This window comes from uncultured Neglectibacter sp., assembly GCA_937958185.1.
In the GTDB taxonomy this organism is placed as follows: Bacteria; Bacillota; Clostridia; order Oscillospirales; family Acutalibacteraceae; genus Acutalibacter.
This window is the reverse complement of record CALFFN010000012.1, coordinates 1-56,559: the sequence shown is the minus strand read 5'-3', so window position 1 is coordinate 56,559 and position 56,559 is coordinate 1. Positions and strand designations below refer to the sequence as shown.

Sequence of the window (56,559 nt, the reverse complement as noted above, 5' to 3'; positions counted from 1 at the left end):
GTGGCGGCAGGCAGAGCTGACCGCAATGCCCATGATGTTTTTCATCGGGGGCGCGTACAGCACGTCATAATCCACCAGATGGACGTAGCCCACGATGCTTTCTCCCTGCTGGGCGACCAGAATGCAGTTCCTGCCGTCTGCCAGAAGCCGTTCCAGCTTTTCCTTCTGCCTTTCCGGCGGATATTCGTACCCCATTTCCTCCTGGTTCAGGACTGCTATGGCTTCGTAATCCTCGGGCGTTGCGCTGCGAATGATCGTCTCCATAGGCGTATTCTCCTTATTTACCGCTCAGCGGAACACGTCTGCCGCTGCTTTTTGTTGATCTCAGCCTTTCAGCAGCTCTTTTGCCATGGCTTCGATGTTTTCCGCGCTCAAGCCAAATTCCTTCAGCAGATCGACCGCGGGTCCTGAATGACCGAACACATCGTTTACACCCAGCTTTTTCACAGGCACGGGGCAGGTCTCGGACAGACAGGAAGCCACGGCTTCGCCCAAGCCGCCAATGATGCTGTGCTCCTCCACCACCAGCAGCCTGCCGGTTTCCTTTGCCGCTTTCAAAATCAAATCCGTATCAAGGGGCTTGATGGTATGGATATCCAGCACACGGGCGCTGATTCCCTGGGCTTTCAGGGAATCTGCGGCTTTCACCACCTCCTGCACCATCAGCCCGGTGGCAACGATGGTGAGGTCGCCGCCGTCCCGCAGTGTGATGCCCTTGCCAAGCTCGAACCGATAGTCCTCGTTGTTGTGGACGCTTTCCACCGCCAGCCTGCCCAGGCGCAAATAGACGGGACCTGTATATTCCGCCGCCGCTTTCACCGCAGCCTGCATTTCGTAATGGTCGCAGGGATTCAGCACCACCATGCCGGGGATCGTGCGCATCAGGGCGATATCCTCGCAGCACTGGTGAGTGGCGCCGTCCTCCCCCACGGAAATGCCGGCGTGGGAGCCGACGATCTTCACATTCAGATGGGGATAGCCCACGGAGTTGCGCACCTGCTCAAAGGCACGCCCTGCGGAAAACATGGCGAAGCTTGCGGCAAAGGGGATCTTCCCGCAGGCGGCAAGCCCGGCGGCAATGCCGATCATATTGCTTTCGGCAATACCGCAGTCAATAAAACGGTCGGGGTATTTTTTCTTGAAAATTCCCGTTTTGGTGGCTTCCGCCAGATCGGCGTCCAGCACCACGATGTCGGGGTTCTGCTCCGCCAGAGCAGTGACCGCTTCTCCAAAGCTCTCTCTTGTTGCCTTTTTTACGATTTCACGCATTTTCCAGCACCTCCAGATTCGCGGTCAGTTCCTTTTTTGCGGTCTCATATTCCTCGGCGTTGGGGGCTTTCCCGTGCCAGCCGACCTGCCCCTCCATAAAGGACACGCCCTTCCCCTTTACGGTTTTTGCCAGAATGGCAAAGGGCTTCCCGGTGCAGGCTCTCGCCGCGGAGAAAGCTTTTTCTATCTCAATAAAATCGTTGCCGTCAATGGTCATGACTTCAAAGCCGAACGCCTTGAATTTCTCGTCCAGCGGCTCGGGACCGCCCACCTGATCCACGGGACCGTCTATTTGCAAGCCGTTGCAGTCCACGATCACGCACAGGTTGTCAAGCTTCTTGTGCCCGGCAAACATGGCTGCTTCCCAGACCTGCCCTTCCTCGCTTTCGCCGTCTCCCAGCAGGGTATATACCCGGTAAGGCTTGCCGTCCAGCTTGCCCGCCATTGCCATGCCTACGGCGGCGGAAATCCCCTGACCGAGAGAGCCGGAGCTCATGTCCACGCCGGGGGTGCCCTTCATATCCGGGTGCCCCTGCAGCATTGCCCCGATATGGCGCAGCTTTTGCAGCTCGCTTTCCGGGAAATAGCCCCGCTGCGCCAAAGCGGCGTAAAGACCGGGGGCGCAGTGACCCTTGGAAAGCACAAACCTGTCCCGGTCCGGGTCCCTGGGATTTTGGGGGTCGATTTTCATTTCCTTAAAATACAGATAGGTGAACAGGTCCGCCGAAGAGAGGGAACCGCCCGGATGCCCGGACTTCGCGTGGTACACGCCCTCGATGATCCCCAACCGAACCTTTGCCGCAGTGAGACGCAGCGATTTCTGCTCCTGTGCTTCCATTGCCTGAACCAGTCCTTTCCCATGGTCGTTCCAAGTCGTTTCTCCTGTGTAACCAGAGACGATTATAGCCCATTTTCCAGGAGAAAGCAATCGGAATTTTTCCAGAGCGCTATATTTTCATTACCCGGTATAAAGCCCGGGGAAACGCACCAAACTATGGGTGAGAATTTCGCCGCCCACTTTTTTAGAAATGGATCCGGGCGGCACGGAAAGGAAGGAACTGGTATGAATCAGGAAAAAAATGGCAGGATCGGAAATCTGCCCGCAAACATCAACATTATGAACCCCGTCCCCAATAAGGACGCGAAAAGCATTGCCGGGCTGGTGAGGAAAAACGGGAAAATTTCCGGCTACGAGCTTTCGGACGGCACGGTGCTTTCCAAACGGGAGGGCGTGACCCTTGCAAAGCAGGGCGGCATTCGCGGCGTTGCCATTGCCAGCCGCAACGGCAACGAATATCTGCGCTCCCTGCCCGACGGCGACGAAAGCAACAATCTGGGAGACCTTCCGTCGGTCAGTCATTAGTCATTTGTCAGTAAAAAACAGGGCGGGAAAAAATCCCGTCCTGTTTTTATCACTTTTTCCGCACAAAGGCTTTTTTGGGCATTTTGCAGATGGGACAGACCCAATCCTCCGGCAGCTCCTCAAAGCCGGTATGGGGGTCGCTGTAAACATATCCGCACACCGAGCAGACAAAGCTCTCTCCGCTGCTTTTATCAGCGGTATTCTCCGGCGGCAGATATGTAGGCGATCTCAGGGGGGCTGACCCATTCAAATGCTCTACATAATATTGATATGTCATGGGGACGCCCACTGCTTCGTCGCTTCCGGCAACGACTTCAGCGATAAACAGCCGCTGCCCGGCAAGCTCCATTTTTTCCTTTACCATGCACAGAAACCAGCAGCAGGTTTTTTCCTTGATGACCGGCACGCCCTCCGCCAGCACCTTATGGCGGACGTTTTCCAGCTTATCCGCTTTCTTGCCGGAAACCAGCCCCAGCGCCCCGATGACCTGAGGGGGCGTGTCCTGGGAAAGGACGGAAATGGTGAACATTCCCGATTTTTCGATACAGTCGCTGGTGTAATTGCCCTTGTTCAAGCTGATCGCCACCAGCGGCGGCACGGAGGCGGTCGCCTTGGACACCTGCATCACGGAACTGATGATACAGGCGTTGTACCGTTTGGCGTCTCTTACGCCGATAGCGCAGATGCTGTGCGGGAGGTTTTTGAGAACTGCTGGTTTCATTTTACTGACCACTTTCCTTTCTTTGCGCGGCGGAAAAATTTTTATCTTCACCTTACGTGCCTTTTGAAATTCTCTTTTCTGCTTTCAGGCGTCTCCTACTATCATACAGAGTTTCCACCCGGTTTATTCTTTATTTTTTCCCAGTAGGCTTTGAAATTCTGCTCACTTTTATTGTCGCCGTACTCATAATAGGTCGTGCCCAAAAGGGCGTCGGGCAGGTACTGCTGTGGCAGCCAGTGATCCGGGAAGACATGGGGATATTGATAGAACTGCCCTTTGTTCGCCACGTCGTCGCCGTCATAATGCTTATTTTGCAGGTTGCGCGGCACGGAGCCGGTTTTACCGGCTTTCACATCAGCCCACGCCTTTTCGATGGCAGTCACGCCGGAATTGGACTTGGGCGCGGTGCTGACAAGGATCACCGCGTCCGCCAGCGGGATCTGCGCCTCCGGCAGCCCCACCATCATGGCGGCGTCCACCGCCGCTTTCACAATGGGAATGATCTGCGGCCAGGCAAGCCCCACGTCCTCACAGGCGCACACCATCAATCGGCGGCAGGCGGAGGGCAGGTCCCCCGCTTCCAGCAGACGCGCCAGATAATGGAGGGCGGCGTCGGGGTCCGAGCCGCGCATGGACTTCTGGTAGGCGGACAAAATGTCGTAATGCTCGTCCCCGCCCTTATCGTAGCGCAGGGCGCTTTTCTGGGTCAGCTCCCTGGCGCTTTCCAAGGTGATCGTAATAGTTTCTTCGCCGCCGTCACAGGCGAGGGTGCAAAGCTCCGCGGCGTTCATTGCCTTTCGCACATCGCCGCCGCAGGCAAGGGAAATATGCCTGCACACGCCCTCCTCCGGCAGTATCTTCCTGCCCTGCTCCCCGGAGAGAATGGAGAACGCCCGCTCCACCGCCCGCTCCACTTCAACCTGCTCCACGGGCTTGAACTCGAACACGGTGGAACGGCTCAAAATGGCGTTATAAACGTAAAAATACGGGTTTTCCGTGGTGGAGGCGATCAGGGTGATACTGCCGTTCTCGATAAATTCCAGCAGGGTCTGCTGCTGCTTTTTGTTGAAATACTGTATCTCGTCCAGATACAGTAAAATGCCGTTCATGCTTTCAAAGGTCCCGATCCGTGCGACGGCGTCTTTGATATCCGCGGTGGACGCCGTGGTGCCGTTCAGCTTCACCAGCAGCATATCGGTGTTTTTGGCGATAATGGACGCAACCGTAGTTTTGCCCACGCCGGAGGGTCCATAAAACACCATATTGGGGATCTGCCCGGATTCGATGATCCTCCGCAGAGCCTTCCCCTGCCCGAGAATATGCTTCTGCCCCACCACGTCACTGAGCGACACGGGGCGTATTCTGTCTGCTAAGGGCGACGCCACGAGAAAACCTCCCAACCTGAAATATTCTATGGACTATTTTAGCACAAACCGGCGAGCATTGCAAACATTTGTTTGCAATGCTCTGTGAATTTTTTCCACAGTGAAAAACTTCTAAAAAACTTACTCAATATAATGGGTATTTGCCGCAGATGGCTTCCACCCTGTTTCTCAGCTCGGGGACCCTGCTTTCAAAATTATCTTCCATGGCAAGGGCGATACAGGCGGCGATCTCGTCCATATCCTGCTCCTTCATGCCCCGGGTGGTCACAGCCGGAGTGCCCAGCCGCACGCCGCTGGTGGTAAAGGGGCTGCGCTTTTCGCCGGGGACGGTGTTCTTGTTGGCGGTGATATAAATGCTGTCCAGCCGGGCTTCCAGCTCCTTGCCGGTCAGCTCGCTTTCGGACAGGTCGATGAGCATTAAATGGTTATCTGTGCCGCCGGAAACCAGCTTTACACCCCGGCTCAAAAGCCCCTGTGCCAGAGCGGCGGCGTTTTTCACCACCTGCTGCCCGTAGGACTTGAACTCCGGCTTCAGCGCTTCGCCAAGGCACACGGCTTTTCCGGCAATGACATGCATTAAGGGGCCGCCCTGCGTGCCGGGGAAAATCGCCTTGTCGATCTGCTTCGCGTACTGCTCCCGGCAGAGGATCATACCGCCCCGGGGACCCCGCAGGGTCTTGTGGGTGGTGGTGGTCACCACATCGGCATAGGGCACGGGGTTCTGGTGGCAGCCCGCCGCTACCAGCCCGGCGATATGCGCCATATCTACCATGAGATAAGCGCCGCAGGCGTCGCATATCTCCCGGAATTTCTGAAAATCAATGGCTCTGGGGTAGGCGCTTGCCCCGGCGACGATCATTTTGGGTTTTTCTGTCATTGCCTGCTCCATCAGCTTGTCATAGTCGATACGCCCGGTAGCGGCGTCCACGCCGTAAGGAACAAAATGGTACAGCGCGCCGGACATATTGACGGGAGAGCCGTGGGTCAAATGCCCGCCCTCGGCAAGGTTCATGCCCAGCACGGTATCCCCGGGCTGCAGCAGGGCAAAATACACCGCCAGATTCGCCTGGGCGCCGGAATGGGGCTGGACATTGGCATGCTCCGCGCCGAACAGCTTACACGCCCTGTCCCTGGCGATATCCTCTACGATATCCACGCACTGGCAGCCGCCGTAATACCGCTTGCCGGGATAGCCCTCGGCGTATTTATTGGTCAATATGCTGCCCATGGCAGCCATCACCGCCGGAGAAACGATGTTCTCCGAGGCGATCAGCTCCAAATTCCTGCGCTGGCGGGCAAGCTCCTGCCCCATCGCTTCCCCTACTTCCCTGTCCTGCTCCGTGACAAAGCCCACGGTATCCATCAAGTTCTGAAACACTGCGCTCATCCTTTCCGTTTTACGATCCGTTTTTCTGATACATATGGTATGACGATTTTCCGGCTTCTACTACAACTGGAGTATTATTATACTCTCCTTTTCCGCTTCTGACAACAAGAAAGGTGAAAATCCCCTTTTCTTTTTTTCCGGAGGGGTGTAGAATATTGTCAGAAAACCTGTTTGACGCAGAAAGGACGAAGCTTATGACAAGAAAAGAACTGGCGCTTTTGGCGGTGGAGGCTTTGAAGCGGGAGTACCCGGACGCCGTCTGCTCCCTGGAATACCAGGACCCTTTGCAGCTTCTGATCTCCACCCGGCTGTCCGCCCAATGCACGGACGCCCGGGTCAATATGGTGACCCCCGCCCTCTTTGCCCGCTTCCCCACGCTGGAGGCGTTCTGCGAGGGGACGGAGGAAGAGATCGGCGAGCTGATCCGCTCCTGCGGCTTTTACAAGATCAAGTCCAAGGACATTCTGGCTGCCTGCCGCATGATTTGGGACGAGTTCGGCGGGAAAGTGCCGGACAATATTGAGGATCTGACAAAGCTGCCCGGCGTGGGCAGGAAGACCGCCAATCTGGTGGTGGGCGATATTTACGGCAAGCCCGCCGTGGTCACGGACACCCACTGTATCCGTATTTCCGGCAGGCTGGGTCTGACAAAGAACACCGTGCCCGTCAAGGTGGAGGACGACCTGCGGGCAGTGCTGCCGCCGGAGGAATCCAACGATTTCTGCCACCGGCTGGTGCTGCACGGGCGGGCGGTGTGCACCGCCAGAAAAGCCCTGTGCGAAAAATGCTGCATGAAGGATTTCTGCAAAAAGGCAGGAATCAACCCCGATGGTACCAAGAAAGGGAAATAAAACACCCTGGTGTGCAGGGCTGTCTGATAAATTCAAAAAGACGGGAGAAGTGTTGACAAAGCCCGGAAAAAGATTTAGTATTTTTGCAGAAACGGCAGGGAACAAATCGGTTCCTGCCAAAATTTGGAGGAATTTTCATGAAATACGATTTTGAAACGCTGGTAGACCGCACCGGCACAGGCTCCGGCAAATGGGACGAAATGAAGAAAAAGAAGCCCGACCTGTCCCCCGGTATCGTGCCCTTCTCCGTGGCGGACATGGAGTTCAAAAACGCCCCGGAGATCGGCGAGGGCTTGAAAAAGTACATGGACACCCACATTCTGGGGTACACGGGTCCTACGGACGCCTATTATGACGCCGTATGCGGCTGGATGAAGCAGGAGCACGGCTGGGAAGTGAAGCCGGAATCCATCGTCTGTACGCTGGGCGTTGTGCCCGCGCTGTTCACCCTGGTGAAAACCTTCTGCCAGCCCGGCGACGGCGTGATCGTCATGCCCCCGGTATACTATCCCTTCTACATGGCGGTGGAAAACAGCAACTGCGAAGTCAGGCGCTGCCCCCTGATCTACAGGGACAACAATTATACCATTGATTTTGACCTGCTGGATAAAATCGCCGCGGAAAAAGACACCAAAATGCTGATTTTCTGCAATCCCCACAACCCGGTAGGGCGCGTGTGGACAAAGGAGGAACTGAAGCGGGTGGGCGAGATCTGCCTGAAGCATGATGTGCGGGTCGTCAGCGACGAAATCCATTCCGACCTGATCATGCCCGGGCATACCCATACGGTCTTTGCCCAGGCAGGGGATTTCGGCGACAAGATCATCGTCTGCACCGCCCCCAGCAAGACCTTTAATCTGGCTGCCATGCAGACCTCCAACATCATCATTCCCAACAAGGAGGACCGGGAAAAATTCCAGGAGGTGCAGGGGCATTCCGCGCCCGGCGCGCTGGGGCTGGAAGCCTGCCGTATCGCCTACACCCAGTGCCGCCCCTGGATGGAGGAAGCCATTTCCGTGATCTGGAGCAACTATCAGTTCGCGGTAAAGTTCCTGAAAGAGCATTTGCCGGAGATCAAGCCTGTTGACCTGCAGGGCACCTACCTCATGTGGCTGGACTGCACCGCTTTGGGCAAGACCAAGGAGGAGTTGGAGGAGCTGATGGTACAGAAAGCCGAGCTGTTCCTGGACGAGGGCTATGTGTTCGGCGAGGAAGGCGCCGGATTTGAGCGCGTGAACCTTGCCTGTCCCCAGTGGGTTCTGAAAGCTGCACTGGAGCGCCTGGAAAAAGCAATCAAAAATATTTGAATCAAAAAAGGTACCCGGCGGTCAGCCTGCCGGGTACCTTTTTTGACAATGAGAAGTTAGAAATGAGAAATGAGAAACGCCCTTTCCCCTACGTTCTGCATTTCGCCCAGGGAAGCGTTATCTGTCCCCAACTGCCATCTTGGGCGAAATTATTTTGAGGGAGCCGTGCCCCCTCAAGCGCCCCGCTTGATAGGACTGCGCACTTGCCCTTTCTAACAGCTAACAACTAAAGACTAAGCGCTGCTTTCGCCAGACGGTCGGCTTCCTCGTTCCAGTAATCGCCGGAATGCCCCTTTACCTTGGTAAAGGTAATCCCCAGCCGTGCGGCGACCTTCCGGCAAAACTCGGCGTATGCCTGCGTACCCGCTTTTTTTGCCTGCCACGCCCCGGTCGCCCATTTCGCCACGCCCTCATAATCGTGAAAAATTTCCACTGCGGGGATCCCCTGCCGAACGCAGTACCGCATGACCGTGACAGCGCCCATGATCTCCCCGGCGACATTGTGCATTTCCGCTAGGTCCGCCCTGTCGTACTTCTGGGAAAAGTCCACCCTTTCATGCTCGTAAAACAGCACGGCGCCGCAGGAAAATTCCCCGGTGGAAGCCTGATAGCTGCCGTCCACATAAGCGATAGCCGTGTTTTCCCTGTAAGGGAACTCCGGCGGCTCCATTGGCTTCTGCTTTTTTGCTGATGGAGCTGCCGCCTTTTCCCCGGCAAGGAACGCCGCCGCTTCCTCCGGGGTGGGAAAGCTTTTATACTGCACGCCGGAAACGCCCTCTACCTGGGTCTTACATTCCTCCCAGGTCAGGTAAATGCCGCTGACGCCGTCCTTCCCGTTTTTTACCGCATAAAACTTTTTTGCCATACCTTTTTCGTGCCTTCCTTTTCCCGCAGAACGCTTTTCGCCCGATCTCCGTTTTCAGGTTGATTTCAGCTTTTCTTTTTATTATAATGAAACCTGCCTGTGAAATCAAGAAAATTCACAGAGCGTTTACAGGAAACGGATTGACAACATCTCGGAAAACACGGTATACTTTTGAGAAGTAATTTTCCACATTGCGGCAAGGAGTTTTTCTATGTCCCAGAACAGAATCGTCCAACATTTCAATCGAATCCTCTCTCTCTTTTCCTGTGTCGCGCTGGTATTGACCTGCTTTGCGGGCTGCGGTTCGGACGATGCCGGGCGGAGCTCTTCTTCCCCAAGCGCCCTGTCAAGCCATGTGGGAGGCGCGGGGAGGGCGTCTTCTGCTGTTTCCGCTGCCGCCAGCAAGGCTGCCCCCTCCCCGGACAAGCCTGAGCCCTCCCCGGAAGCCCCGGAAGCGACCCCTGTTCCCTTACGGGCAGTGTGGAGGACGGACGGCGGGGTTTATTCCGACCCCTCTGCTGAAAACGAGCTGCTGTTCCTCGCCGCCGGAGAAGAGGTCTCGCTGGAAAAGACAGACGACCCCATGTGGTACACGACCACCCAGTTCAGCGGCTCCACCGGCTACCTCTACGCGGAAAATCTCTATCGTCTGGACCAAGACGGCACAGTCTCCTCAAAAAGCCTTTGGGAAGAATACCAGCAGCAAAAATTTGAGGAGCTGCGCACGCTGCTGCCGGAGGGAAAATACTGGAACCATATGTGGCAGGATATCCCCTACGGCGAGGAGACCCCTTTTCTGGTTTCCGATACCCCCTGCGAGCACAGCGTGTACGGCGAGCTGTACTGCAATTTCTATAACGGCGCTACGGAACGGTTGTTTTACGCCGACACCCTCTGCCAATGCCTTGGCTTTGCCAGCCTGCTCAGCGACCAGGTATTCGGCACGGACGCGCCCCTGCACGTCTTCCACGATTCCGACCTGCTGCGCGTGGGCGACCATATTCGCCTGCACGAATACGAGCACTCCATGACGGTCCTGGCAATGGACGACGAATTTATTACCCTGGCAGAAGCGAATCAGGACTATGAGGACTGCCTGATCTCCTGGACGCGGCAGATCTCCTGGTACGAGCTGGAAGACCTTTCGTGGGATTCCGAGTACATTTCCCGCTATCCCCTCTGCCCCGACGGCGACGGCGGATTTACTGCCTGGGAAGACGAGAGTTATTAAGTTTCCTGAATAATATTTTTTTAGAAAGCCTGTGATCCCTTGAAGGATTGCAGGCTTTTTTCCGAAAAAAACTGCCCCGTCTCGGTTTTTTTCTCCAAAAATGTAAATTTTTCAAATTTTTGTTGATATGTTGTGCGTTATGCGGTATAATGATACAGCATGTAGAGATGACAATATTCGGGAGGTTGCTCCTTTATGAAGAATAAAAAGCCGCTTATTATTACTTTGAGCTGTATCGGCGCTTTGGCGGTGATCGCCGCCTGCGTATGGTTCTTCTGGCTGAAGGACTATCTGGCTGCGTCGGGCGCGTCGCCTGTATACGTCAATTCCGTCTCCTCCATTATCGGGCTGGATACGGGGTCGAACCCCCGGTATTCCGGCATTGTGGAGCCGCAGAAGACTTATAAGATCAACAAAGATGAAACAAAGACCGTGGCGGAGGTGCTGGTCAACGTGGGCGACGAGGTCCACGTCGGCGATGTGCTGTTCCGCTACGATACGCAGGAAATGCAGTTCGCTCTGGAGCAGGCACGGCTGGACCAGGAACAGATCTCCAACCAGATCAGCTCTTATAAAAATCAGCTGACCACCCTGGAAAAAGAGAAAAAAGCCGCCGACAAGGACGACCAGTATGCCTACACGGTGCAGATACAGTCTGTGGAGCAGCAGATCAAGGTGCAGGAGTACGAAAGCTCCAAGAAAAAGAGCGAGATCGACAAATTGCAGGAATCCCTGGGCAACGCCGACGTGGTATCCGAGGTAGAGGGCGTCGTCAAGGAAGTGAACACCACCCCGAAAATGGACAGCTCCGGGCAGAACGCCGCCTTTATCAGTATCTTGTCCGCCGGGGAATACCGCATTAAGGGCACGGTTTCCGAGCTGAATGTTTCCGCCATTTCCGAGGGACAGGCTGTGCTGGTGCACAGCAGGATCGACCCCGCCCAGGTCTGGAACGGCGTGGTGGAGTCCATCGACAGGGAAGCTTCCACCGACCAGAACAACAACATGTACTATTACGGCGGCGACACCGGCGAAAAAAGCTCCAAATACAATTTCTATGTGCTGCTGGATGATCTGGAAGGCCTGATGCTGGGGCAGCATGTGTACATAGAGCCTGATTTGGGCGACAACGTGAAAAAGGAAGGTATGTGGCTGCCTGCCATGTACATTGCCCATGACGACAGCGGCAGCTTTGTGTGGGCAAAGGACGAGAAGGACAAGCTGGAAAAACGTGTGGTCCTGCTGGGCGAATATGATTCCGGCAACGATATGTATGAGATCAAGAGCGGCGTCACCAAGGCGGATTCCATTGCCTATCCCAGCGATGACCTGAAGCCCGGTATGCCCACCACCACCGACGCTTCGGCGGCGATGCCCCCCGAGCCTGACATGGCAGGCGGGAGCGAGTATCCCGGCGGCGACATGGCTGGCGGCGATGTTCCCGGGAACACGGACGGGTTTGCGCCTGAGGGCGGCGGAGATTCCTACAGCACCGGCGACGGGGATACCATGTTCGACAATGGCTCCGATATGATCGGCGGCGCTGACGGCAGTGGGGATATCATCACCGCTTCCTCCGTGGAAGGAGGAATTGTCCCGTGATTTTAGAGCTGCGGAACATTTATAAGACTTATACGCAGGGCAAGCTGGACGTCCCTGTGCTGAAAGATGTTTCCCTTTCCGTGGAGGAAGGGGAATATCTTGCCATTATGGGACCTTCCGGCTCCGGCAAGACCACGCTGATGAACATTATCGGCTGTCTGGACACCCCCACCTCCGGCGAGTATTTGCTGGAGGATCAGGACCTGTCCAACGAAACCGATCTGAAGCTGTCCCAGGTGCGGCTGCACAGCATTGGATTCGTGTTCCAAAGCTTTCATCTGCTGCCCCGGCAGTCCGCTGTGGAAAATGTAGCCCTTCCCCTGCTTTATGCCGGGGTGAAAAAAAAGGAACGGCTGGAAATGGCGCGGAAAGCGCTGGAACGCGTGGGACTGGGCGACCGAACGGAATTTAAGCCCACCCAGCTTTCCGGCGGGCAGTGTCAGCGCGTTGCCATTGCCAGAGCCATTGTAAATAACCCCAAGCTCCTGCTGGCAGACGAGCCCACCGGCGCTCTTGACACCACTGCCGGGGAGCAGATCATGGAGGTTTTCCAGCGGCTGAACGACGAGGGCGTCACTATCGTTATGATCACCCATGAGCCGCAGATCGCCGCCCACGCCCAGCGCACACTGCACATTCGGGATGGACGGCTGACAGACGCCCAGGGAAATTTCCTCTCTCCCCTTACCGAGACTGCCGACAAAGCCGGGGGACCCTCTGCCGAAGCGGAGCAAAAGCCCGCGGTGCAGGCTCCTTTCCGGCAGCATATCGTCGCCCCCATCGTTTCCAGAGAGGTGACCCCTCAGGAAACGCCCACGGCAGAAGCTGCTCGGAAAACTGCCCCTGTAGAGATTTCCAGCATTTTTGAGCAGCCGGAAAAGGCTGATGAGCCGGACGATATTTTTGAACAGTTCGACCCCTTTGCGGCAGAACTGGCTGCTGCCGACGCCGCTGCCGAAGAACAGGGCACCCCAGAGGAAGCGGTGGAAAATCCCGCTGCCGAGCCGGAAGCCGCCGTGCCTGCGCAGGAAGAAACAGCGCAGAACGCGGAAGACGAAGCAGAGCCTGTCATTCTGCCGGAAACAGAGACAATGCCTGAGGAAGCTTCTGAGCTTCCTGCGGAAGAGCCGATAGAAGAAACTGCAGAGCCGCAGGAAGATGCGCAGACGGAAGAACGTAAAACGGAAGACGCTGAGGTAACATCGGACACGTTCCTGGATCAGGAGATCGCCGCTTTGCTGGACGCCGATGAAAAGGCTTCCTATGACGCGGGGGACGCTTTCTTAGAGAAGGCGGGAATTTCCGAACACACCGCAGCGGAGACTGCCGAAGAAACGGAAAGCCCGGCGTTGATTGTTCGGACTACCAAGTCCGGCGCGCCTGCCCAAATCTCCTTTGACATTTGGGCTGACCCCAAAGAGGAATTTGACACTGCCGCCGCAGAATTTGCAGAAGAATCAAAAACGGTGGAGCATACCATCGAAGGATCCGGCAGCGCGGAGATGGACAGCGAGCCTGCCGCGGATACGCCGGAGGAAGCACCTGTAGAAGAAGCTGAGCCGGAAGCAGAAGAAGCCGTCAGTGTGCCCGATGTAGCGCCTGAAGCGGTCGATGCCTTTGACACGGCGTTTGCTTTTGAAGCGGCGGAAGAACCTCCCCAAGCACCGTCTGCCGCCGGGGAATTTGGCGTGCCGCTGAAAACGGAGCTGGACATTTCCCATCTTTGGGACAAGCCGGAGGAAACCTCCGCCGAGCCTGAGACACAGGAAGACCCCGTAGAGACGGCAAAGCCCGCAGAGCCTTTGGAGCCGGTTCCCGGCAGCCCCAGGAAGCTGATAGAAATTGAAAACATCAAGGTCGATTTTGACGATGAAACTTAACACTGGGATAAAGAAAGCTTGCAGAAAGGAGGACGGTTATGTCGGCAGGAAGAGCTAAAAAGAGAGATAAACGCCTGATCGCGATAAGCATTTCCGCCGTGGTGGCTGTGCTTCTCATCATTGCACTGTGGTTTTACCTGCAGTACCGCAATGACAGCAAATTCGTGGAAGTGATCCCCGTTTCTCAGGTGGCGGATTCCTATTGGGGCGACCAGAGCTCCTCTTCGGGAATGGTCATCAGTGACTATATTCAGGAATTGTACCCCTCCACTGACAAGGTGGTCAGCGAGATATTTGTGCAGGAGGGGCAGGAGGTCCGTATCGGCGACCCTCTGCTGCAATATGACAAGACCCAGCTGGAGCTTGACGTGGGGCTGAAGGAGGTTGCGGTCAAACAGGCTGACGTGAACCTGACGGAAGCCCAGAAGCAGCTTCGCAAGCTGCAGAACACCAAACCTTCCGCCACTCCCAGACCCACCACCCGTCCTTCCAGCAGACCCACTACCCGCCCCACGGTGCGTCCTACGGGCACGCCTACACCTACCCCCGTTCCTCCGCCCGATGTACCGGTATACAGCAAGCTGGACTTAAATTCCGTACCCTATCAGGGCAGCGGCACGACGGACGACCCCTATGTGTTCCTTTGCACAAAGGACTGCATCATGACCCCGGAATTTCTGAGATGGCTGCTGGGGGATACCAGCGTTCAGCCCACGCCGGAGCCTGACGAGGGGGACGACGACACCGAGGAAGATGACAGCAGCTCCTCTGAGGACGGCACGGAGCCGGAAACCACCCCCTCTCCCCAGCCGGGCAGCCAGCTTGTTTCTCCTTTTGCCGCCCTGTTCGAGGTGCGGGACGGGAACTCTAACTACGGGCAGCTGATTTCCGCTTTCAAGCTGGACGGCACCAAACTCTCCGCCAGCATTGAGGCTTCCGGCACCATTCCCGGATATAGCTCTCTGGATTCCATTGAAAACCTGTTCGGCGCAACGCCCACTCCCAGCGCCGACAACTATAACGATATGAACTACACCTCGGCGCAGCTTTCCCAGCTGATCGCTGAAAAGAAGGAAGAAATCAAGCAATTGCAGACCGCCAAAAAGCAAGCGCAGCTGGATCTGCGCAAGGCGGATTTCCAGCTCAAAAACTCCACCGTGCTCAGTACGGTGGACGGCACTGTGCGGACGCTGACCGATTGGGACACCGCGTTATCGGAAAACAAGCCGTTTCTGGTAGTTTCCGGCGACAGCACCTACTATGTATCCGGCGCGCTTTCGGAAAATGTGCTGGGGCTTGTGCAGGTGGGCGATTCCGTTACCGTCAACGACTACATGACCGGCAACGTCTATACGGCACAGATCGTCAGCATTGCCGACTATCCGCTGGAGGCGGACTCCAATCTGAGCTACTACGGCTCTGGCAACCCCAACAGCTCCAGCTATGAATTTACCGCGGTGGTAGAAGACGGGGACGGTCTCCAGAACGGACAGTATGTGGACATCACCCTGAGCCTGCAGGACGAAAGCAGCGCCGACGCCCTGTACATTCAGAACGCCTATATCCGGGAGGACACCTCCGGGTCCTATGTGATGAAGGCGGGCATTGACAACCGGCTTGTAAAGCAGTATGTACAGACAGGGCGCTCCCTGTACGGGTATTCCATGGAGATCAAATCCGGGCTGACCATTGACGACTACATTGCTTTCCCCTATGGAGCGGACGTGGTGGAGGGCGTAAAGGTCCGGGTGCAGGGCTCTGAGGAGGGTCCTTCCCAGGACGGGGACAATTCTTCCCTGCCCACCATAGATATGCCGGAGGAGCCTGTTGTGCCGGAAGGCGGCGAAGATTCCTCCCTTTCCTCTTCTGAAAACGGAGACGGCGAGGACGCCCCCGATACGCCCGCCTACGATGATCCTCTGGCTGGCGCCGTCATTACCGGGCGGGACGAAGACGGCATTACCTTCAAAACGGAAGACGGAGGAGGCGTGATCCTTGATTGAGAATATTCGCCTGTCCTTTCAGGGCATCTGGTCCCATAAAATGAGGTCTTTCCTGACCATGCTGGGAATTATCATCGGTATCGCTTCCATCATTTCCATCATCTCCACCATCAAAGGCACCAATGAGCAGATCAAGCGGAATTTGATCGGCGCGGGCAACAACGTGGTGCAGGTGCAGCTGTACCGGCAGGACTACGAATACGTGTACGATATCGGCAACGAGGGAATGCCCGAGGGCATTCCGCAGGTAGACGAGGACACCCAGGAAGCCATTGCCGCCCTGCCGGACGTAGAGGCGGTCGCCGCCTACAATCGGCGCACCAGCTATGGCAATTCTTTCTATTTCGGCAACACGGAGCTTTCCGGCTGCGAGGTGTACGGCATTGACAATTCCTATTTCTCCACCTGCGGCTACACCGTCAAGCGGGGGCGCACCTTTGTGCCCAAGGATTTCCGGGATTTCCGGGCAGTCGCCGTCATCGACAGCGACACCGCGAAAATGCTGTTCCAGGGGGAAGAACCCATCGGCAAGGCGATCGAGTACAACTCCATCGCGCTGGTCATCGTGGGCGTGGTAGAGCCGGAACTCGCCTTCGAGCCGGTCATCAATTCCATCGACGACTACTACACCTATATGCAAAATTCCACTGCCGGAAAGGTATTTATCCCCAACAGCATCTGGCCCTCCCTGTTCGCCTATGACGAGCCCCAGGAGGTGTCTGTGCGGGCTGCCAGCACGGAATCCATGTCCACGGTGGGCAAAAGCGTTTCCGACCTGCTGAACGCCCGGTGCTCCAATGAAAACATCATCTACAAGGCGGAGGACGTTTTGCAGCGCGCCAAAGACCTGCAGGACCTGAGCAACGCCACCAATCAGCAGCTTATCTGGATCGCCATGATCTCCCTGCTGGTGGGCGGTATCGGCGTAATGAACATCATGCTGGTGTCCGTCACGGAGCGGACCAGGGAGATCGGCTTGAAAAAGGCGATCGGCGCCAAAAAGAGCCGCATTCTCTGGCAGTTCCTGACAGAAGCCGCCGTGCTCACCAGCCTGGGCGGTATTTTGGGCGTGGGCGCGGGGATCGGGCTTGCGTACCTCATCTCCAACCTGACTCAGACCCCGGTGGCGATCAGCATTCCCTTCATTTTCCTTGCGGTGCTGTTCTCCATGGCAATCGGTATCCTGTTCGGGCTGCTTCCCTCCATCAAGGCGGCAAACCTGAACCCCATCGACGCCCTGCGCCATGAATAAGCGGGCGGGAAAAGCATTTTGAAAGAAGATGACCCGCTGAAGGCTTTGCTTTTCAGCGGGTTTTTTGCATGAAAACTAATTCTTTAGAAACTAAAATGGAGCAATTGAAATGGTAAAGGAAGTTACTGACCCCAAAGAAAAAACTGCCATAACAAGGACTATTCTGGAGGCGCTGCCGGAATGGTTCGGCATGGAAGAAGGCAGAGAGGAATACATTGCCCTCAGCGCGACCCAGCCCCTCTGGGCGGCTTTTGCAAACGGGGAAGCGGTAGGCTTCCTCTGTTTGAAGCCTACCAGCGAGGATACCATGGAGCTGGCTGTGATGGGCATTCGCAGGGAATTTCATCGGCGCGGCATCGGCAGGAATTTGTTTGCGGCGGCAAAGGAATACGCCAAAGGCGCGGGGTATTCCTTGCTGCAGGTGAAGACTGTGGAACCGGGACATTTTGAAAGCTACGATGCTACAAACAGCTTTTATCAGAGCCTTGGCTTCAAAAAGCTGGAGGTATTCCCTACCCTTTGGGACAAGACAAATCCCTGCCTTGTCTATGTGATGGCGCTCTGATTTTCAGAAAATACGGTAAATTTCCTGTGGAGGACAGATTTTATGCTGGACAGAAGCATTCCTTTTTACAACATGATCCTGAAATGCTCAGAGTGGACGCCCTCGGAAATTTCATTGCCGGAGGGCTTCGCGTTCAAGCCTTTTGCGCCGGAAGACGGAGCCGCCTGGGCAGCACTGGAATGGGAGATCGGGGATTTTTCCACCCGGGAGGAGGCGCTTTCCTATTTTCAGGAGACCTATGGAAAATTCCCGGAGGAGCTGCGGAAACGGGCGGTGGTGCTGGCGCACGGGGACGATATCGTGGGCTTCTGCATTACATGGCGGGACAAGCGGGGCGATGACTTTGTCGCGTCCCTGCACTGGCTGGTGGTATCTCCGGCTTGGGAGGGGCGCGGTCTTGGGCGCGCGCTGGTGCAGAAAACGATGGAGCGTTACCGGGAGCTTGACGAATTCCCGGTGTATCTTCACACCCAGCCGTGGAGCTGCCGGGCGCTGATGCTCTATGTGCATTTGGGCTTTCAAATCCAAACACAGGACAGCTTTGCGGACTACGAAAACCAATATGCAAAGGCGATGGCTGCCTTGCGGGACGTGCTGCCCCCGGAGCGGTTCCAGGAGCTGCTGGACGCGTCGCAGGGCTGAGAAAAAGCTCAGCGCTTTTGCACTGAGCTTTTTCTCAGTCAAGCTTGCAAATCTCCTATCTTTTTTGCTTTACATCAGAACGGCTTTTTACGCTGAACCACGGCGTTTGCAAAAAGGTTCAGCGGAGAAACAGCAGACCCGCTTCCCCATTCTTGACGATTAACAGCCGGTCTGCGAAGGTGCGGATCAGGCTTACCTGCTCCCCTTTCTCCACCGGCAGGCAGAGCTCGGTATAATCTCTGGCGCGCAGTCCTTTTTCGTCCTCATAAAGATAGTCGTTCGGAATCTCCAAAACAGCGCCGCTCTTTCTGACACGGCAAAGGGAAAGCTCCTCCCCGCGCCGCAAAAGCTCCACGAAATTTTCCGGCCATGTGATCACTGCGCCCGCCGCCGCTTTCTGCGAGCAGGGCGCGGTGATTTTCCTGTAGCGGTCTACACTGACGCAGCGCCAGTCCCCCGTTTCATTGTCAAGGATCACGCCGTTCAGCTGCCCGAAATCTTTTACGCCGTTGCCGCCGTCGATAGAAAGGATATTTTTCTCATCATGGTAGATCGGATTGTTTGAAAAGCGGTCCGTGCGGTAATTTGCCGCGGGCCAATGCCCAACCAACAGCAGCCTTTGGAATACATGCTCCGCTGTTTCGTGGAAACGGGGCGTGCTCAGCACATATTCCATGTTCTGTGCCGTCAGGTCCTCGTTTTCCAGCCCCGCATGGGCAAACAAAAACCGCTCCGTCTCCAAAATGTACGGCAAGCCGCGGAGAAAAGCCATTTCCGATGCAAATTCCCGCTCCGCCCTGTTCCACAGCCCGGCCACTTCTTCCACCGTCTCCGGGAGAGGAAGCCCCATGGACAGCGCCATTTCTCCCAGCAGCGTCCGTTCCCGGAAATAGGAGATACTGCCCAGCAGGTTTTCGTCTGGAGCGTCACAGGCAAAAATGTCGTTGTTGCCCGCCAGCACATAGACCGAGCTTTCCCGCGCAAGCTCCATGACGGCGCGCAGGGTTTGCAGGTTCTGTGGACCTTTCTGAACGATATCCCCAATCACCACCAGGGAATCCTTGCCGGGGCAGTATTCCATTTTTTCCAGCAGCGCCTGAAAAAGCTCGTAGCTGCCGTGGATATCGCTGGTGACGAGAATGCGTTTCGCCGTGATTTCTGCCCGGAGTATCCGGCTTTCCTCTATCATGCTGTCATGCTTCCTTTCCCTCAAAATGATCGACGGGCAGATCATCGCAGCCCGATCGTTTTCAGCACTTCTGTGGTGGTCATGCCCAGGTCTGTAAAACGCATCTCTTCCAGCGGGAACGGCAGCGGGACGGTGTTTCCCAGCTTGATAAGCCGATAATTCCGGCGGAGACGGTCCGTATTCTGGAGGATCGTCTCCCGCACCGCCGGTTTTTCGATTTGCTCCGGGTGCTCCAAAAGCCGTTCCAGCGTGCCGAATTGCTTCAAAAGGGCTGCCGCCGTGACCTTCCCCACACCCTTTGCCCCTTTCAGGTTATCCGATCTGTCCCCTACCAGGCTTTTGAAATCCGCGTACTGCCCCGGGGAAATCCCCAGCTGCTCCTGTATGGTCTGCGGCGTACAGACTGTTGATTTTACGCCCCGGTAGCGCAGAACGGACACATTCTCCGTGATAAGCTGGAAGAAGTCACTGTCAAAGGAGGAAACCACAAGCTTCATGGACTTTCCCAGGGTCAGCGCGTAGGAAGCTATCAGGTCGTCCGTTTCACAGCCGACAGTTTCCCAATAGGGCATGGAAAGGGCTTTCAGGGCGGAGAAAATATCGGGAAGCTGGGAATAGGGGTTTTCCTCTTCGGGCACTGCGGTGAAATCCGGGCGGTTCGCTTTATAGGCGGGGTCAAGGCCGGCACGGGGCGAAGCCTGCTCCCCGTCGAAAAACACTGCCGCGTGAGTGGGGTTTACCATGCGGAGAAGCTTCAGCAGCGCGCCTGTAAACCCAAGCGTCCCCTGGATCGCCCTGCCCTGGGAATTGACGATGCGGGCGGGCATACCGAAAAACATTTGAAACAACAGGTTGCTGCCATCTACCAGCAGAAGCTTGTCCATAAGGTTCTCCTCAAAAGAAAAAGCCCCATGCTTCCATAAAAACATGGGGCTTTCTGTGCTTTTTATGCTGCTATCCCGCAGGAAATCTTAGATTTCAGCGAAATACTTGATGGTGCGGACCATCTGGCTGGTGTAGCTGTTCTCGTTGTCGTACCAGGAAACGACCTGCACCTGATAGGTGTCGTCGTCCAGCTTGGAGACCATGGTCTGGGTGGAATCGAACAGAGAACCGTAACGCATACCGATCACGTCGGAGGAAACGATCTGATCCTCGTTATAGCCGAAGGACTCGTTAGAAGCAGCCTTCATTGCAGCATTGATGCTGTCGGGGGTGATGTCCTTGCCCTTGACAACGGCAACCAGAATGGTGGTGGAGCCGGTGGGGACAGGAACACGCTGAGCAGAGCCGATCAACTTGCCGTTCAGCTCGGGAATGACCAGACCGATCGCCTTGGCAGCGCCGGTGGAGTTGGGAACGATGTTCTGTGCGCCTGCACGAGCGCGGCGGAGGTCGCCCTTACGCTGGGGACCGTCCAGGATCATCTGGTCGCCGGTGTAAGCGTGAACGGTGGTCATGATACCGCTCTGGATCGGAGCGTAATCGTTCAGAGCCTTTGCCATGGGCGCCAGGCAGTTGGTGGTGCAGGAAGCAGCGGAAATGATGGTGTCTTCCTTGGTCAGGTTCTTCTCATTTACGCTGTACACGATGGTGGGCAGGTCGTTTCCGGCAGGAGCGGAAATGACGACCTTCTTTGCGCCAGCCTTGATGTGGGCCTCGCTCTTCGCCTTGGAGGTGTAGAAGCCGGTGCACTCCAGAACTACGTCAACGCCCAGCTTGCCCCAGGGGCAGTTGGTTGCGTCAGGCTCTTTGTAGATGGTGATCTTCTTGCCGTCTACTTCGATATAGTTATCTTCGCCCTCACCCTCATTGTAAGTGACGGTGTGCCCCTGAGCAACATAGTTGCCCTGAGCGGTGTCATACTTGAGCAGGTGAGCCAGCATTTTGGAGCTGGTCAGATCGTTGATGGCAACGACCTCATAGCCTTCTGCGCCGAACATCTGACGGAAAGCCAGACGACCGATACGGCCGAAACCATTGATTGCAACTTTTACGGACATTGGTAAAACCTCCTAAAAATTTAGTAGAGCTTTTCGCGGAAATGTCCATTCCGAAAGTTTTACGTATCTCTTCCCCGCCTGCGGCGGGGAAGAGATACACTTTTCGTTCATTGGAATGGGCACTCCTCTTTTCGCTGCTTCTATTCTACTGTATTTTTCTGGAATTTACAAGACCTTGACAGAATTTTTTCTGTCAAGGTCCCCATTTCCTGTCAAAATATTATCTTTCGCTGTCGAAAAAGGAATTTCCGCTCAATTGGGACGGAAACGGCGGGTCGCCGGCTTCCTTGCGGAAGGCTCCGCTTCCCCTTCCTTTTGGGGTCTGTGAATGCTGTATTTGCGGAAAGTCATCAGGAAGACCAGCAAAAACAGGGACACCCCCAGGCTGGAAAGCTGGATCATGGAGGGAATCTCCCCGGAATAGCTTTTCCCCAGCACCAGCAGGGCAAGATTCGCAAAGGAGTAGGTGATGGTCAGCACCACGGCGAAAATCCCGGCGACGAATACCCGCTTCGCGGCGGAGGCTTCCTCCACCCCGGCAAAAAGCTTGCACAGGTAGAACAGGGCGATCAGCACGCTGGCGCCTCCGGCGACCGCGAAGAAATTCTCCACGAAGGAGGAGGACTTGGCGTAAAACATATAGACAAGGATCAGATAGGCAATGCCCCAGATCACGGCGGCAAGATACAGCAGCGGCGCTTTTTCCAGGCTGTTCTTCCCCCGGAAGAAGCCCACGGACACGAAAAGCTGCACCGCGCCGAACAGGAAGCAGGACACCAGGAAAATGACGTGTATGAACCCGCGCTCAGCAGAATCATAAACGGAAAAGCCCGTTTTCAGGTAGTTTACATAATCTGCGGTCTGTAAAATCGCAGACGCAAGCAGCGCCACGCCGGACAGGACGGCAACTACACCCAGCATTTCGTTTTTCCTGTGCACATACGCACCAAAATACCGCCGGGAGCAAAAGCACATCACTGCCGCAAGCAGTGCGGTGAGCATGGGGAAAATCAGGCTGCACCACGCCATGACGCCGCCGTCCGTATAAAAGCCGGTCTCATAGTCGAAATAGTACAGCATTTGAATGACGCGCAGCACCACGCCGCCGCCAAAACCCACACAGGTGACCTTCAGGGCGTTGCCCACGTTCATAAACGAAAGATCCTTTAAGTTCTTTTCCATATCCACGACCGCAGCCTTTCCGCGGAAAAGCTTCCTTTCTCTCAGAAAATGCGAGGGCGCTCGAAACACAAAGCGCCGTTAAGAATTTATTATACATCATTTGGGCAGGATTTCCAAGAGAAGAAATAAAAAATCTCCCGGAAATTTTCTTCCGGGAGACAGGTCAGAACTATTCAGCGCTGATCCAGCGGGGTATACTTCTGCGCTACCGGCAGGGCGCGGTAGGCGGGGCGCATGATCCGCCCGCCGGTGGTCAGCTCTTCAATGCGGTGGGCGCACCAGCCCGCGATACGGGACACGGCAAACATGGGGGTAAACAGCTCCTCGGGGATCCCCAGCATTTCATAGACCAGCCCGGAGTAGAAATCCACATTGGCGCTGATGACCTTTTCGTTGCCGGTCACCCGCTGATATGCCGCCGGGGACAGCTTTTCCACCAGCTCGTACAGCGCCAGCTTCTTGCCAAAGCCCTTCTGCTCCGCCAGTTCCCCGGCTTTTCGCTTTAAGATCACCGCCCGGGGGTCGGACAGGGTATAAATGGCGTGACCCATGCCATAGATCAAGCCGCTGCCGTCCGCCGCTTCCCCACGGAGTATTTTTTCCAGGTAAGCGGTAAGCTCGTCCTCGTCCTGCCAGTCCTTCACGTGCTCCATAATATCCCGCATCATCATGCGGACCTTATGGTTGGCGCCGCCGTGCTTGTAGCCCTTCAGGGAGCCTACCGCCGCGCCGATGGCGGAATAGATATCCGTCCCGGCGGAGGTGAGCACGCGGGTGGTAAAGGTGGAGTTGTTGCCGCCGCCGTGCTCCGCGTGGAGCACCATGCAGAGGTCCAGCAGACGGGCTTCCTCCTGGGTGAAGTCCTTATTGGGGCGCAGGGCGTTCAAAATGGCTTCCGCGGTGCACTGCCCCGGCTCGTAGGGGTGGAAGAACATGGTCTCGTGGTCATAGTACCGCCGCTTTGCCTGATAGGCATAGGACATGATGGACGGCAGGCGGGCAATGAGAGAAATACTTTGCCGCATATTATTTTCCAGAGACAAGTCTTCCGGGTCATCGTCATAAGAATATAAGGTCAGCACAGAACGGGCGATCTTGTTCATGATATTTTGCGAGGGGGATTTCAGAATGGTGTCCTCCAGGAAAAATTCCGGCAGCTCCCGGTTGCCGTAGAGCAGCCCGCACATCCTGTCAAACTGGCGGCGGTCAGGCAGCTTGCCGAAAATCAGCAGCCACGCCACCTCCTCAAAGCCGAAGCGCCCTTCCTTGGCGCAGCCGTCCACAATATCCTCGATGTCGATGCCGCGGTAGGTCAGCTTTCCTTTATCCGGCACCTTGTCGCCGTCGTTGATCAAATAGCCGTGGACGTTGCACACGTGGGTCAGCCCTGCCATAACGCCGGTGCCGTCGGGGTTCCTCAAGCCGCGCTTTACCCCATTGTATTCGTATTCCGCCTTGGTGATCTGATTGTTTTTCTGATATTCCTCGCACAGCTCCTGAATGGTGGTGCTGGTCTCGCTTTCACTGTTTAGCCGCTGCATCGCCGCTCTCCCCTTTCCAAATGAATCGACGCCTGTTGTTTGATTGTACCGCGGGCGGCACGATAAGTCAACCAAATAAGAATCGTTTTGCAGAAAAAATTTCATTTTCATCTATTTTTTACGCCATTTTTGAAGAAATCAGCGATCATTTTGAAATAAATGACATGAATTTATGTAAAAAGGAGTGTTTTATCATGCAGGAACAAAAACAAAAAAACGGCTTGCGGCAAATGGGGACCGCTTTTCTTCTGGTCTATGCCCTGATCGCCCTGCTGCCCTTGGGCGTGTACGGTCTCGGAAAGCTTCAAAAGGAAAAACCGAAAGCTGCTCCAAAGCCCGCGGAAAGGCAGGTCTCCGCTTCCAATGAGCCGGAAGCGCCTACGGCAGCTCCGGGATTTTTGGAGCCGCCCGGGCAGGGGAACGCAGACAAAAGCAGCGAAGAAACAGACGTTTTTACGCTGCTCGACCATGCCACCGGGAAAACAGTGAGCGTACCCAGAAGCACGCTGCTGCCCGCCGCGGTCGCCTGTGAAATGGACCTTTCCGCCCCGGCGGAAGCGCTGAAAGCCCAGGCGGTCGCCTGCTACACCCTGTTCTGCCGGAAGCGGGCGGCGGGAGAGGTCATCGACTGCGACAGCGAAAGCTGGCAGGTCTGGGTCCCGGAGGAGACCATGCGGGACCGCTGGGGCGAGGATTTCGAGGACAATCTGGCAGTCCTGCAAAAGGCCGTCGAAGCAGTATCCGGGGAGCTTCTGACCTGGAACGGCGAGCCCATTTTAGCATCGTATTTTGCCATTTCCGCCGGGGCTACGGAAGCCTGTGAAAACGTTTGGGGCGGCAGCCTGCCCTATTTACAGGCGGTGGCAAGCCCGGGGGATTTGTTCAGCAGCGGGTATTTGAGCAGCGTCACCCTGAGCGCCGAGGAGCTGAAAAGCGCCGCCGCTTCCTATTTTACAGAAACACCGCCGGAGCTTTCCGGCGACGCGGCAAATTGGTTTTCTGAGATCGAATACACTCCCTCCGGCTATGTCAGCTCCGCCGTGCTGGGGGGCGCGACCGTTTCCGGCGGTCAACTGCGCGGCGCGTTCTCCCTGCGGAGCGCCTGCTTCCAGGTGAAGTATGAAGACGGCGCGTTCCATTTTACCGTCCACGGCTGGGGGCACGGCGTGGGCATGAGCCAGGCGGGGGCGGCTTATCTGGCAAAACGGGGAAAAACCTACCGCGAAATCCTGAGCTACTACTATCCCGGGGCGGAGCTTACTTCCGGGCTTCCAGATGAACGTCCAGCTGGGGGAACGGGATCGTGATGCCCGCTTCGTCAAAGGCTTTCTTGACCGATTCCTGCATGGAATAGTACAGGTTCCAATAGTCCTCGTGGCGGCACCAGACCTTTGCCGCCAGCGTGACGGAGCTGTCTCTCCACTCCCCTACCACCACCTGGGGCGCCGGGGCTTGCAGCACGCGGCTGTCCTGCTCGATCAGCTTTTGGAGCACCGCTTTCGCCTGTTCGATATCCGCCTGATAGGAAATGCCGTAGCTCAGATCCAGCCGGCGGGTGCCGTTGCTGGTGTAATTCACCACCACGCCGCCGGTGATCTGGGAATTGGGCACGATGACCTCCTTGTTGTCGAAGGTGGACAATATGGTATAGAGTATCTCGATGCGCTTGACCGTGCCCTCATAATTCCCGAATGCCAGATAATCTCCCATTTTGAAGGGCTTCGTAAAGATGATCTGTATCCCGCTGACAAGATTGGACAGGCTTCCCTGCAGGGCAAAGCTGGCGGTCAGACCCGCCGCGCCCAGGGCGGCGATCAGGGAGGTGATATTGATCCCCAGCTGGGCGATGGCGCTGACGAACGCTACCAGCAGCACCAGCGCCTTGACCAGCGAGCCGATGAAGCTTATCATCAGCGGGTCAAGCCTTCCCCTGGAGATGGTTTTTTTCGTCAGCCGTGACGCAAGGCGCGCCAGCAGCCAGCCCGCAAAAAAGATCACCGCCGCCAGCAGGATATTCCCGGCAAAGCCCTGAAGCCAGCGCAGCACCGATTCCCAAAAATTTTCCCAAGACCAATTCATGGCAACAGCCCCCTTGTGTTTTCGGAGAAGAATGTCTTTATTATAGTCTTTTTTGGAAAGAAAGCCACAAAAAAACGGAAATTTGCGGAAAAATAAAATTTTTCACGCTTTTGGGTTTTGCATGGGCGATTTTTGTGATATACTAATAAGAACTATTGACCGCGCTATATCAAGAGCATATCTCTATTTGGGAATGGGAGAATCGCTATGGATCACAGTAATACGACCACCGCAATGGGTTCCAGCCTGCTGGGACGCAATGTATACAGCGTCTGCTTCCCGGAGCGGGACAATCTGGACAGCTTGCAGGGAGAGCTTGCCGCCGCGCGGAAAAAATTCTTCACAAACGGCAGGAAGACCGTCCGGGTGGGAAAAAGCGAGGTCATCAAGGGCTTCGACGGGAAGCTGAAGGGCAAGCTGTACCGCCATGGGCTGTATTGGAAAAAATCCGCCGGGAAAGTGGCGCTGGAGGAAGCCTTCGACCAGCGCAACGGCTATTCCGTGGTCTATCGGGACTTTCGGGGCATCATCACCAGCCGGGTGTTTTTCAACAGGAACCAGGTCTGGCTGAAATCGGAATATTACGAGCCGTGGAACAGTTCCACTGCCCAGATCATTTTTAAGCCAAAGGACGCTTTCGACGTGATCGAGCGCTTTGACCGGGACGCGGAGCAGAAGCGCTACCGCTCTACGGAGCTGCACCCTCTGCCCTATCTTGCGGGCACGGCGGAGCAGAGCATCGTCAACGCAAAATTCGGCGAACCCATGCTGATCGTTTCCACAGCGGAGGGAGAGTTCTGCTACTGCCCCAAAAAGGAAGCGCAGGCGCGGAAGGTGGCGCTGGACGAGATCAAAGATGGCACCATCATGCTGATGCCCGCCTGGGAGATCAGGGACGGCGCCCTTGCCGCCGAGCCCGGCGAGGAAGAAACGGCCGTGACCTTTACCAGCCTGGAGGAATACGCCAGGGTGGAGCCGGGACAGGAAACAGCGGAAGCCGCCGCCCTCCCCTCCCCGCCGGACAACACGGATACGGAGGAATTCCACGATGTGCCCGCCCTGGAAGAGCAGCCTGCGGCGGAAACTCCCATTTCCCGGGAAAAGCAGATCCTGCAGGCTGCCAGAAAGGCGGCGGGACTGGAGAACGCCGGGGAGATCGCGGCGGTCATCGCCGACGGCGAGGTACAGCCGGTGGAAGCTTCCACCCCAAAGGCAGAGCATTACGAGGTGCAGAACGGGCAGGTGGTCCCGCCGGAAAAAGCTGTTCCCGCAGAGAGGAAGACCACCGGCGAAACGGCGGTATACCGCGGGGAATATCTGGACGGCAAGCGGGAGGGCTTTGGCTCTCATTTTTACAAAAACGGCAGCCTGTGCTACGCGGGCTTCTGGAAAAACGACAAGCGGGACGGCCTGGGCGTTTCCTTCCGGGAAAGCGACCATGCCCTGCACATTGCGAAATGGGAAAACGGGCAGCCGGGCGGGTTTATTTCCCTGTTCGACAAGGACGGGAACCTCCGCTACGGCGGGCACATGATAAACGGCAAAAAACAGGGCGCCGGGGTCTCCTTCCGCCAGGCGGACGGCACGATATTTGTGGGCAAATGGGAGGACGGCGAGCCTGCCGGGCTGGGCGCCGCTTTCGATGCAAACGGAAACCTGCTGTATTACGGCGGCTGGAAGGACGGCAAACGCAGCGGGCACGGCACGGAATTTGACTTAAACGGCGCCATCGTCTTTGACGGCGAATGGAAGGACGACAAGTACCACAACGGCATTTTGTACCAGAAGCAGCGGGATATGGAGACTGCCGATCCCTTTGCAGGCGCCCCGCCGGACCACAACTGACAGCGGTGGGAAGCTTTTTCCCATGAAAAAATCCTTTTCTTTGCAGAAAAGGATTTTTTCAAAGAACTTTACTTCAGCATTTTCTCCACGTCGCCGATCAGGTTCCCGACGGTGTGGATCGCTTTTCCGGCGTTCTTTTTCATGACCTTTGCCTTTTTGTGCGTGCCGTTCATGGCTTTCGTACCGATCGCCGCTACCGCCGCGCCTGCCAGCACGCCCATGCCGATGCCCTTTGCCACGTTCATTACCTGCTTCGCCATTATTTTGAACCTCCACAAAATCAGAATACATTTGAGCAGCTTCAGCACTGCTTTCACTTCCATGATTCCCGCTTCCTCCTTTGTTTATGCGAAAAAAGTTCTTTCCGAGCAATAGAAAGGTGTGTCTCTTTTGTCAAATTTGAACATTGTTCTGGTCGAGCCGGAAATTCCCCAAAACACCGGGAATATCGCCCGCACCTGCGCGGTCACCGGGGCGGCGCTGCACCTTGTGGGTCCCATGGGCTTTTTGCCGGAGGACAAAAAGCTGCGCCATGCCGGGCTGGATTACTGGCAGTATTTGACCCTTTCCTATTACGATAGCTTATCCGATTTCTTTGCAAAAAACACAGGGGCGTTTTACTTTTTCTCCACAAAAGCCCAGAACCGTTACACCGATATTTCCTACCCCGACAACTGCTATCTTTTTTTCGGGAAGGAATCCGCCGGGCTGCCGGAGCGTTTGCTGTTTGAGCACAGGGAAAGCTGTGTGCGCATTCCCATGATGGACAGCGCCCGAAGCTTAAACCTATCCAATTCCGTTGCCATCGGCGTATTTGAGGTGCTGCGGCAATGGGACTTTCCGGCGCTTTCCTGCAAAGGCGAGCTGCGGGAATTTGACTGGGCTGCCGCAAAGCAGAGAAAGCCCGGCTCGGAATTTTTGTGAGCAGGGCGCTTCGCCGTTTTGCATGGAAAGCTCAGGGAAGGCTTCCCGAAAAAAGCGGGGCGCAACTTCATACTTTCGTAAAATTTATTGTTTATACTATCCTTATCATCGGCACCCTCGGAAAGGAGACAGCTGCGTGGCTCATTTTATCGAATTTGACGGCGTATGCAAATATTACACCATGGGAGAAAACAGGATCGCTGCGGCGGACCACATCAGCTTCTTTGTGGAAAAAGGCGAATTCTGCATTATTGTGGGTCCCTCCGGGGCGGGAAAAACCACCGTGCTCAATATGCTGGGCGGCATGGATACCTGTGACGAGGGAAAAATCCTGCTGGACGGGGAGCTGATCAGCGCCTACACCCCGAAGCAGCTGACCACCTACCGGCGGTACGACGTTGGGTTCGTGTTCCAGTTCTACAATCTGGTGCAGAACCTGACGGCTTTGGAAAATGTGGAGCTGGCAAGCGAGATCTGCCGGAAGCCCCTGGACGCTGCCGAAACGCTGAAGGGCGTGGGGCTGGGCGACCGTCTGAAAAATTTCCCGGCACAGCTTTCCGGCGGCGAGCAGCAGCGGGTCTCCATTGCCAGGGCGCTGGCAAAGAACCCGAAAATCCTGCTGTGCGACGAGCCCACCGGCGCGCTGGACTACAAGACGGGGAAATCCGTACTGAAGCTGCTGCAGGACACCTGCCGGAGCACCGGGCGGACCGTGCTGGTCATCACCCACAACAGCGCGCTGACCGCCATGGCGGATCGGGTGATCCGCATAAACAGCGGGCAGGTCATCTCCAATGAGGTGAACGCCCACCCCACCCCGGTGGAAGAGATCGAATGGTAAATCAGGCTTTCCCTGTTCCGCAGGAATTGCCGGTCATGTTAGGACCAGAGAAATTCGGAAAGGAGACCGCCGCTTGAACACGAGCTATCGGAAAAATATTTTGCGCACCATCAAAAGCTCGCTATCCCGCTTTCTTGCCATTTTTGCCATTGTGGCGCTGGGGGTCGGGTTTCTGGCGGGACTGCTTTCTGCGCCTATTGATATGCGCCTTTCCGCTGAAAGCTATTATAAAGACACCGATATGTACGACCTGCGGGTCGTCTCCACCCTGGGCCTGACGGAAGAAGATTTGGAGCTTGTCCGGCAGACGGACGGTGTGGAGCACGTGCTGCCCGTACACGACGAGGATCTGGTCCTGCTGACCTCGGAGGGCGATTCCCTGACCACCCGGGTGCATTCCCTGCCCACGGAAAACGACCCCGCCATGAACACCATTCTCCTGCAAAGCGGCAGGATGCCGGAAAAGCCGGGAGAGTGTGTGGCGATCCAGACAAAGACCCTGGGGGTAAAGCAGGACTGGGTCGGGCAGACCCTGACCCCCGAACAGGACGAAAGCGAAGACGACGATGAGGAAAGCGAAAGCGGGCTGTCCTCCCCCCTGACCGTAGTGGGCATGGCGAAAAGCTCCCTCTATCTTTCCATGGAGCAGGAACACACCACAGTGGGCACGGGCACAGTGGGGCTGATCCTCTACACGCCGGACGAGACCTTTGACCGGGACGTGTACACAGGGTTCTATGTCACGCTGGAGGGCGCGAAGGAGCTGGGCGCGTTCAGCGACGCGTATCAGGAAAAAGCTGACGCCGCCGCAGAACTCTTGGAGACCCTTGGGGAAGAACGAGCGGACATTCGGTATCATGAGATCGTGGACGAAGCCAACGAAAAGCTGGCGGACGCCAAAAAGGAATATGAGGACAAAAAAGCGGAGGCGGAGCAGGAACTTGCCGACGCGAAAAAGGAATTGGACGATGGCGAACAGGAGATCGCGGACAATGAGAAAAAGCTTGCCGACGCCAAGGCGGAGATCGACCGGGACCAGCAAAATTTGAACGACAGCCGGGCAGAGTATCGGTCTCAGACCGCTTCCGCGCAGGAGAAGATCGACAGCGGCTACCGGCAGATACAGGAGTATCAAGCAAAGCTGGACGAAGCAAAAAAGCAGATCGACGCCGTCCGCGCGCCGCTGGACGAAAACCAGAAAAAGCTGGACGACGGCAGAAAGCAGCTTCTGGCGGCAAAAAACCAGCTGGAGGAAACGGAACAGCTGCTGGACGGCATCGACGCGGGGAAAGCCACTTTCTGGCAAGCCGCCGCTGTGGTGGGGCTGCCCTCTGAGGACATTTCCGACCGGGGAACGCTGGCGGCGCTGGCGCAGCTAGAAGTGCTGCACCCCGATGTGGCGGAGCAGTTCGCCCCCCTGAAAGCCGGGCTGGAAGCCCTCGCCGCCCAGGGCACGGACAGCGTGCAGGCGCGGACGGAGCTGGAAGCCGGGAAAGCCCAGTGCCAGCAGCAGGAAGAAGAGCTGGACGCCGCGCAGGAGCAGCTGGACGCCGCCTACAAGGAGCTGGCGGTACAGAGCAAGCCGCTGGAAGAACAGCAGGAGCAGTTGAACACGCAGAAAGCGGAGCTGGATAAAAACGCCGCCGCCCTGCGGCAGGCGCAAATCGCCGCGCAGGGGCAGTTTGCTTCCGGCGAGGCGCAGCTTGCCGACGCCCGTGCCCAGTATGAGGACGGCATTGCACAGCTTGCCGACGCCCGGAAAAAGCTGGAGGACGGGCGCAAAGAATATGAAGAAGGCAAGGCGGAAGCCGACGAAAAGCTGGCGGACGCGGAAGAACAGATCAAGGACGCGGAAAGCAAAGTCCGCGAGCTGGAAGAAGGACAATGGTACCTCTTTACCAGAGAAGACAACGCCGGGTATTCCAGCTACGATTCCAACGCGGATAAAATCGGAGCCATCGCCGCCGTGTTCCCCGCTTTCTTCTTTCTGGTGGCGGCGCTGGTAGCGCTGACCACCATGACCCGCATGGTGGAGGAGGAGCGCCAGCAGATCGGCACCATGAAAGCGCTGGGCTACTCTTCCGGGAAAATCGCCGTCAAATATCTGCTGTATGCCGCCTGCGCCAGCATTGCGGGCAGCATTTTCGGCTTGGCGGTGGGGCTGCGGCTGTTCCCCTATATCATCATTACCGCCTACAATATCATGTACGATATCCCGAAAGCGCTAACGCCCTTCAACCTGCCCTATGCCCTGTTCTCCTCGTTGACGGCGGTCCTCTGCACGCTGGCGGCGACCTTCAGCGCCTGCCGGGCGGAATTGAAAGCCGTGCCGGCACAGCTGATGCTGCCCAAAGCGCCCAAAGCCGGAAAACGGGTCTTCCTGGAATATATCACGCCTCTGTGGAAGCGGTTGAAGTTTACGCAGAAGGTCACGGCGAGGAATCTGATCCGCTATAAAAAGCGGTTCTTCATGACCATTATCGGCATAGCCGGGTGTACCGCGCTGCTGGTGACAGGGTTTGGCGTGAACGATTCCGTCGCCCATATCGTGACGCTGCAATATGATGAGCTGAACCAGTACCAGATGATGGTGGCGCTGAAGGACGAAAGCGCGCTGGAGGGGCGGGAGCTGAAAAAGCTGCTGTCCGACACGGAAAAGGTTTCCGGGTACCTGCCCGTCATGCAGGAGGAGGGAAAGATCGTTCCGAAAAAGAACGCGTCTGCGGACAGCATCACCATCTGCACGCCGTCCGATGTAGCCGCCATGTCCGAATATTTTACGTTCCGCCGCCGGAGCGACCACCAGCCCGTTCCATTTGAGGAGGATTCCGTCATCATCACGGAAAAGCTGGCGGAGCGGCAGCACTGGAAGGTGGGCGACGCCATCACCCTGACAAATCAGGACAACCGGGAAGCCACCCTGACGATCACAGGAATCTGTGAAAACTATGCCATGCATTACCTGTATCTCTCCCCTGCCGCTTACGAAAAAGCCTTTGGGCAGGCGGTGGAAAACAACATGGTGCTGGGCAAGCTGCCGGAAACCACCAGCCGGGAGGATGAGGACGCCCTCTCCACCGGGCTGCTGAACTGCCGGGACGTGGCGGCGGTACGGTTTACCACCGAGCTTTCCGCCAGCTTTGCGAACAGCATTCAGGGGATCAATTCCATCATTGCCGTAATTATCATCTGCGCCGGGGCGCTGGCGTTTGTGGTGCTTTACAATTTGACCAACATCAATATCAGCGAGCGGGTCAAGGAGATCGCCACCATCAAGGTGCTGGGCTTCTACGATGTAGAAGTGTCCGCCTACATCTACCGGGAAAACGCGATCCTCACGGTGCTGGGCGCGGCGGTGGGGCTGGTGCTGGGGATTTTCCTGCACCAATTCGTGATCCGCACGGCGGAGCTTGACATGGTCATGTTCGGGCGGACCGTGTTCCCGATGAGCTACGTGTGGTCCGCTTTGCTGACCATATTCTTCAGCGTTTTGGTCAACCTTGTCATGCACCGCAAGCTGAAAAAAATCAGCATGGTGGAATCCATGAAAGCGCCGGAATAAACGAAAGGAAAAATTATGCCTAAAATACCAAGAAAACATTTGATCATCACCGGGGTGCCCCGGGCGGGAAAAAGCACCCTTGCCCGGCGGGTCTCCCGGAAATTCGGCTACCAGCATATCAGCATGGACTCCATCATTGCCGGGTTCGAGCAATGCTTCCCGGAAACGGGCGTGGACACAAACGCGCCCAAATCCTCGGAAGAGATCCTGTTTACCATCAGCCGGAAAATGGCGCCCTTTCTGCGGGCAATGATGAGCATGGACGAATACGACGAGCTGAACGAGCCCATGGTCATTGATATGTACCAGCTGCTGCCGGAGGATTACGAAAAGTACATCGACAAGGAGCTTTGCGACATTTTGTACCTTGTCACCGGGGACGTGACCCCTGAGGAACGGTTCCAGATACAAAAGGAATTTGACACGCCCCAGGATTATTCCTACTATCTTTCCGATGAGGAGCGCATGGAGGGCTGTGAATACCTGGTAGAGCAAAGCAAGCTGTTCCACTCTCAGTGTGAGACCTACGGTCTCCCCTGCTATGAAACCTCCCGGAACCGGGAACAGGTGATGGAGCAGATTTTAGAGAAGCTGGAAAGCACCTGTACGCTCCAATAAAAAATGGACCCGCGGTCTTTCTGCAAAAAGCCGCGGGTGTTTTTTTATGTTTGGCAAATCGCGCTACGATTCCGCCAGAATCATTTCCATGGTGTCATAGGCTTTGGAGACGATTTTTTCAATTTCTTCGTCGGTTTTTGCTTCCAGACAGGCTTCGTACATGGCTTGCAGCTCCGCGTCCAATGCACCGTAGAACCGCGCGTGGGTCACTTCGTTCCGCAGGGCAGTGTATTTTGAAAACATCTCCGCAGCATTCGGATCGTGCAAATTGCGCTGGCAAAAACTGTGTTTCCAATCTTGCATTAAATCTCCCCGAACAGGGACACCATAGCACCCCGCAAGCAAGAATGTTTGCAGTTCCCGTTCCGTTTCTTCCAAAGAATCTTCACAGCGACCCCAGCTTATCATTGTATTTCGCCCTAATGCTGTCTGAACATCGTCTCGAAACAGAAATTCCACTATGCGAAAAGCTGACTCAGGGTGTTTTGTATTGCGATTAACACCGGCATATGCTGTGACAGCAGCAGTCACGCCGCCTTCTGTATTCTGGACAGGACAAAAGTCTTGCAATCCTGTTTTTTGCTCTGGCTGCAAATCGTAATCCTGATAGTTCCACTCCCCCATGTCACAGTAAGATAAAAAATATTGGGTGAGAAATCCGTCAGAATCAGCTTTATCTGAGAGATATTGTTTATCCAACATCAAATTATGTTTCACTGTATCCAGCAGTTCTTTTTTAGAAAATAACAGATTATTCTGCGAGTAATCCGCCAGCTGTCCAAACAAGTCTGCAAATTGTTGCTTTGCAGCCACCGCCAGACTATGCTGCTCAATTTTCTGAGACGGTTTTAATTCGCCGCTTTCCTGCTCATATACAGTAATAGGGAAAGTAACGGTAATTGGCAGCACCTGCTGCCCCTCTTCTGTCTTTCCGGCATTCAAGAGCGTGGGCGTCAACAAAGAAATATCCAACCAAGACGCATTTTTTATCCGATCGTCTAACGGCAAAAAAATTTTATTTCCCATCGCAGCCTGCACATCGGGAAAAAGTCTTTCGGCAATCTCATAATTTGAAGAAACATCAAAGGAGGTAGCAGCTTTTTGAAAGCCAGCTCCCCACCCGGGCAGAGAACAGGACAAGAAAAAGACGTCTGGTCCTCCTCCAGCCATAATTTCTGTTCGCAGCGCACTGAGCCGTGCAGAGCGTTCAGAATTTTCCAGCGGAAGAAATTCCAGAACAATGTCTTCTTTTGGCAGCTCTGTCAAATATGAAATATAATTAAGAAACACTTCTTTCTCCGTTATGCGGTACGTTCCCTGAAATGGTCCCTCAGCGTTCCAATCGCAGAAAATCCAGATTTTCTGGTGCTGCTCCGCTTTTTGGCAACCAAAACTAAGACCACTGAACAAAAGTACAGCACAGAGTATTGCAATAAATCTTTTTCCAGTTTGGTAAAATTTCATAAGTCTCTACCCCACCTCGGAAAATATAAAAGATGGCTGAATCCATCAGAATCCAGCCATTTTGACTTGTTAAATTTTTATTCTTCCGCTTGCCGTTAATAATACAAATCTGTAAACCATCCGCATTTACCACATACATAGCGATGTGCGCCTTGATAAACACCCTGATAATCACAAAGTCTATCACAGCGAGGGCAAACGACCTGGTAAATCGGCGGTCTGCGGAGAATGACGCTTTCGGCGGCGCAATCGGCGCAGCCGTCATGGTCGTGGGTTTCCGCGGCAGCGGGCAGGGCAAAAATCGCCAGAGCCAGCGCCAGCACCAACAGCAGGGACAGGATTTTCTTTGCTTGCATGTACATCGTTCCTCTCTTTTTTATTTTTTGTAATGAAAGTCGGAACGAAGAAAGCAGTTTGTGATACCAGGAACCGCGGTACTGCGCCCTTTCTGGAAAATAGACACAGCGAAATTTTTCTTTTAGGAATTTCACACAAGTTCTCTTCTGGCTGTTTTCCCAAATAATAGGAAAGCTGTCAACAAAAACTGGAAAATTTTCGCAGTTTCGTTCGACACGCTTCGACAAAGCTTTTCTTTTCAAAGTACAAGATCGCAGATACGCCGCAGGAAATCAAATATTCTGATAATCGGCAATGATCTGCCGGGCAAGCTTGGCGTCTACCCGAATGAAGCCCTCCGGGTCTACAAAGTCCAGCGTGCGCAGGACCTCCTGGGACTGCTTATACACGTCCAGTTTGGTAGAGTGGTACACGGGCTCGGTCTTTCGGGGCAGGAAAATGGCGAACTCCATCTCCCCGTCCTTCTCGTTGATCCGGCTGAAATAAGCGTGCACCCGGCTGACCTTATAAGTGTTTTTGATAATGCCGCAGAGGGCGTTCTTCACCAGCTCTACCGCCACGTCGTCGTACCCGGCGTCAAAAATGAGTATCTTTTCTTTCAGCTCGGCAAGATTCTTCACGCTGCGCTTGACATAGTCCTTCACCGCTTCCGTAGGCTCTACCGCGCCGTTGGTGCCCAAAGGAGCGGTGCTTATCACATAGCCCGCCACGGGATCGGTGTAGATAAAGGGATACGCCATGGCGGCAAAGTAATTGCAGCGCTTGCAGCGCCAGTCAAACAGCGTTTCTTCCAGAATGCGCTGTTTGAAATCCGGGTTCTCCCTGCTGTTGATGCTGGAAAACAGCTGGTATTTCTGCGATTCCCCACATTGGGGACAAATGATGTCCTTTACGATTTCCGTTGACATTCCCACATTTCCTCTCACACAGGTTTCGTCTCGCATCGAGACGGAAATCAGCCCTCAAAGGGCAGATCGTCATTTTCGTTGGAAGCTGCCGGAGCTTCCGGCTTTTCCTCGCCATCGTCTGCCGCGGGCTCGGAAACAGGGTCATGATCGAAGCACGCCACGTCGTCCAGAGAAATTTCTTCCCGCTCCTCCTCCGGGGCAAGAGCCGCGTCGATGACGGAATTGTCCGCCTGATAGAACTGCTCCAGCTGGTTCAGCGCCTTTTCCATACGCGTTTCAATGGCTTCCAGCTCCGCGCAGTGGACCTCGGTGGCAGGGTTGTTCCGATCCCGCAGATTATTGTAATAATAGCGCCCCAGAGCGAGGTATTCCTTTTCCGCCGCCTTTTCCTCACAGCGGATCACCGTGCGGATACGGTTGAGGTACGCAGTTTTACGGCTTTTCTCCCCCAGGTAGCTGGCGGCGTCCCCCACCGCTTTTCCGATACTTTCCAGAAATTTCATATGATACACACCTTTCCTCTGCGGCGGGCACGTGGGGAGCCGATCCTTTTCCCGCGCCTCCCGGCAGCCCAGCCGCAGCTTTGAAAATATCTTCTGGAAAGTATTATAACGCAATTCCGGGAAAAATAACAGCCCCTATTTTGGGAAATTGCAGATTTTACCCAACACTGTACAAAAGCTTGCATTTTTTCTGTTTTCCTGCTATCCTATAATATAGAACATAAGTTCTGATATCGTGCTTAGGACCCTATGTGATTACAAAAATTTTCAGTATGGAAAAAGCGTTTTTTCAAGTGCGCAGCCGACTGAAGAAAGAAAAAATTTCACAAGACGGTCGAAAGGAAGATGATGAAAATGGCGGTGAAGCTTTTCAGCTATGACATGCTGCAAAATGCGCTGGGACAGGAGGACGGCACGGAAGAATCCACAAATCTGGGAAATTTGCAGGTGGCGAAGGCTGTGCTGCGCAGCGCCATTGCTCAGGAGCTGACCCAGCGGCAGCTGGAATGCGTACAGCTCTATTTTTACGAGGGGTTGACGGAGGAGGCGGTAGGAAAACGGCTGGGCGTTTCCAAGTCCACCGTTTGCAGGCATTTGCAGCGGGCAAAGCGGCGGCTGGGGCGGGCGGTGAGCTATGGCGAGGTCGGCAGGAAACTCGGCGCGGGGGAAAATTGATTTCCCGCTGTACAGGCGGGGAAAAATCCTGTATAATCGTGGAAGAAAAAAGTTTTTCACCATTCGGGCAAGGAGAGGAATTTCACGATGACCAGGGAGCGGGACGCGCTGATAAATCGGCTAAGGCACATCAAAATGTTTGTGCTGGACATGGACGGGACCATCTATCTGGGAGAGCGGCTGTTCCCTTTTACGGTCGGCTTTTTAGAACGCGTTCAGGCGGTAGGAAAGGATTTCTGCTTTTTCACCAATAACAGCTCCAAAAACCGGGAAGCATATCTGGAGAAGCTGGGGCGCATGGGAATTGAGATCCCGGCGGAAAAAATGATGATCTCAAACAGCGTGATTTTGGAATGGCTTTTGGAGAACCACCCCGGGGAGCGCGCCTATGTGGTGGGCACCCCCCTGCTTCTGGAGGATTTTCAAAAAGCAGGCGTTGCCCTTGACGCCACCGACCCGGACTATGTGGTGCTGGGCTTCGACACCACGCTTACCTATGAAAAATTGTCCAAAGCCTGTGGGTTCGTGCGGGCGGGAAAGCCCATTTTCGGCGTGAACCCGGACTTTAACTGCCCGGTGGAAAACGGGTTTATCCCGGACTGCGGCTCTATGGCGGCGCTGGTAAAGGCTTCCACCGGGGTGCAGTGCGAATTTTTCGGCAAGCCCTCCCGCCACACCCTTTCCTATTTGCTGCGCCGCACCGGCTGCCGGGAATCGGAGCTGGCTGTGATCGGCGACCGGCTCTATACGGACATTGCCGTGGCGGCGGGGACAGAGGTCACCTCTATTTTAGTGATGAGCGGCGAAACCACCCCGGCGCTGCTGGCGGCAAGCGATGTGCAGCCGGATTTCACCGTCCGCGATCTGGGAGAGCTTACGGAGCTGCTTTCTGAAAATCTGTAATCGAAACCTCCCCGGCTTTTTGCAAAAGTGCATAGTGCCCTGCATTTTGCGCACACTAGCGGCAGAGCAAAAAGCGAAGGAGCGGTTTTATGGAATATCTCAATGCCTTTTGGGTAGGCGGGCTGATCTGCGTCATCGGTCAGCTTTTGATCGACCTGACGAAGCTGACGCCTGCCCGTATCATGGTGCTGTACGTCACGCTGGGCGTGGTGCTGGGCGCGGTAGGGATGTACAAGCCTTTGGTGGACTTCGCCGGCTGCGGGGCGACCGTCCCCCTGTCCGGGTTCGGCTGGGCGCTGTCGGAGGGCGTGAAAGAAGCGGTGCACGAAAAGGGTATCCTCGGCATTTTCACCGGGGGCTTTACCGCCGGAGCCGCCGGGACCGCCGCCGCGGTCTTTTTTGGCTATCTGGCGGCGCTGCTGGCAAAGCCCAAGGATAAGTCGTAACACGTCCCATATAAATCTGTTCTTCCAGTGCCGGAGCATAGCTCCGGCACTTTTTAGAAATTACTGTTAAAGGAAAAATGCACTTGACGTTTCTCTTCCCTGCTGTTAAAATGAAATGTATTAAAAATAAGTGTTGTCTGTTTGTTAGCTCTTTTCCACACAGAAAAGAGCGCCTGTCCTGCCGGAAAAGTTAAATCACGTACAGACCGCATAAAATGATCCTGGAACTGCCCTGCTGATTTTCGGTTTTCCTTTTCCCTCTGTCGCTGTGGATTTCCCGCCAACCGGGAGAGAAAAGCTCAGAGCTGCGTTCCCCCAAAACACGCCGGACAGGAAGTCGCCAAAATTCGCACCGTGAAGGGGTGTCAATGATGAGTAAGACAAAAAAAGCGCTGAAGGGATATCTGCTGATCGCGCCGCTGATGGCGGGGTGCATTTTATTTTACGCTTTCCCATTCCTGCTGGTCATGCGGTATTCTTTTACCTCCGGCACGGGAGACGCCATGGTTTTCACCGGGATCGATAACTATTTGGAGATCATGAAAAGCGACACCTTCCGGCAGGCGTTTGGAAATTCCCTGCGGTTCCTGGCGGTAGGGCTGCCGCTTATCATGGCGCTCGCCTATCTGACCGCCCTGCTGATGCAGAAGCAGGCGGATAAGCACAAGCTGCTGAAATCCGTGTTCCTGTTCCCCTACGTGATGCCGGTCGCGGGCACGGTGCTGCTGGTGGACGTTATCTTCGCCGAAACGGGGCTGTGGAACCGCATAGTCGCCGCCATGGGCATTCCCGTGTCCGACCTGCTCAGCGGACCGATGGCGTTCTGGATCGTGGTGCTGCTGTATTTGTGGAAGAACATGGGCTACAGCGCCATTTTACTGCTGGCAGGGCTTATCACCATTCCCGGGGAGCAGTATGAATCCGCCGATCTGGACGGGGCTTCCGCCTGGCAGAAATTCCGCTACATTACCACGCCGCAGATGTGGTATTCCGTGTTCTTTGCGCTGGTATTCTCCGTCATCAACGCCTTCAAGTGCTTCCGGGAGATCCTGCTGATTGGCGGCAGGCACCCCAACGCGGACCTGTATATGCTGCAGCACTTCCTGAATAACAGCTTTGAGAACATGAACTATGCCAAGCTGTCGGTGGCGTCTATCCTGTTGCTGCTGGTAGTGCTGGTATTCTTCGCCTTTTTCTATCGCTTCGTGAAGAAAAAGGAGGTGTCGTTATGAGCATGGGCATCAAAAAGAAGCAGAAGCTCATGCTGGGCGTTGGCACGGCTTTCGCCCTGCTGGTTTCCATCGTCTCCCTGGCGCCCTTTGCCTATGTGCTGTTTTGCAGCTTTTTCCGGGAAGACGCGGGATTTTCCCTGCTTTCCTACTATGATGTGTTTTTGGGCTCCGCCCAGTATTTGAACCGCTTCTGGGTAAGCCTTGGCATTTGCCTGTGTATCGCGCTGGGGCAGCTATTGGTGTCTATACTGGCGGGCTACGGCTTTGCGAAAATAAAATTCCCCGGCAGCGACCTGCTGTTCTTCTGCACCATGATCATCATGCTGCTGCCCATTCAGGTGACGCTGGTGCCGAACTACATCATGCTGGACAATCTGAAGCTGCTCAATACATACGCGGCGCTGATTTTGCCCGCTGTTTTCGCCCCGCTGGGAACGTTTATCCTGACCCAGAGCTTCCGCTCGATCCCGGACAGCATCATCGACGCCGCCATGCTGGACGGCTGCGGCATTCCCAGGATCCTTGTGAGCATTGCCTCGCCCATGAATAAGAGCGGGCTGGTGTGCACCCTGTTGCTTTCTTTTTTAGACGGCTGGAACATGGTGGAGCAGCCCATTGCCTATCTGAAAGATTTTGAGAGCTATCCCCTCTCTGTGGCGCTGGCGTACGCGCCGCCGGCGGACCCCTCTATCCAGCTGGTCTGCTGTGTGCTGGCGGCGTTCCCGCCGCTGTTCCTCTTTACCTGCTTCAACAAGGAGCTGGTAGAGGGCATCACCCTTGCGGAGGTGAAATAAATGAAAAAGAATGCGATCTGTATTTTCAGCCTGCTGTTCTGGGCGCTGCTGATGACGACCTTTTTGTCCGCCCGGGTGGAGGAAGAAATGATACCGCTGGTGGTGCTGACAAAGCCCAGCAGGGACATGGTGCTGACCGAGGACACGCTGTTTTACGACCAGAACGGCGCTCATCTTTATCAGGCGGTGGAGGGCAGCGGCTGGGAAAGCGGCACACGGGCGCAGGAGGTTTCTCCCGACAGCTACTTCCTCAGACCTGAGGGCGGCATCCTGTCGCCCACCTCTTCGGATTTTGTACAGTTTTCCACCCGCCCGTTCACCTCGGGCGATTTACTGCAAACCCAGGCAAAGCGGGAAAAGAGCGATGATTACTGGCTCGTCACCTGCTACGGCGAGCGCCCGGAGGTCAAGGAGCTTCCCAGGAAAAGCGCGGTGGAAGCCCAGACGGACAGCGCCCTGCTCATCTCTGTGAAAAACTCTCAACTGCCCTTCTTCGCGGAGCAGGCAGCGTCAAAAATTTATTGGGAAAACCCGGTGACAGTTGCGCCGGAGGAGGCGAAAGGCAACGCCGGGCTGACGGACAAAAGCTTTTTCAGCCTGCTGGAAACTGAGCGGTTTCTGGATCAGCTTCCCCTGCTTGCCGTGCTAATCGTGATTTTGCTGGTTACCGTGGCACTGTGGGCGGTCTCCTGCTGGCTGGCGAAAGCGCCGAAGCGCAACCGAAGGCTGCTTCTGACAAATATTTTTCTGGCTGCGGCAATGACAGCAGGCGCGTTCTTCCTGCTGAAAGCCATTCAGCTCCCCTCCTCCCTGCTGCCCCAGCGTACCATTACGGATTTCGGCTACTACAACCGGGAGTTTTCGGAAATCTTCGGCGCCCTGCGGGAGCTTTCCGCCTCCGGCAGCCAGCCTGCCGCCGATTTGATAAATCATGCCAACACTATAACCGCCGTCTTCTTTGCCATTGCCGGCGCGGGCGCAGCGGCAGCCATTGCCATTATTCTGCTGGAACACAGGCTGGCGCAGAACAGCGCAAGCAGGAAAAAGAAAAAAGCAGCGGCGGATACCACGCTGTAAGCGCGGCTGAAACGTTATGAAAGCATGACAAAAGCTCCCTCGGAAATTCCGGGGGAGCTTGCTTTTGCATTTTTACAAAACGCTTACTTTTCCTGATAGGAAGGGGCGTTTTTCGGTGTGCCGCCTTTTATGACGGTACGATAATAGGGATAGGTCAATGGCTCTTCCTCGCTGAGGACCTCCATTTCCTCCGCTTCACCGATAAACAGGATATGGGTGCCCAGGTCCAGCGTATTGATGAGACGGCAGCTATAGCGGGCGCAGGCGTTTTCCCAGCAGTAGGGCATTCCGGCGGCGTCACGGACTGTGGAAGCGCCGTCGTACTTTTCCGCGTCCCGCCCGGAGCGGAAGCCGTATTTGCCGATAAAGGGCAGGTCCGCGCGCTGATCCAGCGCAACGGCGGCAAAGCGCCCGGCTTTTTGAATCAGCTCACAGGTCAGGTTGTCCTTGTTCACCGCAACGGAAAGCCGGACAGGCTTGGACGTGACCTGCGCCAGCGTATTCACCACGCAGCCGCTGCTTTTTCCCTCTGCCTCCGCAGAGACCACATAAAGACCATAGGTAATTTTGTACAGAGCTTTTTCGTTCATTTTTGTTTCCTCCTGTATTGCTGCTTTTCTCTATGATACCCGAATCTGCGGAGTTATTCAACCGCTTTTTCAAAAAATACGCTGCTGGCCGTTTTTCAGAGAGGGCGGGGCTTTTTCCCGAAGGATCAGCTCCGGGGAAGGCTGCCCGGTCAGAAGGGGCGACGCAGGGTCATGGGCTTGCAGGTTCCGCAGGGCGGCGGCCCGGTTTTTCACCGCGTAGCAGTAGGCACAGCCGTTGCCGCAGGAATTGTACGCGCCGATATCCACGCTTTCCATGCAGCCGCAGGCGGGGCGCTGCCCGGCGTCCTTTTGGGCGGTAAGCCCACAGCCCAGCAGGCGCTCCATGCGCGCCCTGTCGATACAGGCTCCGTGGGAAATGCCGCAGCCGGACAAGTCGATCTCCTCGGCGCAGGTAAACAGCGGCAGCCCGTATTCCGCGGCAATGGGCGCGAGAAGGTCGGCGGTCCTGCGGATCTCCGAGGGGGCGGCTTCGGCAAAATTTTTCCCCAGATGCCGGTAATGATCCACAAAGCTGAGAATACAGCGGGTGGTCAGCGGCGCAAGGTCGTGACAAAGGCGGGCGAACTGCTCCGCGTACCAGAAAGGGGTGTGGGCGTCGTCCAGCACGATAGGGTCAAACCGCCAGTCCACCCGCTCCCTGCCCAAGGTCCCGCTGAGAAAGCGGAACGCTTCGATCCGCTCTGCAAGCGGCGGCAGGGCAGGCTCCCAGGTTTTGTCAAAGGCGGTGACAGTATACTGGAAAGAAAAGCTGGGATAGCCCAGCCCGGCAAGCTTCGGCAGGCGCGGCAGGAACGGAATAGGGTTCTTTGTCCAGAACACGATATGATCCACCGTATCCGGGGAAAAAAGCAGCCTTGTGGCGTGCTTTGCCCGGTAAGGGTCGGGAATGAGCACCTCTCCCGCTTCCAGGCGGCAAAGCAGCCATTCCCCATAGAATGCCGGGATATCTGTCCGGCGGCTTGCGCTTAAAATCATCGTCTCTCCCCCCCGTTTTGGATAGTATAATCGGGGAAAGAGGGAAAGTCAAGCCGGAGGAAGCCCAAAATTGGAAAAACCGCCTAAAAATCTTTACATTTTTCTGATTTTCTGGTATGATTTGAGAAAAGCTTTCAGGAGGTTTCTGTTATGGCACTGATCCAATGTAATTTCTTTTCCAAATCCCTCATGCGCACCGTTCCCATTCAGGTGGTGCTGCCCACGGATAAGATGACGTTCCCCGGACAGCCCGTGCCCGAGGAAAAGCCTTTTAAGACCCTTTACCTGCTTCACGGCGTTTTTGGGAACTATACCGACTGGGTATCCGGCACGCGGATACAGACCTGGGCGCAGGACAGGAACCTGGCGGTGGTCATGCCTTCCGGGGATAACGCTTTTTATGTGGATAACGAAAAATCCAACGCCAACTATGGCTCCTTTATCGCAAAGGACCTGGTAGAGTTCACCCGCAAGAGCTTCCCGCTGTCACGCAAACGGGAGGACACCTTCATCGGCGGGCTTTCCATGGGCGGCTTCGGCTCTATCGTCAACGCCCTGCAGCACCCGGAGACCTTCGGCGCGGTGTGCGCGCTGTCCGCCGCCACCATTCTGGACACGATCCCTCAAAACACGGAATACACGGATTTCCTGATGACGAACCGCGGATATTACGAATCTGTTTTCGGGGATATCGACAAAATCCGGGGCGGGAAAAACGATTACGATTTTCTGGCGGAGCAGGTGGCAAAGGGCGGAACGAAGCCGAAATTCTTTATGGCCTGCGGCACAGAGGACAATTTGATCCACCCGAACCGCGCGTTCCGCGACCACCTGAAGCAGCTGGGCTATGACGTGACCTGGGAAGAAGGACCCGGCGGGCACGACTGGGTGTTCTGGGACACCTATATTCTGAAAGCCCTGGAATGGCTGCCGCTGGACGACGTGACCCAGGGGGTCAGCTCCGGGCACGTGACAGAGTAAGAGCCTACGCTTTTCCGGGAGAAAGGAGAGACAGTACATGGCACTGCTTCGGTTCAATTTTCAAAGCGACTGCTTGGGCAACAACACGGAAATCTCCGTGATCCTGCCGGACAAAGCACCGGGCGTGACGCCGGAAAGCTTTTACGGCAGCGGGAAAAAATATAAGGTCCTCTGGCTTCTGCACGGCACTTTCGGCGACCACACGGATTGGCTGCGCAAAAGCAATGTGGAGCTGTACGCCTGTGAAAGAGGGCTGGCGGTGGTGATGTTCAGCGGATTAAATTCAAATTATGTAAACTGGGATTCCTTTGCTACCGGGTACCGCCCGTGGGATTTCCTGTTTGATGAGCTGATGCCGCTGGTGTACGGCTGGCTGCCGATTTCCGACCGCCGGGAGGACAATTTCATCGCCGGGCTTTCCATGGGCGGGAACGGCGCTATGCAGTACGCCATGGGACACCCGGAGAAATTTGCCGGGGCTGCCAGCCTGTCCAACGCCCCCACCGACCTCCGGGAACAGCAGGCTGCCGGATATGACGGGAAAGCCGAGGGAGACGCGGCAAAGCTGTTTAACCGGCGGGTGCGGAATCTCATCGACAATTTCGGCGGGATTGAAAATTATGTAAACTCACCTCTCAACATTTGGGACAGGCTGACGGAACTGAACGGCACGGGGAAGCTGCCGAAGCTTTTCTTCTGCTGCGGTACAAAGGACACGCTGATCTGGGACAAATACGTGAACTTCAAGGCGTACGCGAAGCAGATCGGTCTGGACGCCGCTTTCTGGGAAGCCGAGGGCTACACCCACGAATGGCGCTTCTGGGACCTTTCCCTCCAGCGCGCGCTGGACTACTTTGGGCTGTAACACCAAAAAACAACTGGCAACTACAGGAAACGCCGACCCGCTCAGGTCGGCGTTTCCTGGTTCTATTGGGAGAAACTGAAAAATTTCTTTCCTTTTTCGTGAAAAAGCGGTATACTGGACAAATAACTGTTGGGAGGGCGGTAGTATGCAGGAGAAAAAGCAGCGCATTGTGGTAAAGGTGGGCACCTCTACCCTGACCCACAGCTCGGGAAGTTTGGATCTGCGCAGCATGGAGCAGCTGGTGCGTATCCTCGCTGACCTGAAGGGCGCGGGGCATGAGGTGATCCTTGTGACCTCCGGCGCCATCGCCGTGGGCACTGCCCGGCTGGGCTTTTCGGAGCGCCCCCGGGAGCTGCGGTTCAAGCAGGCTGCCGCCGCGGTGGGACAGTGCCGCATGATGCACCTGTACGACAAGCTGTTCAGCGAATACAACTGCTCCATGGCGCAGATTTTGCTGACCGGCGACGACGTGGAGGACAGGGAGCGGAGCGTCCATTTGCAAAGCACTTTTTCCGCTTTGCTGGAGCTGGGCGTGATCCCCGTAGTGAACGAGAACGACTCGGTCTCCTCGGCGGAGATCGAAACCGGGCAGCACAAGGTCCTGGGTGACAACGACACCCTTTCCGCCATTGTGGCGGCGCTGTGCGGGGCTGACCTGCTGGTGCTGTTCAGCGATATCGACGGGCTGTACAGCGCCGATCCCCGGCAGCACCCGGAAGCCACCCTGCTCCACAGCGTGACGGAGCTGACGCCGGAAATCCTGAGCATGGCAGGCGGCGCGGGCACCTGGCGGGGCACCGGCGGCATGGCGACAAAGCTTTCTGCTGCCAAAATCGCCATGGACGCAGGCTGCGATATGGTCATCACAAACGGCGCGCGCATGGAAGAATTGTACGGTATCGCCGGCGGAGAGGAAATCGGCACACGGTTCCTTGCTAAACATGGAGGAGAATAATATGACCACATTGCAGATCCAGGGCGCGGCGGCGAGAAAAGCGGCTTACCTGCTGGCGGAAGCGGCTGCTGAGCAGAAAAACCGGGCGCTGCTTGCCATTGCGGATATGTTGGAGGAACGGCAGGAGGAATGGCTTTCCGCCAACAGAGAAGACGTTGCGGCGGCAAAGCGGGAGAATATGATCCCTTCCCTGCTGGACAGGCTGACCCTGACGCCGGAACGGGTACGCGGCATTACGGCTGGGATACGGGAAATTGCGGAGCTGCCCGACCCGGTGGGCGGGATCGACAGCCGGGAGGTCCGCCCCAACGGGCTGGTGCTGTGCAAAAGGCGGGTGCCGCTGGGCGTGGTGGGGATCATCTTTGAAGCCAGACCCAACGTGGTGGTGGACGCGGCGGCTTTGTGCCTGAAATCCGGCAACGCCTGCATTCTGCGGGGCGGGAAGGAAGCCATTCGCTCCAACCGCGCGGCTGTCAAACTGATGCGGGAAGCCCTGGAAGCAGCCGGTATCCCTGGGGACAGTATCAGCCTGGTGCAGGACACCGGGCGGGGCTCGGCAGAAGAAATGATGCATTTGGACGGTTATTTAGACGTGCTGATCCCCCGGGGCGGCGCGGGGCTGATCCGCAAAGTGGCGCAGGAAGCCAGCGTGCCGGTGATCCGCACCGGCGAGGGCGTGTGCCATGTTTATATCGACAAAGACGCTGATCTTTCCATGGGGGCGGAAATCCTGTACAACGCCAAGTGCTCCCGTCCTTCGGTGTGCAACGCGGCAGAGTGTGTGCTGATACAAAAAGACGTTGCGGCGGACTTTTTGAAGCTTGCCCTCCCCCTGCTGGACAAAGACCGTGTGGAGCTGCGGTGCGACAATGATGCGCTGACGCTGCTGGGAAGCAGGGGCGTTCCGGCGCAGGAAAGCGATTGGGACGCGGAATACGGCGACTATATTTTAGCGGTGCGGCTGGTGGAAAACGTGGAGGAAGCCATCGGCTTTATCCGGCAGCACACCACCGGGCATTCGGAGTGTATCGTGACGGAAAATGAAGCTGCCGCGGAGCGCTTCCTGAATGCCATCGACGCGGCGGCGGTATACGTGAACGCTTCCACCCGCTTCACGGACGGAGGAGAGTTCGGGCTGGGGGCGGAGATCGGCATTTCCACCCAGAAGCTCCACGCCAGAGGTCCTATGGGGCTGCGGGAGCTGACCTCTTACAAGTATGTGGTCTATGGCAAGGGGCAGGTGCGCTGAGGGGCTCACGCCTTTTGCGTGGGGCAATGGAAAAAATAGAACGTGACATAAAAGGGGGTACTATGAAATTACTGTTTTTGTTTGGCGACGCCGCTGTGGGCAAAATGACAGTCGGGCAGGAGCTTATGAAGCTCACGGGGCTGAGGCTGTTTCACAACCACATGACTATCGAGCCGGTGCTGGAAATATTTGGGCAGTACAATACTGCAGCGATAAACAGGCTCCGGCAGGTCATTTTTGAGGAGTTTGCCAAAACGGAAAACTATGGCATGATCTTTACCTTTATGTGGGCGTTTGACCAGCGGTCCGACTGGGAGTACGTGGAGCAGATAAAAAGCATTTTCCAGCCCTACGGCACGGAATTTTACTACGTGGAGCTTGTGGCGCCCCTTGAAGTGCGGCTGGAAAGAAACGCAACGGAAAACCGGCTTCAAAATAAGGCTTCCAAAAGAGACGTGGAAACTTCCAACCAAAGGTTACTCCGCGATGACAGCAATTACCGGCTGGAAAGCAGGGACGGGGAAATCCCCTTTGAAAATTATATGAAGATCGACAACTCGAACCTCTCCCCTGCCCTTGCCGCGCAAAAGATCAAAGAAAAGTTTAGGCTGTAGTTTCACCATCAGAATATCCGAATCATCTATAAAAAGAGATAGTTTTCCCGTTTTGAGAAAGCTATCTCTTTTTGCATGAATTGCGTTACTCTGAAATATTTGCCGAAAGTTTCTCTCTGCAAGTGATACCCGTTGCGCATTCTGGTGTTTGCACCGCTTCAAGCGCCATCTTGCGCAAAAGTTCTTTTTTTCTTTGCAAAGGGGGGCGCTGCCCCCCTTTGCGATTCCCTTCTTTTTGGAAGCGGCTAAATCCTTTTCCCGCGCATTCCGGGAATGTCAGTGCCCTATCGCCCAGAAAGGAGTGTACCCGAAAGCCGCTAAAAAAGACGGTTCCACGCGGGAGAATTGTGATATTTCCTCTCACAAAGTCTTTTTCCCGCGCACTTTTGAGGTGATGGCGGCAGTCTCCCTGCACAGCCGGGTGATTTCTGACCAGTTCTGCTCTTCGATGAGCTTTTCCGTCACCATATAGGAGCCGCCGCAGGCGCAGACCACCGGGCAGGAAAGATACTCCTCCAGATTTTTCAGGGAAATGCCCCCGGTGGGCATGATACGGAACATGGGGAACGGCACGCTCATGGCTTTGATCTTCGGCAGCCCGCCGGACTGCTCCGCCGGGAAGAATTTCAAAATTTCCAACCCGAATTTCAGGGCGGCATGGTAATCTGTGGGCGTGGTGCAGCCGGGGTAAATGGGGACCTGCTTCTGCTGGCAATAGGCGACCAACTCCCCGTCAAAGCCGGGGGTCACGATAAATTCCGCCCCGGCGGCAATGGCGGCGTCCACCTGTTCCGTGCGCAGCACCGTGCCTGCGCCCACCAGCATTTCCGGGCAGGCTTCCTTCATCAGGCGAATGGCGTGCTCCGCCCCGGCAGCCCGGAAAGTGACCTCCGCCCCGGGAATTTCCCCGGCACAGAGAGCCTTTGCCAGGGGCGCGGCGTCGCGCTCCGGGTGGTTCAGCTTGATAACGGGGAGCACGCCGATCTGTTCGATCCTCTGGTCCACACGATTCATAGAAAATCCTCCTTTACACGCCGGAATAGGCGGAGAACCCGCCGTCGATGGGCAGCACCACGCCGGTGATGAATCCGGCGGCTTTTTCGTTCAGCAGGAACAGCAGCCCGCCAGCCAGCTCCTCCGGCTCGCCGAAACGCTCCATGGGGGTGGCGGCTAAAATTTTCCCGGTGCGGGCGGTGGGCGTGCCGTCGTCGTTCCACAGAAGCTTGGCGTTCTGCTTTGTAGAGAAGAAGCCGGGGGCAATGGCGTTCACGCGAATGCCCTCCTTGGCAAAATGCACCGCCAGCCACTGGGTAAAGTTGGATACCGCCGCTTTCGCCCCGGAATAGGCGGGTATCTTTGTCAGCGGCGTGTAGGCGTTCATGGAGGAAATGTTCAGAATGCAGCAATTTTCCCTGCCCAGCATTTGGCGGGTAAACGCCTGGGTGGGGATCAGGGTGCCCAAAAAGTTCAAATCAAAGACAAAGCCCACGCCCTTGGCGTCCAAATCAAAAAAGCTCTTGGTTTCACCGTCCAGATCGCCGGGCTCGTAGTATTCCTTATCGGTCGTGGCGCGGGGATTGTTGCCCCCCGCCCCATTCAGGAGAATGTCGCAGGGTCCCAGCTCGACAAGCACCTGGTCGGCGACCACGCGGCAAATTTCGCTGTCCAGCACATTGCAGGCATAGGCTTTCGCCATGCCGCCCTCCCGGCGGATCTCCTCCGCCACGGCTTCGGCAGCTTCGGCATTCAGGTCGAGAAGGGCGACCTTCGCCCCTGCCCGCGCCAGCACCCTGGAAAAATACCCGCACAGCACGCCGCCCGCGCCTGTCACCACCGCCACCTTCCCGGACAGATTGGTATTCAGTACGTTTGGATTCATATTACCTTCTCCCTTCCTACGTTTATTCAGAGTAAAAACAATCTTCCGTCCACTTTGCAGGATTTGTATCAATGTACTCCCAGATTTTCAAATACTCGTCATCTTCACGAATGACATGGTCATAAAAAGAGCGCTGAAACAGATTTCCGTGTTTGCAAATGCGAGTGGTAAGGGATTTGTAAGCGCCTATCACTTCGGAAACCGTAGGGGATGGGCGAGCCCCTCCCGTTTTTTTCCGTAAACGAAGGATCAAATGAATGTGGTTTGGCATAATCACATATTTATCAACACATACGGAGGGAAAACGATTTTCCAATTGATTTATCTGCTTCTGCGCAACTTTCCCGAAATTTGTCAATCGGGTTGCGGGAGGGGCAAGCCCCTCCCCTACAATCCGGCTAAGCAGGCACGCCCTATTCTGTGTACAAATCGTGATAAAATACGCGCCGCTCGAACTGTAATCGAAATCTTTCAGCCTGGGAGATTTCCTTTTTGGCAAATTCAAAACGATCTGCTCTCCTTTTCTTTCTCGCAGGCTTCGAACAGCCCGTTCAGATAGGCGGCGCCCAGGGCGCGGTCAAACAAGCCGTAGCCGGGCTTGCCCGTTTCGCCCCAGATCATTCTGCCATGGTCGGGGCGGACATAGCCCTCATACCCGTTCTCCACAAGGGCTTTTACGATCTCAGTCATGTCCAGACTGCCGCAGGAGGACAGGTGCGCCCGCTCCTCAAAGGAGCCGTCGGGAAGTATCTTCACGTTGCGAATGTGCATAAAAGCGATCCTGTCCTTTTGGGCGTACTTCCGCACCATTGCCGGGACGTCGTTGCTCTCCGCGCAGCCAAGGCTGCCCGTGCAGAGACACAGGGAATTGGCAGGGCTGTCCACAATGGACAGCAGCCTGTCCAGATTTTTCTCGCAGGTGATGATACGGGGCAAGCCGAAAATGGGATAGGGCGGGTCGTCGGGGTGGATCGCTAGCTGCACGCCACATTCCTCCGCCACCGGGACCGTAACTTTGAGGAAGCGCTCCAAATTCCGCCACAAGCCCTCTTCCCCCAGCGCCCCGTAAGCGGCGATCAGCTCCCGCACCTGTTCCTGGGTATAGCTGGAATCCCAGCCGGGCAGGTGAATGTCATCGTGCAGGGGGTCCAGTCCCTTCAGCTGCTCCCAATACATCACAAGGCTGGTGGAGCCATCGGGGGCGGGCTTATCCAGCTGGGTCCGGGTCCAGTCAAACACGGGCATGAAATTATAGGTGATGCACTTCACCCCCGCTTTGGCGCAGCGGCGGATATTTTCGCAGTAGTTTTTCAGCAGGGCGTCCACTTCTCCCCTGCCCAGCTTGATATCCTCGTGGACGGGAACGGACTCCACCACGTCGAACACCAGCCCGTGGGCTTCGCAGTCCGTTTTGAGCTTTGCCAGGCTTTCCTCGCTCCACACCTCGCCGGGCTTGCAGTCATACACGGCGGAAACGATGGAGCGCATTCCGGGAATCTGGGAAATGTATTCCAATGTCACGGGATCGTCTTCCCCGTACCAGCGAAAGGAAAGTTTCATCTTCACAGCCGACCCTCCAATCCGAAATAGCGCACCGCGTTGCGGTAGCACACGTCCTGCACCAGAGTGCCCAGCAGCCTGTAATCCTCCGGGCATTCACCGGCTTCCACCCAGTTTCCCAGCAGACCGCAGAATATCCGGCGGAAATATTCGTGGCGGGCGTAGCTTAAAAAGCTACGGGAATCGGTGAGCATTCCGATGAAATTCCCCAGCAGCCCCGTTGCCGCCAGCCCGGTAAGCTGGGCGGTGATCCCGTCCTTTGTGTCGTTGAACCACCACGCGCTGCCGTGCTGGAGCTTGCCGGGGGTCCTGCCGTCCTGGAAAGAGCCGGTCAAAGCGTCCAGAAAGGCGTTGTCGTTGCCGTCCAGACTGTACAGGACCGTTTTGGGCTGCTGACCGCCGGAATACATGGCGTCCAGCAATTGGCGCAGTGCTTCGCTGCCGTTGTCGGGACCGATACAGTCAAAGCCCGTGTCCGTGCCCACCTTTTGGAGCATGGTGGAATTGGGGTTCCTCATGCAGTTATAGTGTATCTGCATGACCCAGCCGCGCCGCTCATATTCGGCGGCAAGGAACAGCAGCAGTTCGGTTTTGAAAGCGGCGGCTTCCCGCTCGGTGACCGTGCCGCCGGAGAGCCGTTTCTTCACGATCCCGTCAAGCCCTGTGGCGGTCTCGACGGCAAAAACGGCATGGTCCAAGCCATGGTCGCTGGCACGGCAGCCGTGGACATCGAAAAAGCCGATCCGGCGCTTCAGCGCTTCCTTCAGGCTGTCCATGCTTTCAATGGGCAGCCCGGCTGCTTCGGACAGCCTGGAAAGGTATTCCGCCCAGCCGGTCTTTTCGATCTGCAGCGCCTTGTCCGGGCGGAAGGACGGCGCGACTATGGTAGTCATAGTCGGGTCGTTTTGCAGCTTTTCATGATATTCCAGGGAATCCGCAGGGTCGTCGGTGGTGCCGATAAAGGAAACATTGCTCCGGCGGATCAGCCCCCGCACGCTGAACTCCTCCTGCTTCATCTGCTCCGCGGTCAGGTTCCAGACCTCCTCCGCAGTTTCCCCGGACAGCAGCCCCGTGTAGCCGAAATAATTTTTCAATTCCAGATGGCACCAATGGTACATGGGGTTCCCGATGGCTTTCGGCAGCGTTTCTGCAAATTTCTGGAATTTTTCCCGGTCGGGCGCGTTTCCCGTGACATATTCTTCGCTGACGCCGTTCGCCCGCAGGAGCCGCCATTTGTAGTGGTCGCCGGACAGCCACTCCTGGGAAAGGTTCTCAAAGCGCTTGTCCTCCCAAATTTCCCTGGGGCTGACATGGCAGTGGTAGTCCACAATGGGCATTCCTTCGGCATACTCGTGGTACAGCTTCCGGGCAGCCGGCGTGGTCAGCAGAAAATCGTCCTGTAGAAATCCGTTCATACTTGCAGTCACTTTCCTTTCTTCGCTGGGTGAAAAGTTTTTCGGGCACGGCAATGGGACGCGCCAAAAACGTATTTTATCGCAGGGTTCAGGCTTTCTCGGGTCGTTCTGCTTCAAGGGGCGTTTCCGCGGCAAGCTTTTTCAAAAAGCGCAGCAGCAAAAATGCGCCGATCAGGGACATACAGACCTCGGACACCAGCTGGGCAAGAGACAGCCCGTACAGGGGAAGCAGGGCGTTCAGCGCATAAAGAGCGGGAATTTCCAGCACACCCTTGCGCAGGACCGCCATCAACAGCGACAGGGGTCCTTTCCCCACAGCCTGGAACACGCCTACGGCAAGGAAGTCCATTGCCAAAAACGGCACGGAAACCGCCATGCCCCGCAGGAACCAGCTACCGTATTCCACAGTTTGCGGGTCCTGAATAAACGCCTGCACAATGGGCTGGGAACACAAACAGCAGACCAGCGCCATCACTGCCAGAATGGAGCCGGAAAGGACGGCGGTGAACCGCAGCGTTTTCTTCATGCGCTTGTGGAGCTTCGCCGCGTAGGTGTAGCCGATCAGGGGCATAACGCCCTGGGAAATGCCGTTCCCTATGTACCACGGGACCATGCTGACCTTGGACGCGATCCCCATTGCCGCCAGCGCCGACGCGCCGTAGGGCGCTGCCAGATTGTTCAAAAGCATATGGCTCACCACGTTCAGGAGGTTCTGTATGGACGCCGGCACGCCAACCGTGCACACGCCCTTCACAATGGGCTTGCGCAGCGTAAATTCCTTTGGAGAAATGCAGACATAGGTGGTCTTTCTCTGGAAAAAGAGATAGAAGAAGAAATAGAGCACCGCGCCGCAGTTGGAAAGGAAGGTGGCAAGCGCCGCCCCCTCCGCCCCCATGCCAAAGCCGCCGGGCAGAATGAACAGCGGGTCTAAAATCATATTGAGAATGCAGCCGCTCATTGTGCCGATGCTGGCATGGAGAGTAGCGCCCTCGGAACGGATCAAATACGCCATCACCACATTCAGAATGGAAGGCGTCGCCCCAAGGCAAACCGTCCAGAACAGATAGCTTTGCGTGGCGGCAGCGGTGGTAACGTCCGCGCCGAGCAGGGAAAGCAGCGGCTGCATGAGCAGCACACAGGCAACGGAATACAAAATACCGCAAAAAAGCGAGCCATAGAAGCCAAAGGCAGAGCTTTGCCGCAGGGTTTTGAAATCCTTCTGCCCCAGCGCGCGGCTCATCATGCTGGAGCTGCCCACGCCGAACAGATTATTGACGGCGTTGAATGCCAGCAGCACCGGGGCTGCCAGCGTTACGGCGGCAGTCTGAACAGGGTCGTTCAGCATTCCCACAAAATAAGTATCCGCCAGGCTGTACAGCAGCGCCACAAGGTTGCTGGCAATGGTTGGAATGGACAGGACCGCCACAGCCCGCGGGATACGCTCCCGCTCGAACAAGTCCGTCTTTCTGTCGTTGGTCATAGCTTCTCCTCTCCCAATTCTTCGATTACCATGAAATTTTGTTTTGCAAAAGTTTTGCAAAATCCACCTGCTTTTCAGGCTTTGGCAAAGAGCATTCTACAGAAAAGTGTAGAAATTGTACCGTGCTAATCCTATCATATTTGCAGGGAAAAATCTACAGATTTTCGTTTTAGAAGAAAAATTTGCAAAACAAAAAAGTCACACACCGGGCAGGCGCGCGACTTGGACACTTCGGATCACAGCGCTTCTGCTTCATTCAAAGCGGCGCGATCCCCTCTTTTCAGTTTTTCCTTGTCGGCTTTACATTGAGATCCGGCTTGATGCTTCCCGTGATTTCACCATTCTGCTCCTCAAATTTTCTGATGCTCTCCCGAATCAGGACAAGAATGTGACTGTTCACGGAACGACCTTCATAATCGGCAACAAAGCCCAGCTTTTCAAGCATTTCTTTTTCAATGCGTATGGAAACACTTTTGATTGCCATGCAGTCACCTCATTGTAAACATATTGTGTGTTTATTTTACAGCCAATATGTGTTACAATGTACAAAACAGATATATGGTATATCTAAAATTTCAAAGGGAGACACTGAAATGCGTGTAGCAGTTATCGGATCAAGGGGGCTTCTGGTAAGCGATCTCGAAAAATATCTTCCTGATGGGGTGGTAGAGATCATATCCGGCGGCGCAAAAGGGATTGACAGTTGTGCAAGAGCGTATGCTTTAGAAAATGGGATCCGGCTGACTGAATTTCTCCCGGAATACGATAAGTACGGGCGCTCTGCACCGCTCAAGAGGAACCTTAAGATAATAGAAAATGCCAACCTTGTGCTGGCTTTCTGGGACGGAGTTTCTCGTGGGACGGAATTTGTGATCGACAACTGCAAACAAATGGGTGTCCCTGTAAAAATTTTCCTGCCCAACAAAAGCAAAACCTGATACAGAATCATTTCGCGCGCACCGCACACTCGTGCCTGGTCTTTGCAGCTTAGCGCCACTGGCGCATGATTTTCTCGGTTGTCAGCTCAGTTAACGTCTCCTCTCGGGTTCAAGTCCCTGGTAAGGAAAATAATTGACCCACCCTTTGGGTGAGCCAATTATTTTTGGTGGACCATCAGGGACTTGAACCCCGGACCGACCGGTTATGAGCCGGTTGCTCTAACCAACTGCGCTAATGGTCCATATAAGAATGCCGCCGCTCAATCATAAAGCGGCGGCATCCTCTTTTGGCTCCCCCTGTTGGACTCGAACCAACGACCCTGCGGTTAACAGCCGCATGCTCTACCGACTGAGCTAAGGAGGAATATATCGGCAACCTTGCGATTGCCGGGGTGGTGACCCGTGCGGGAATCGAACCCACGTTAACGGCGTGAGAGGCCGCTGTCTTAACCGCTTGACCAACGGGCCGTAAACTGGCTCGCAGCCAGCTAGAGTGGTGCACCATCAGGGACTCGAACCCGGGACACCCTGATTAAGAGTCAGGTGCTCTACCAACTGAGCTAATGGTGCA

55 protein-coding genes and 4 tRNA genes (1 of these 59 only partly in view) are annotated in these 56,559 nt (G+C 55.7%); 28 read left to right on the top strand and 31 right to left on the bottom strand.

Going from position 1 to position 56,559, the window contains the following annotated elements; translation table 11 throughout:
• The 3 genes in view from AB8996_RS03430 to AB8996_RS03420 are tightly spaced (at most 60 nt apart) and all read right to left on the bottom strand, a layout consistent with a single transcriptional unit that may run on beyond the window.
• Positions 1-264: the 5' portion of a GNAT family N-acetyltransferase gene (locus tag AB8996_RS03430; protein WP_369297575.1), read on the bottom strand. The gene continues 177 nt to the left of window position 1, outside the view; only the first 264 of its 441 coding nucleotides appear in the window; it begins with the start codon at positions 262-264; the stop codon falls past the left edge of the window.
• 60 nt (positions 265-324) lie between these two features.
• A complete protein-coding gene (locus tag AB8996_RS03425; protein WP_369297574.1) occupies positions 325-1,269 on the bottom strand; it encodes a transketolase family protein in 945 nt (314 codons plus the stop codon).
• A complete protein-coding gene (locus tag AB8996_RS03420) occupies positions 1,262-2,107 on the bottom strand; it encodes a transketolase (RefSeq protein ID WP_369297573.1) in 846 nt (281 codons plus the stop codon). Before AB8996_RS03420 ends, AB8996_RS03425 begins: the two co-directional genes overlap by 8 nt.
• A 225-nt stretch (positions 2,108-2,332) precedes the next feature.
• On the opposite strand from AB8996_RS03420, the gene AB8996_RS03415 reads away from it, so the two are divergent.
• Positions 2,333-2,632: a DUF3892 domain-containing protein gene (locus AB8996_RS03415; RefSeq protein WP_369297572.1), complete on the top strand. Its 300-nt coding sequence runs from the start codon at positions 2,333-2,335 to the stop codon at positions 2,630-2,632.
• Between the two features lie 49 nt (positions 2,633-2,681).
• Here AB8996_RS03415 and AB8996_RS03410 read toward each other — a convergent pair whose 3' ends face one another.
• The 3 genes from AB8996_RS03410 to glyA form a co-directional block, all read right to left on the bottom strand.
• On the bottom strand, positions 2,682-3,353 hold the full coding sequence (locus tag AB8996_RS03410) for a flavin reductase (protein ID WP_369297571.1): 672 nt from the start codon (positions 3,351-3,353) through the stop codon (positions 2,682-2,684).
• A gap of 101 nt (positions 3,354-3,454) precedes the next feature.
• Positions 3,455-4,738 carry a replication-associated recombination protein A gene (locus tag AB8996_RS03405; protein ID WP_369297570.1) on the bottom strand — a complete coding sequence of 428 codons (1,284 nt, stop codon included), beginning with the start codon at positions 4,736-4,738 and terminating at the stop codon, positions 3,455-3,457.
• A 124-nt stretch (positions 4,739-4,862) separates the two neighbouring features.
• A complete protein-coding gene (glyA, locus tag AB8996_RS03400; RefSeq protein ID WP_369297569.1) occupies positions 4,863-6,116 on the bottom strand; it encodes a serine hydroxymethyltransferase in 1,254 nt (417 codons plus the stop codon).
• A gap of 203 nt (positions 6,117-6,319) precedes the next feature.
• Here glyA and nth point away from each other — a divergent pair, with 203 nt between their 5' ends.
• Both nth and AB8996_RS03390 read left to right on the top strand, forming a co-directional pair.
• The gene (gene nth / locus AB8996_RS03395) at positions 6,320-6,976 is read left to right on the top strand and encodes an endonuclease III (RefSeq protein WP_369297568.1); all 657 of its coding nucleotides are present in this window, start codon (positions 6,320-6,322) and stop codon (positions 6,974-6,976) included.
• A gap of 137 nt (positions 6,977-7,113) precedes the next feature.
• The gene (locus AB8996_RS03390; RefSeq protein WP_369297567.1) at positions 7,114-8,283 is read left to right on the top strand and encodes a MalY/PatB family protein; all 1,170 of its coding nucleotides are present in this window, start codon (positions 7,114-7,116) and stop codon (positions 8,281-8,283) included.
• Between the two features lie 226 nt (positions 8,284-8,509).
• On the opposite strand, the gene AB8996_RS03385 is transcribed toward AB8996_RS03390, so the two are convergent.
• Entirely contained in the window at positions 8,510-9,148 is a 639-nt protein-coding gene (locus AB8996_RS03385) for a viroplasmin family protein (protein ID WP_369297566.1), read from the bottom strand.
• A 211-nt stretch (positions 9,149-9,359) separates the two neighbouring features.
• Here AB8996_RS03385 and AB8996_RS03380 point away from each other — a divergent pair, with 211 nt between their 5' ends.
• The 7 genes from AB8996_RS03380 (at position 9,360) to AB8996_RS03350 (ending at position 18,323) form a co-directional block, all read left to right on the top strand.
• Entirely contained in the window at positions 9,360-10,379 is a 1,020-nt protein-coding gene (locus AB8996_RS03380) for a hypothetical protein (protein ID WP_369297565.1), read from the top strand.
• Between the two features lie 195 nt (positions 10,380-10,574).
• Entirely contained in the window at positions 10,575-11,981 is a 1,407-nt protein-coding gene (locus AB8996_RS03375; RefSeq protein ID WP_369297564.1) for an efflux RND transporter periplasmic adaptor subunit, read from the top strand.
• Positions 11,978-13,861: an ATP-binding cassette domain-containing protein gene (locus tag AB8996_RS03370; RefSeq protein ID WP_369297563.1), complete on the top strand. Its 1,884-nt coding sequence runs from the start codon at positions 11,978-11,980 to the stop codon at positions 13,859-13,861. The genes AB8996_RS03375 and AB8996_RS03370 overlap by 4 nt, the downstream gene beginning before the upstream one ends.
• A gap of 38 nt (positions 13,862-13,899) precedes the next feature.
• Positions 13,900-15,864 carry a biotin/lipoyl-binding protein gene (locus tag AB8996_RS03365; RefSeq protein ID WP_369297562.1) on the top strand — a complete coding sequence of 655 codons (1,965 nt, stop codon included), beginning with the start codon at positions 13,900-13,902 and terminating at the stop codon, positions 15,862-15,864.
• Positions 15,857-17,116, top strand: a complete 1,260-nt coding sequence (locus AB8996_RS03360) for an ABC transporter permease (protein WP_369297561.1) — start codon at positions 15,857-15,859, stop codon at positions 17,114-17,116. The genes AB8996_RS03365 and AB8996_RS03360 overlap by 8 nt, the downstream gene beginning before the upstream one ends.
• 109 nt (positions 17,117-17,225) lie before the next feature.
• Complete coding sequence (locus AB8996_RS03355) at positions 17,226-17,681, top strand: GNAT family N-acetyltransferase (RefSeq protein WP_369297560.1); 456 nt, start codon at positions 17,226-17,228, stop codon at positions 17,679-17,681.
• A gap of 42 nt (positions 17,682-17,723) precedes the next feature.
• Positions 17,724-18,323, top strand: a complete 600-nt coding sequence (locus tag AB8996_RS03350) for a GNAT family N-acetyltransferase (RefSeq protein WP_369297559.1) — start codon at positions 17,724-17,726, stop codon at positions 18,321-18,323.
• A 118-nt stretch (positions 18,324-18,441) separates the two neighbouring features.
• Here AB8996_RS03350 and AB8996_RS03345 read toward each other — a convergent pair whose 3' ends face one another.
• The 5 genes from AB8996_RS03345 to AB8996_RS03325 form a co-directional block, all read right to left on the bottom strand.
• On the bottom strand, positions 18,442-19,512 hold the full coding sequence (locus tag AB8996_RS03345) for a metallophosphoesterase (RefSeq protein ID WP_369297558.1): 1,071 nt from the start codon (positions 19,510-19,512) through the stop codon (positions 18,442-18,444).
• Positions 19,513-19,553: 41 nt separating this feature from the next.
• Positions 19,554-20,396, bottom strand: coding sequence for a 5'-3' exonuclease H3TH domain-containing protein (locus tag AB8996_RS03340; protein WP_369297557.1), 843 nt, complete (start codon positions 20,394-20,396; stop codon positions 19,554-19,556).
• 87 nt (positions 20,397-20,483) lie between these two features.
• Complete coding sequence (gap, locus tag AB8996_RS03335; protein ID WP_369297556.1) at positions 20,484-21,515, bottom strand: type I glyceraldehyde-3-phosphate dehydrogenase; 1,032 nt, start codon at positions 21,513-21,515, stop codon at positions 20,484-20,486.
• 252 nt (positions 21,516-21,767) lie between these two features.
• Positions 21,768-22,697: a hypothetical protein gene (locus AB8996_RS03330; RefSeq protein ID WP_369297555.1), complete on the bottom strand. Its 930-nt coding sequence runs from the start codon at positions 22,695-22,697 to the stop codon at positions 21,768-21,770.
• Between the two features lie 173 nt (positions 22,698-22,870).
• Positions 22,871-24,238: a citrate synthase gene (locus AB8996_RS03325; RefSeq protein WP_369297554.1), complete on the bottom strand. Its 1,368-nt coding sequence runs from the start codon at positions 24,236-24,238 to the stop codon at positions 22,871-22,873.
• Positions 24,239-24,432: 194 nt separating this feature from the next.
• On the opposite strand from AB8996_RS03325, the gene AB8996_RS03320 reads away from it, so the two are divergent.
• Entirely contained in the window at positions 24,433-25,545 is a 1,113-nt protein-coding gene (locus AB8996_RS03320) for a SpoIID/LytB domain-containing protein (RefSeq protein WP_369297553.1), read from the top strand.
• Here the strand turns inward: AB8996_RS03320 and AB8996_RS03315 are convergent.
• Positions 25,496-26,317 carry a mechanosensitive ion channel family protein gene (locus AB8996_RS03315; RefSeq protein WP_369297552.1) on the bottom strand — a complete coding sequence of 274 codons (822 nt, stop codon included), beginning with the start codon at positions 26,315-26,317 and terminating at the stop codon, positions 25,496-25,498. The two genes, AB8996_RS03320 and AB8996_RS03315, sit on opposite strands and share 50 nt — an antisense overlap.
• A 207-nt stretch (positions 26,318-26,524) precedes the next feature.
• Here AB8996_RS03315 and AB8996_RS03310 point away from each other — a divergent pair, with 207 nt between their 5' ends.
• Positions 26,525-28,162, top strand: a complete 1,638-nt coding sequence (locus AB8996_RS03310; RefSeq protein ID WP_369297551.1) for an MORN repeat-containing protein — start codon at positions 26,525-26,527, stop codon at positions 28,160-28,162.
• A gap of 68 nt (positions 28,163-28,230) precedes the next feature.
• Here AB8996_RS03310 and AB8996_RS03305 read toward each other — a convergent pair whose 3' ends face one another.
• Positions 28,231-28,485, bottom strand: coding sequence for a hypothetical protein (locus AB8996_RS03305; RefSeq protein ID WP_369297550.1), 255 nt, complete (start codon positions 28,483-28,485; stop codon positions 28,231-28,233).
• Positions 28,486-28,552: 67 nt separating this feature from the next.
• Here AB8996_RS03305 and AB8996_RS03300 point away from each other — a divergent pair, with 67 nt between their 5' ends.
• The 4 genes from AB8996_RS03300 (at position 28,553) to AB8996_RS03285 (ending at position 34,107) form a co-directional block, all read left to right on the top strand.
• Positions 28,553-29,086: a tRNA (cytidine(34)-2'-O)-methyltransferase gene (locus tag AB8996_RS03300; protein ID WP_369297549.1), complete on the top strand. Its 534-nt coding sequence runs from the start codon at positions 28,553-28,555 to the stop codon at positions 29,084-29,086.
• 136 nt (positions 29,087-29,222) lie between these two features.
• A complete protein-coding gene (locus AB8996_RS03295) occupies positions 29,223-29,927 on the top strand; it encodes an ABC transporter ATP-binding protein (protein WP_369297548.1) in 705 nt (234 codons plus the stop codon).
• Between the two features lie 73 nt (positions 29,928-30,000).
• A complete protein-coding gene (locus tag AB8996_RS03290; protein ID WP_369297547.1) occupies positions 30,001-33,489 on the top strand; it encodes an FtsX-like permease family protein in 3,489 nt (1,162 codons plus the stop codon).
• Between the two features lie 15 nt (positions 33,490-33,504).
• Positions 33,505-34,107 carry a hypothetical protein gene (locus AB8996_RS03285; protein WP_369297546.1) on the top strand — a complete coding sequence of 201 codons (603 nt, stop codon included), beginning with the start codon at positions 33,505-33,507 and terminating at the stop codon, positions 34,105-34,107.
• A 63-nt stretch (positions 34,108-34,170) separates the two neighbouring features.
• Here the strand turns inward: AB8996_RS03285 and AB8996_RS03280 are convergent, their stop codons facing one another.
• From AB8996_RS03280 to AB8996_RS03265, 4 genes are all read right to left on the bottom strand, one after another.
• Positions 34,171-35,571 (bottom strand): hypothetical protein, encoded by a 1,401-nt coding sequence (locus tag AB8996_RS03280; RefSeq protein WP_369297545.1) that lies wholly within the window; start codon positions 35,569-35,571, stop codon positions 34,171-34,173.
• Positions 35,572-35,666: 95 nt separating this feature from the next.
• Positions 35,667-36,155 carry a hypothetical protein gene (locus tag AB8996_RS03275; protein WP_369297544.1) on the bottom strand — a complete coding sequence of 163 codons (489 nt, stop codon included), beginning with the start codon at positions 36,153-36,155 and terminating at the stop codon, positions 35,667-35,669.
• A 45-nt stretch (positions 36,156-36,200) separates the two neighbouring features.
• On the bottom strand, positions 36,201-36,836 hold the full coding sequence (locus AB8996_RS03270; RefSeq protein ID WP_369297543.1) for a CpXC domain-containing protein: 636 nt from the start codon (positions 36,834-36,836) through the stop codon (positions 36,201-36,203).
• A 47-nt stretch (positions 36,837-36,883) separates the two neighbouring features.
• Positions 36,884-37,339, bottom strand: coding sequence for a hypothetical protein (locus AB8996_RS03265; RefSeq protein ID WP_369297542.1), 456 nt, complete (start codon positions 37,337-37,339; stop codon positions 36,884-36,886).
• Between the two features lie 354 nt (positions 37,340-37,693).
• On the opposite strand from AB8996_RS03265, the gene AB8996_RS03260 reads away from it, so the two are divergent.
• The 6 genes from AB8996_RS03260 (at position 37,694) to AB8996_RS03235 (ending at position 42,466) form a co-directional block, all read left to right on the top strand.
• The gene (locus AB8996_RS03260) at positions 37,694-38,014 is read left to right on the top strand and encodes a sigma-70 family RNA polymerase sigma factor (protein ID WP_369297541.1); all 321 of its coding nucleotides are present in this window, start codon (positions 37,694-37,696) and stop codon (positions 38,012-38,014) included.
• Between the two features lie 87 nt (positions 38,015-38,101).
• Positions 38,102-38,917, top strand: a complete 816-nt coding sequence (locus AB8996_RS03255; RefSeq protein WP_369297540.1) for an HAD-IIA family hydrolase — start codon at positions 38,102-38,104, stop codon at positions 38,915-38,917.
• 89 nt (positions 38,918-39,006) lie between these two features.
• A complete protein-coding gene (gene spoVAE, locus AB8996_RS03250; RefSeq protein WP_369297539.1) occupies positions 39,007-39,363 on the top strand; it encodes a stage V sporulation protein AE in 357 nt (118 codons plus the stop codon).
• A gap of 371 nt (positions 39,364-39,734) precedes the next feature.
• Positions 39,735-40,595 (top strand): carbohydrate ABC transporter permease, encoded by an 861-nt coding sequence (locus tag AB8996_RS03245; RefSeq protein ID WP_369297538.1) that lies wholly within the window; start codon positions 39,735-39,737, stop codon positions 40,593-40,595.
• Positions 40,592-41,389: a carbohydrate ABC transporter permease gene (locus AB8996_RS03240; RefSeq protein WP_369297537.1), complete on the top strand. Its 798-nt coding sequence runs from the start codon at positions 40,592-40,594 to the stop codon at positions 41,387-41,389. The genes AB8996_RS03245 and AB8996_RS03240 overlap by 4 nt, the downstream gene beginning before the upstream one ends.
• Entirely contained in the window at positions 41,390-42,466 is a 1,077-nt protein-coding gene (locus AB8996_RS03235; RefSeq protein ID WP_369297536.1) for a hypothetical protein, read from the top strand.
• An 83-nt stretch (positions 42,467-42,549) separates the two neighbouring features.
• Here AB8996_RS03235 and AB8996_RS03230 read toward each other — a convergent pair whose 3' ends face one another.
• Both AB8996_RS03230 and AB8996_RS03225 read right to left on the bottom strand, forming a co-directional pair.
• A complete protein-coding gene (locus AB8996_RS03230) occupies positions 42,550-43,056 on the bottom strand; it encodes a flavin reductase family protein (protein WP_369297535.1) in 507 nt (168 codons plus the stop codon).
• 69 nt (positions 43,057-43,125) lie between these two features.
• Entirely contained in the window at positions 43,126-44,052 is a 927-nt protein-coding gene (locus AB8996_RS03225; protein WP_369297534.1) for a DUF1848 domain-containing protein, read from the bottom strand.
• Positions 44,053-44,202: 150 nt separating this feature from the next.
• Between AB8996_RS03225 and AB8996_RS03220 the strand changes: the two genes are divergently transcribed.
• The 5 genes from AB8996_RS03220 to AB8996_RS03200 all read left to right on the top strand — a co-directional run bounded on the left by AB8996_RS03220 (position 44,203) and on the right by AB8996_RS03200 (position 48,716).
• Entirely contained in the window at positions 44,203-45,033 is an 831-nt protein-coding gene (locus AB8996_RS03220) for an alpha/beta hydrolase (protein WP_369297533.1), read from the top strand.
• A gap of 37 nt (positions 45,034-45,070) precedes the next feature.
• On the top strand, positions 45,071-45,898 hold the full coding sequence (locus AB8996_RS03215; RefSeq protein ID WP_369297532.1) for an alpha/beta hydrolase: 828 nt from the start codon (positions 45,071-45,073) through the stop codon (positions 45,896-45,898).
• Between the two features lie 145 nt (positions 45,899-46,043).
• Positions 46,044-46,853 (top strand): glutamate 5-kinase, encoded by an 810-nt coding sequence (gene proB, locus AB8996_RS03210; protein WP_369297531.1) that lies wholly within the window; start codon positions 46,044-46,046, stop codon positions 46,851-46,853.
• 1 nt (position 46,854) lies between these two features.
• Entirely contained in the window at positions 46,855-48,102 is a 1,248-nt protein-coding gene (locus AB8996_RS03205) for a glutamate-5-semialdehyde dehydrogenase (RefSeq protein WP_369297530.1), read from the top strand.
• 62 nt (positions 48,103-48,164) lie between these two features.
• Positions 48,165-48,716: an AAA family ATPase gene (locus tag AB8996_RS03200; RefSeq protein ID WP_369297529.1), complete on the top strand. Its 552-nt coding sequence runs from the start codon at positions 48,165-48,167 to the stop codon at positions 48,714-48,716.
• 360 nt (positions 48,717-49,076) lie between these two features.
• Here the strand turns inward: AB8996_RS03200 and eda are convergent, their stop codons facing one another.
• The 7 genes from eda to AB8996_RS03165 form a co-directional block, all read right to left on the bottom strand.
• Entirely contained in the window at positions 49,077-49,730 is a 654-nt protein-coding gene (gene eda / locus AB8996_RS03195; RefSeq protein ID WP_369297528.1) for a bifunctional 4-hydroxy-2-oxoglutarate aldolase/2-dehydro-3-deoxy-phosphogluconate aldolase, read from the bottom strand.
• A gap of 13 nt (positions 49,731-49,743) precedes the next feature.
• Positions 49,744-50,595, bottom strand: a complete 852-nt coding sequence (locus AB8996_RS03190) for an SDR family oxidoreductase (protein ID WP_369297527.1) — start codon at positions 50,593-50,595, stop codon at positions 49,744-49,746.
• 22 nt (positions 50,596-50,617) lie between these two features.
• Entirely contained in the window at positions 50,618-51,100 is a 483-nt protein-coding gene (locus AB8996_RS03185; protein WP_369297526.1) for a transposase, read from the bottom strand.
• The gene (gene uxuA / locus AB8996_RS03180) at positions 51,097-52,155 is read right to left on the bottom strand and encodes a mannonate dehydratase (RefSeq protein WP_369297579.1); all 1,059 of its coding nucleotides are present in this window, start codon (positions 52,153-52,155) and stop codon (positions 51,097-51,099) included. The genes AB8996_RS03185 and uxuA overlap by 4 nt, the downstream gene beginning before the upstream one ends.
• Positions 52,156-52,157: 2 nt before the next feature.
• On the bottom strand, positions 52,158-53,570 hold the full coding sequence (gene uxaC, locus AB8996_RS03175; protein ID WP_369297525.1) for a glucuronate isomerase: 1,413 nt from the start codon (positions 53,568-53,570) through the stop codon (positions 52,158-52,160).
• Positions 53,571-53,658: 88 nt separating this feature from the next.
• Positions 53,659-55,050, bottom strand: a complete 1,392-nt coding sequence (locus AB8996_RS03170) for an MATE family efflux transporter (protein ID WP_369297524.1) — start codon at positions 55,048-55,050, stop codon at positions 53,659-53,661.
• 280 nt (positions 55,051-55,330) lie between these two features.
• Positions 55,331-55,534 carry an Arc family DNA-binding protein gene (locus AB8996_RS03165; RefSeq protein ID WP_369297523.1) on the bottom strand — a complete coding sequence of 68 codons (204 nt, stop codon included), beginning with the start codon at positions 55,532-55,534 and terminating at the stop codon, positions 55,331-55,333.
• Positions 55,535-55,643: 109 nt separating this feature from the next.
• Here AB8996_RS03165 and AB8996_RS03160 point away from each other — a divergent pair, with 109 nt between their 5' ends.
• Positions 55,644-55,988, top strand: a complete 345-nt coding sequence (locus AB8996_RS03160; RefSeq protein WP_369297522.1) for an SLOG family protein — start codon at positions 55,644-55,646, stop codon at positions 55,986-55,988.
• Positions 55,989-56,153: 165 nt separating this feature from the next.
• Here AB8996_RS03160 and AB8996_RS03155 read toward each other — a convergent pair.
• The 4 genes from AB8996_RS03155 to AB8996_RS03140 form a co-directional block, all read right to left on the bottom strand.
• Positions 56,154-56,230, bottom strand: a tRNA-Ile gene (locus tag AB8996_RS03155).
• 46 nt (positions 56,231-56,276) lie between these two features.
• A tRNA-Asn gene (locus AB8996_RS03150) sits at positions 56,277-56,352 on the bottom strand.
• 29 nt (positions 56,353-56,381) lie between these two features.
• Positions 56,382-56,456, bottom strand: a tRNA-Glu gene (locus AB8996_RS03145).
• 26 nt (positions 56,457-56,482) lie between these two features.
• Positions 56,483-56,558 (bottom strand) — tRNA-Lys (locus tag AB8996_RS03140).
• Between the last annotated feature and the right edge of the window lies 1 nt (position 56,559).

Excerpts from the sequence above, each read along its gene's own strand:
- AB8996_RS03305 (WP_369297550.1), bottom strand. The coding sequence starts at position 28,485 with ATGGAAGTGAAAGCAGTGCTGAAGCTGCTCAAATGTATTCTGATTTTG.
- AB8996_RS03320 (WP_369297553.1), top strand. The coding sequence starts at position 24,433 with ATGCAGGAACAAAAACAAAAAAACGGCTTGCGGCAAATGGGGACCGCT.
- AB8996_RS03190 (WP_369297527.1), bottom strand. The coding sequence starts at position 50,595 with ATGAATCCAAACGTACTGAATACCAATCTGTCCGGGAAGGTGGCGGTG.
- gap (WP_369297556.1), bottom strand. The coding sequence starts at position 21,515 with ATGTCCGTAAAAGTTGCAATCAATGGTTTCGGCCGTATCGGTCGTCTG.
- AB8996_RS03225 (WP_369297534.1), bottom strand. The coding sequence starts at position 44,052 with ATGATTTTAAGCGCAAGCCGCCGGACAGATATCCCGGCATTCTATGGG.
- AB8996_RS03420 (WP_369297573.1), bottom strand. The coding sequence starts at position 2,107 with ATGGAAGCACAGGAGCAGAAATCGCTGCGTCTCACTGCGGCAAAGGTT.
- AB8996_RS03235 (WP_369297536.1), top strand. The coding sequence starts at position 41,390 with ATGAAAAAGAATGCGATCTGTATTTTCAGCCTGCTGTTCTGGGCGCTG.
- uxuA (WP_369297579.1), bottom strand. The coding sequence starts at position 52,155 with ATGAAACTTTCCTTTCGCTGGTACGGGGAAGACGATCCCGTGACATTG.
- AB8996_RS03270 (WP_369297543.1), bottom strand. The coding sequence starts at position 36,836 with ATGTCAACGGAAATCGTAAAGGACATCATTTGTCCCCAATGTGGGGAA.
- nth (WP_369297568.1), top strand. The coding sequence starts at position 6,320 with ATGACAAGAAAAGAACTGGCGCTTTTGGCGGTGGAGGCTTTGAAGCGG.
- AB8996_RS03170 (WP_369297524.1), bottom strand. The coding sequence starts at position 55,050 with ATGACCAACGACAGAAAGACGGACTTGTTCGAGCGGGAGCGTATCCCG.
- AB8996_RS03340 (WP_369297557.1), bottom strand. The coding sequence starts at position 20,396 with ATGGACAAGCTTCTGCTGGTAGATGGCAGCAACCTGTTGTTTCAAATG.
- AB8996_RS03260 (WP_369297541.1), top strand. The coding sequence starts at position 37,694 with ATGGCGGTGAAGCTTTTCAGCTATGACATGCTGCAAAATGCGCTGGGA.
- AB8996_RS03205 (WP_369297530.1), top strand. The coding sequence starts at position 46,855 with ATGACCACATTGCAGATCCAGGGCGCGGCGGCGAGAAAAGCGGCTTAC.
- AB8996_RS03240 (WP_369297537.1), top strand. The coding sequence starts at position 40,592 with ATGAGCATGGGCATCAAAAAGAAGCAGAAGCTCATGCTGGGCGTTGGC.
- AB8996_RS03355 (WP_369297560.1), top strand. The coding sequence starts at position 17,226 with ATGGTAAAGGAAGTTACTGACCCCAAAGAAAAAACTGCCATAACAAGG.
- AB8996_RS03165 (WP_369297523.1), bottom strand. The coding sequence starts at position 55,534 with ATGGCAATCAAAAGTGTTTCCATACGCATTGAAAAAGAAATGCTTGAA.
- AB8996_RS03425 (WP_369297574.1), bottom strand. The coding sequence starts at position 1,269 with ATGCGTGAAATCGTAAAAAAGGCAACAAGAGAGAGCTTTGGAGAAGCG.
- AB8996_RS03325 (WP_369297554.1), bottom strand. The coding sequence starts at position 24,238 with ATGCAGCGGCTAAACAGTGAAAGCGAGACCAGCACCACCATTCAGGAG.
- AB8996_RS03215 (WP_369297532.1), top strand. The coding sequence starts at position 45,071 with ATGGCACTGCTTCGGTTCAATTTTCAAAGCGACTGCTTGGGCAACAAC.
- AB8996_RS03330 (WP_369297555.1), bottom strand. The coding sequence starts at position 22,697 with ATGGAAAAGAACTTAAAGGATCTTTCGTTTATGAACGTGGGCAACGCC.
- AB8996_RS03380 (WP_369297565.1), top strand. The coding sequence starts at position 9,360 with ATGTCCCAGAACAGAATCGTCCAACATTTCAATCGAATCCTCTCTCTC.
- AB8996_RS03285 (WP_369297546.1), top strand. The coding sequence starts at position 33,505 with ATGCCTAAAATACCAAGAAAACATTTGATCATCACCGGGGTGCCCCGG.
- AB8996_RS03220 (WP_369297533.1), top strand. The coding sequence starts at position 44,203 with ATGGCACTGATCCAATGTAATTTCTTTTCCAAATCCCTCATGCGCACC.
- AB8996_RS03255 (WP_369297540.1), top strand. The coding sequence starts at position 38,102 with ATGACCAGGGAGCGGGACGCGCTGATAAATCGGCTAAGGCACATCAAA.
- AB8996_RS03375 (WP_369297564.1), top strand. The coding sequence starts at position 10,575 with ATGAAGAATAAAAAGCCGCTTATTATTACTTTGAGCTGTATCGGCGCT.
- uxaC (WP_369297525.1), bottom strand. The coding sequence starts at position 53,570 with ATGAACGGATTTCTACAGGACGATTTTCTGCTGACCACGCCGGCTGCC.
- spoVAE (WP_369297539.1), top strand. The coding sequence starts at position 39,007 with ATGGAATATCTCAATGCCTTTTGGGTAGGCGGGCTGATCTGCGTCATC.
- AB8996_RS03160 (WP_369297522.1), top strand. The coding sequence starts at position 55,644 with ATGCGTGTAGCAGTTATCGGATCAAGGGGGCTTCTGGTAAGCGATCTC.
- AB8996_RS03230 (WP_369297535.1), bottom strand. The coding sequence starts at position 43,056 with ATGAACGAAAAAGCTCTGTACAAAATTACCTATGGTCTTTATGTGGTC.
- AB8996_RS03265 (WP_369297542.1), bottom strand. The coding sequence starts at position 37,339 with ATGAAATTTCTGGAAAGTATCGGAAAAGCGGTGGGGGACGCCGCCAGC.
- eda (WP_369297528.1), bottom strand. The coding sequence starts at position 49,730 with ATGAATCGTGTGGACCAGAGGATCGAACAGATCGGCGTGCTCCCCGTT.
- AB8996_RS03385 (WP_369297566.1), bottom strand. The coding sequence starts at position 9,148 with ATGGCAAAAAAGTTTTATGCGGTAAAAAACGGGAAGGACGGCGTCAGC.
- AB8996_RS03310 (WP_369297551.1), top strand. The coding sequence starts at position 26,525 with ATGGATCACAGTAATACGACCACCGCAATGGGTTCCAGCCTGCTGGGA.
- AB8996_RS03345 (WP_369297558.1), bottom strand. The coding sequence starts at position 19,512 with ATGATAGAGGAAAGCCGGATACTCCGGGCAGAAATCACGGCGAAACGC.
- AB8996_RS03315 (WP_369297552.1), bottom strand. The coding sequence starts at position 26,317 with ATGAATTGGTCTTGGGAAAATTTTTGGGAATCGGTGCTGCGCTGGCTT.
- proB (WP_369297531.1), top strand. The coding sequence starts at position 46,044 with ATGCAGGAGAAAAAGCAGCGCATTGTGGTAAAGGTGGGCACCTCTACC.
- AB8996_RS03365 (WP_369297562.1), top strand. The coding sequence starts at position 13,900 with ATGTCGGCAGGAAGAGCTAAAAAGAGAGATAAACGCCTGATCGCGATA.
- AB8996_RS03200 (WP_369297529.1), top strand. The coding sequence starts at position 48,165 with ATGAAATTACTGTTTTTGTTTGGCGACGCCGCTGTGGGCAAAATGACA.
- AB8996_RS03390 (WP_369297567.1), top strand. The coding sequence starts at position 7,114 with ATGAAATACGATTTTGAAACGCTGGTAGACCGCACCGGCACAGGCTCC.
- AB8996_RS03410 (WP_369297571.1), bottom strand. The coding sequence starts at position 3,353 with ATGAAACCAGCAGTTCTCAAAAACCTCCCGCACAGCATCTGCGCTATC.
- AB8996_RS03415 (WP_369297572.1), top strand. The coding sequence starts at position 2,333 with ATGAATCAGGAAAAAAATGGCAGGATCGGAAATCTGCCCGCAAACATC.
- AB8996_RS03245 (WP_369297538.1), top strand. The coding sequence starts at position 39,735 with ATGAGTAAGACAAAAAAAGCGCTGAAGGGATATCTGCTGATCGCGCCG.
- AB8996_RS03280 (WP_369297545.1), bottom strand. The coding sequence starts at position 35,571 with ATGAAATTTTACCAAACTGGAAAAAGATTTATTGCAATACTCTGTGCT.
- AB8996_RS03350 (WP_369297559.1), top strand. The coding sequence starts at position 17,724 with ATGCTGGACAGAAGCATTCCTTTTTACAACATGATCCTGAAATGCTCA.